The following is a 42619-nucleotide window of genomic DNA, read 5'->3' as shown; positions in this document are numbered from 1 at the left end:
CACCAGGTTCCTGTGCTTTTTCATCCAGTGTTTTGAGTTAGTGGTGTTATGATAGCTTTTCTTTGGCTGAACCAGCAGTCCCTTCTCCCGGAGGATGGAAAAGAACTTGTCTCTTCCCACCTTCAGCTCTGCTTCATCGGCTCTTTGCTGGGCGGCAGCCAGTTGGGCCTCCAGTTCTTTGATGCGTTGGTTAGGGGTCTGGGACATAAGGTGGGGTGGATTGCTGTCCCAAGTTAAGCGTCCGTGCTTGCGAAGCCAAACCAAAACGGTGCTTCTGCCCTGGATGCCGTACTTTTTCTGGGCCTGTTTATACGTCAAGTCCCCACTCTCTACCTCAGTTACCACTTGTAGGTTAAAGCCTAAGGAATAATCGCGCTGACTGCGCTTGCTTTTTTTCTCTGCTCCTTTTTCCATAATAGGTTGTTTTAAGTGTCAACCTATTTTAGGATGTCTTAAACAACTGTTTTATGTAGCTGCCAGTGCAAATTGGAAAAGGCTAAAGTTGAAGTAGAGTAAAGTAACTGCCACAATCACGCCTACTAAAAGATTAGCAAGAGACGAATCTCTCTCCCGGATATCACGCACTCCCCAGTATATAAAGGCAAAGAGTGAAGCTATCGCATAAGAAAGAGAAAGAATAGGTATGATCAGTAAAACCTCTACAGAGGCAAATCGCCAGAAAAAATTAACTCCTAACCAGGCTAAGCTTAATACCCAGGCCACTACCAGCATCAAGATACTGCGCTTTGAGGAGCGCAGGCCAATATTTCTGAGCATCTGTGCTGTAGCAGAGGCCATAGTGTTTACAGTTTTAGCTTGAATCTCTTCGCTAATGCTTCAAGGTCACGCTCCACAGGTGTAAGCAGTGGGATGCCTTTCTTCAGGCGCTTTTCTGTCATTAAACGTTCAGGGTCGCCTGGTATCAGCACAGACTTTTCGCCCTTCTTTACACTTGCACTGCGGAAAGTATCGATCCAGTTGTCCATATGCTTCTTGAACTCATCGGCAGGGCGGAAAGCATCAATACGCATTGCCCCAAGAAAATGTCCTATGCCTTCTCCTACAGGGTCTGAAGGAGGATCTAAAAAACTTACAAAAGGAGGTACCCACGGACCATAATTTGCACCAGACAGCACAGCGGAGAATATATCAACAATAGAAGCAAGGGCATAGCCTTTATGGCTGCCATGCGTCTTATCGCCTCCCAATGGCAGCAGAGCGCCACCTTCTTTTAACTCATTGGCATTGGTAGAACGCTGACCTTCTTTGGTTTGTATCCAACCCACAGGAGCCTTTTTTTCTTTGCGTTGCAGAATTTCTAGTTTTCCATTAGCAGCAGAAGCCGTGGCAAAGTCAGCTACAAACGGTGGATTCTTGGCGGCAGGTATAGCAACAGCTATAGGGTTAGTACCTAACATCCTTTCTGTTGAAAAAGTCGGGGCAACCAGTGGAGAGGCGTTTGTCATAGCTATTCCGATCATGTCTGAAGAGAGTGCCTCCATGGCGTGATAACCGGCAATTCCAAAGTGGTTAGAATTTTTTACCGTCACCCAGCCTGTTCCTACCTGCTCCGCTTTGCTAATAGCAATATCCATGGCGCGTGGCGCGATAACCAGGCCTAAGCCCCCGTCACCGTCTATAGTTGCAGTGCTGGGTGTTTCGTGCACAATACGCATCTTTGGCTTTGGATTGATACGACCCGCTTCCCACAGCCTAACATAGCCACTCAGGCGAGCTACACCATGAGAGTCCACGCCACGGAGGTCTGCTTCGAGCAACACCTCTGCAGCTAGTTTGGCGTCTTTTGGCGGACAGCCCATGCAAAGGAACACCTCCTGTGCAAAGTCAAACAGTTGTCTGTATGGATACATAATTAGTTGCGATTTCAAACCGCCAAATTAAGAAATAATCATGAATGGGGTGAGTTTAGACTTGCTGATCCACTCTTAAATCATCCAAAAGGAAAGAAATATATGCTTTTTGTATACTTTCGCGGAATTGCTGCTTGTTATGGCCCAGATTTTGTCTTAGCTGTAAAAGGCGATAAGACTTAACTTATGAAACGAACTCTACTATTCATCCCCCTGCTGTTCGCTGTTCTTATGGCGCAGGCGCAAACAAAAATAATTTTTGAGGAGACTACCTCTGATGCTTACCTCATGAAGCATGGCTCCGGTTCCGCAGAAAGCCAGCAGCATTTAAACGCTATTGTTTCCCTGCTAGGTGAAGCGGGCGTAAGTGCCCAAGGTGGCCGCCCTTCCCGGAGCCCGGAATACACAGTGCGTGTGGAGCAGCAGGCTCGCATCACAGATACCGGCAATAATTTATTGCTGAAGGTTAAAATAAGCCGAATTTCTGTGGGCGGCGATACAAATATCAAAGGATTTGATGTGAGTGAGGTGCTGAGGCCGGAAGAGCTTCTTTATAAGGTAAAGCTCCTTAATGCAAAAAATGAGCTTGTTAAGGAGTTCGTAAACCAGCGTGTTCTCCTAAGCGGGAATGATCTGAGTATGCTGGAAGTGACCATACCAGATACTGCAGCCAATCAAAACTTCAAGTTAAAAATAGAAGAGAAGCAGGTGTTGTTTACTGCTGCTGACGTGCAACGTGTAAAAGATCGTCTGGCGTTAATTCGTAGTTATTTTGCAGCGGATGCCACAGTGCTACGTGCGTTACAGGACGTTACTCTTGTTCGCCCGGATGATATTGACAGGCTGCCGCTGCAGGAGCGCAATCTGCGAGACTTGGAGACTGTGTATGCTGATCTTAAGAATCAGTTTCAGGGAAAACTGAACCTGGAGCAAAATGATCCACAGCGACTCAGCTATAAGATGAAGCAGCTGCACGAGACATTACTGGAGAGGCGCCGGGCAATAGATCATGCGTTTGCCACACTCGACCAGCAGTTTTTTAACCGAGGTATCCATTTCCTGAATAACGGCAATCGTTCTGCCGCACAGGCTTACTTTGCTAAATCAGTAGACGCTAACCCTAAGTTTGCGCCTGCACACGTGCAGCTTGCCCGCCTCGATTTCATGAATGGCTATATAAGAGAAGCTACAAACAGAACACGCGATGTGCTTACCCGCATGCGCGTTGACCGGGAAACAGAGGCAATAGCGATGACGCTGATGCACGAAATTTATACTGCGCACATTGGGACCGGCAACAGCCTTACAAACAGAGGGGAGTACCATAATGCGTTAGCAGCATTCGCAGAGGCAAGAGATATTTGTAGCACCATCGGAGGTCTTCGCTGCAGCATGGCTGCTCTTAATGATGGAGAGGCACGAGCCGCCACAGGAGCTTACCGTGCTATGGTGGATAACGGTAGACGCCTGCTTGCCCGCAATGATTTAAAAGAAGCCGAGCGTGCCGCTGAAGAAGCATTGGGCTTTCAGGAGGAGTATGACTTTGTATTGAGCCGGGAGAAAGAAGCAACAGAACTGCTAGGGCAGGTAAAGTTTCAGTATTACCTGCAGCACATAGACCTGGGAAAGCGCCACCTGAACCAGCAGAATTTCTCTGCTGCCCTTAGTCAGTTTGAAAGTGCACTGAGCCTTGAGAATAAATATGCGTTCAAGCCTGTTCAGGAGCTAGGGAGATTAGCGCAGCAGGCTGCTAAGCCAGTGCTTCTGGCGAAGCTGTCTGAGGGATATGAGCAGGCAATACAAAATAAGTTAAGCTATGCCCGGCAAACAGCTTCTACCGCCGCAGATATGCAGAACCGCTACGGACTCCAGTCGGATGCTGAAGTGCTTAATAAGCACAACCTGCTCCGTGAGCGAATTTTCACTCAGGAGTGTATCAATACCCAGGCTGCTTATGATAAGCATTACCAGAATGGCTTAACCCTGGCGAAGGAGAAAAAGTTTATTGCAGCAGATCAAGCTTATCTGGCTGCTATTAGAGTGGCCGATGAAAAGAGTGAATGTGCTATAGCCACACTAACAGCACAGGACAGTCGAACTGCAATAGTGGCGGCGGCTACATACCAGCGTATGATGGAGAGCGTTGAGCGTCAGGTTGGTAAAAAGCGGTATGCAGAGGCTGTTCAGGAGCATAACCAGGCGCGTGATTACTACCTGGCAAACAAGGTCAGCAAGTATGGCTTGGATCATATTTCCCTGTATAACTTTGCAAAGGATAACAGGAATCAGAATTTTACTGCATATGTGGTGGGATATCTGGCCGGAATAAACGAAGAAGAGGTTTCTATACAGCTTCTGACTACGCTGTTGGATAAGGGCTATGCTAAACGCAAAACTAAAAAGGTGCAGGAGCAGCTTGGTAAGCAGCTGGCGTTAAAAGATACAACCCGAAATCATGGGCAAGCTGTAGAGGTGCTGGCTGTACAGTACACTCAAAATCATAAAGGACTGAAAAAGCTGAGAAAGGCTTATAAGAAGGAGAGCAAGAGGCTGGCAAAAGGATAGTTGGTTCTCCCTTCACAAGAAAAGCGCAGCCCCGGAACAAACTACTTCCGGGGCTGCGCTTTTTTAATAAACGTTTTCCTGAATTGAACTGGTTTGGTGAGCAATGCTAGAGTAGACAGGAAGTTTAATTACATACTTGCTAAAGCCTGCTGTAGCACCCCCTCTTTCAGCGCATATGCTGATACCCGAATCGTCTGGAGGTTATACTTCTGAAGCACAAAGTCCACAGCTATACTTGCTAATACAATCATATCTACACGCATCTCCAGCATACCCGGTATAGCTAAACGCTCCTCATGGTTTTTCTGTAGCAGCTCTTGGTGAATGCGGTAAAAGTCTTCTAATGCCAGCACAGAAGCAGCAGGTTGTACTTGTTGACGTGAGGTGTCGCCTTTTTTCAGTGCATCAATGTCACAAAGCGTATCAAATGTGCCGGATGAGCCGACTAATACAACAGGTCTATACTCGGCTACTGCTTTGGTTAACGGCTGCAGTTTCTCCGTTAGGTAGGCTTTTTCGGCGGCTACATTTTCAGGTGAGATAGGGTCTTGGGTAAAGAATTTATCCATCAGGCGCTGTGCTCCAACTTCAAAACTTTGCTTCCAGAATATGTCCTGATCATTACAGATAACAAACTCCACACTGCCTCCGCCAATGTCCATGATAAGGGAGGTCTGCTTATCCAGTACACCAGCAGACCGGACCCCAAAGTAAATTAACTCGGCTTCGCGTGCGCCATCAATTATTTCTACCGTTATATCTGTCTGTTTAAAAACATCTTTCACAAAATCATCTCCATTGCTGGCATTACGCACCATACTTGTAGCCATAGCCCGTACTGTCTCAACACCATACTCATCGATCTGCTTACGGAAATCTTTCAGGGTTTTAATGGCACGTTCATAGGATTCGGGTGCGATAGCTCCATTACTGATACCACCCTGGCCCAAACGTACAGGTACCTTTGTTCTGACGAAGTCATTGTGCTTTCCATTTTCATCTACTTCTGTAATGAGCAGGTGAAAGGTGTTTGTACCCATGTCGATAAGTGCAAGGCGTTGTCTCATGAGGGGAGGATGATATGTGAGTTTATATTATTGTTTCTTTATTATTATGCAAGCCACTAATTTCCTTCTCTGCTTGCTGCTTTCAAGAATCTATCCGTAGCAAGTTAAGTTGCAGTTGGTGTGGTTCCAAATATGCTCTTTAGCTTACAGGTTACTTACTGCAGCATACACAGAGCCATAACACAGTACTCTTGTTATTTCTTTACCGAAGTAAACCTGAAAAAAGTACCTAGTGGCAACCTGCGATTTCCGCTGTCATGCAAATACAGCTCACCCAGTTCCTCATTCTGAACCATCTCGCCAAAAGTGTCTCGCATCAGGTTGTCTAATACCATAGCCGAGAAACCCATCGAGTATAAATTGATCAGCAGGAAATAATCAGTGCCGTCCAGCATTTCGCGGCAGAGTTTGATCATTTCGTTCAGCTCATTCTCCAGTTGCCATTTCTCTCCATTCGGACCTCGCCCATAGGAGGGAGGGTCCAGGATAATACCATTATACTTGTTGCCACGCTTTACTTCACGGCGGGCATACTTCATGGCGTCTTCTACTATCCAGCGCACATTGTCAAGGTTACTGGCCTCCATATTATCGCGGGCCCAGAAGTTTACCTGCTTTATGGAGTCGAGGTGTGTAACGTCGGCACCAGCTGCCTTGGCGGCTAAGGTGGCGGCACCGGTGTAGGCAAACATGTTCAGCACTTTTGGCTGCGGCACTTTTAGCTTGCGGGTGGTATCGTAAATAAACTTCCAGTTGCTGTCCTGCTCCGGGAACAGGCCTACGTGCTTGAACGAAGATAAGCCTAAACGAAAGCGAAGCTTCAGGTCGTTATACTTATAGTTAATGAACCACTGCTCCGGCATCCCTTTCTTCAGTTTCCACTGGCCTTTTTCCTGGCTGCCTTTGTCGCGGGTAAACACAGCCTGTGCTAAACGCTGCCATTCCTGTTCAGGCAGGTGCTTGTCCCATATAGCCTGTGGCTCGGGCCTTGCTACAAAGTAATCGCCGAAACGCTCCAGCTTCTCAAAATTTCCAGAATCAACCAGCTCATAGTCAGCCCAGTTTTCTGTAGTTAAAAAGGAATACATATCTTTGTTGTTTATTTCTGGCTGTGTGCCGGTTGGGCAAAAGTACTCAATATCCGCTTAACCTTAAAAATTGCACGCAGTCGCAGATTTTTTTGTTACATAAACATGGCAATTAGCTTTTATAAGTACCAGGGCACGGGTAACGACTTTATAATGGTTGACAACCGCAAGCTCAATTTTCCTGCTGATGATGAAACGCTGGTGAAGCATCTCTGCGATCGCCGCACCGGAATTGGCGCTGATGGACTCATCTTGCTGCAGGATCACCCTGACTATGATTTTGAGATGGTATACTATAACGCTGATGGGCGTTTAGGTTCCATGTGCGGGAATGGCGCGCGATGTACTGTTCGCTTTGCCAGGCAATTAGGAGTAATCGAGGACGTAGCTTGCTTTTTAGCTGCAGATGGTGAGCACCAGGCAAGTGTGGAGCGAGATCTGATTCAGCTGAAAATGAGCGATGTGTCTGAAATAGAGCAGGTTGGAGAAGACTATTATTTAAATACAGGTTCTCCGCATTATGTACGCTTTGTGGATGATGTGGAAGAGCTGGATGTATTTGAAGAAGGCAGATCCATCAGGTACAATGACCGCTTTAAAGCAGAAGGCACTAATGTGAACTTTGTGCAGCGTTTGTCAGATGATGCGATTTTTGTGCGTACTTATGAGCGTGGTGTTGAAGACGAAACCTTGTCCTGTGGTACCGGGGTAACTGCCTGTGCTTTGGTGGCAGGATTAGAAGGTATGGAAAGTCCTGTTAGAGTAAAAACTTTAGGAGGTGAGCTGGAAGTTGCTTTTGAGCAGGAGGGAAATGTGATCAAATACATTTACCTGATCGGACCTGCAAAGCACGTTTTCACAGGTAGTTTCTCTCTTCAGCAAGTATAAAGGTAAAACAAGGTGTTTCTAACCACTAACCACACTTCCTTAAGGGCTCTAGAGCCTTCTGATCTGGATTTTCTGTATACTTTGGAAAATGATGTGGCTGTGTGGCATGTGGGGGATACGGTAACGCCCTACTCCAAATTTGTACTTGAACAATACCTTGAGAATGCTACGCAGGATATTTATACTGTGAAGCAGCTCCGGTTGGTAATTTGTAATCAGGAACAGAAGCCGGTTGGCGCTATTGATCTTTTTGATTTTGCCCCCTTGCACCGGCGAGCAGGTGTTGGCATTGTGGTAGCTGCATCGGGTCAGAAAAAAGGGCATGCTTCAGATGCACTAAGCCTGCTTCTGAACTATTGCGAAAGTACGCTTCAGCTTCATCAGGTATACTGCTCTGTTACCGTCACAAATAGTCAAAGCTTAAACCTGTTTGCTAAAGCCGGATTTAAAGAAGTTGGTGTGCGCAAGGACTGGTTAAAAACGCCTGCAGGATGGGAGGATGTAGTGGAGATGCAAAAGGTATTTGCCAGTTGATTGCTTGCAGGGCTACCTGCCACAATGCCACAACTTACCTGTTTCTGGCATAGCCAATTACATTCAGGTTGGTTAAATAGTAACTCAACTATACTTCATCGGCAAATATGGCAGATAACCTATGCAGGTGATAATATGGTATTGTTTTAGTACAGAGGCTTAGATATATCGGAAAAACAGCTATTTTTGACGATATTGCAAATAGAGGATTTCAATTAAGAACAGCATATACACATGTTTGATTTTTTCGGTAAAACCGTTGCGAAACTATTCGGAACAAAATCCGACAGGGATATAAAGGAGGTACTGCCTTATGTATCTAAAGTTAATGAAGAATACGCTAAGTTAAGTAGCCTTACGGATGATCAGCTGCGACAGAAGACTGCCGAGATCAAAGGTATAATTGATGAGCGCCTGAAGCCTATTGATGAAAAGATCGCGGCCCTGCATAAGCGCATAGCCGATGAGCCGGAGCTGAATATAGTGCAGAAGGAAAATATCTTCTCTGAGATTGATGAGTTGGAGAAGGAGCGAAACAGGGATCTGGAAGTAGTGCTTATGGAAGTGCTGCCAACAGGTTTTGCCATCGTAAAGGAAACTGCCCGCCGTTGGAAAGAAAATGGCCAGTTAGTGGTAACTGCCACTGAAATGGACCGTGACCTGGCTGCCCGTAAACCAAACGTACAGGTAGAAGGAGATAAAGCTGTATGGGCTAACAGGTGGATAGCTGCCGGTAATGAGATTACCTGGGATATGTTACACTACGATGTGCAGCTAATTGGTGGTATTGTGCTGCATCAGGGTAAAATCTCTGAGATGGCCACAGGTGAGGGTAAGACATTAGTGGCAACGCTGCCTGCTTACCTGAATGCCCTTGCAAAACGCGGGGTACACGTTGTAACGGTAAATGATTACCTGGCACGTCGTGACTCTGAATGGATGGCACCTTTGTTTGAATTCCATGGCCTGACGATTGACTGTATCGATAAGCACCAGCCAAACTCTGAGGCTCGCCGCAACGCTTATAAAGCAGACATTACCTACGGTACAAACAACGAATTTGGCTTTGATTACCTGCGCGACAACATGTCACGCGAGCCGCAGGACCTGGTACAGCGTAAGCACCATTATGCTATGGTCGATGAGGTTGACTCCGTTTTAATTGATGATGCCCGTACACCATTGATTATCTCTGGTCCGGTGCCTCGTGGTGATGAGCACGAATTTTATCAGTTAAAGCCACGCATTTCTATGCTGGTAGAGGCACAGCGCAAAGTAGTACAGGGCTTCCTGACAGAAGCGAAGCGTTTGATCAAAGAAGGAAATACACAGGATGGAGGTTTAGCTTTGTTCAGAGCTTTCCGTGGCCTTCCGAAGAGTAAGCCGTTGATCAAATTTTTGAGTGAAACAGGCAATCGTGCTATCATGCAGAAAGTAGAAAATTTCTACCTGCAGGATAACTCTCGCCAGATGCCTGAGGCTGACGAGCCGCTTTACTTCACAATTGATGAGAAACACAACCAGATTGAGTTAACAGAAAAAGGTATTGACCTGATTACCGGTCAGGGCGAAGATCCCAATTTCTTTATCATGCCGGATATCGGTGTGGAAATTGCTGAAATAGAAAATGATAAATCGCTTTCGCATGAGGAGCAGCTGCACGCTAAAGAGAAGCTAATTGCTGATTTTCAGGAGAAGTCAAAGCGTATTCATACGATTAACCAATTGCTCAAAGCTTATACTCTATTTGAAAAGGATACAGAATATATTGTAACGCCGGATCATAAAGTAAAAATTGTAGATGAGCAGACGGGCCGCGTAATGGAGGGCCGCCGTTATTCAGATGGCTTGCACCAGGCCATTGAAGCGAAAGAAAATGTGAAGGTAGAAGATGCAACGCAGACTTACGCTACAGTTACGCTTCAGAACTACTTCCGTATGTACCACAAGCTTTCTGGTATGACGGGTACTGCCGAAACAGAGGCAGGTGAATTCTGGGATATCTATAAGCTTGACGTGGTAGTTATCCCTACTAACCGCCCGATCCAAAGAAATGACGAGCATGATAAAGTTTTTAAAACTGTTCGTGAGAAATACAATGCGGTAGCAGATGAGATCGTAGAACTGACTCAAAAAGGTCGTCCGGTGCTAGTAGGTACTACTTCGGTGGAGATTTCAGAACTCCTCAGCCGAATGCTAAAACTGCGCAATATCAAGCATCAGGTACTGAATGCAAAGATGCACCAGAAAGAGGCAGAGATTGTTGCTGAAGCCGGTAAGCCGGGCACTGTAACAATTGCCACCAACATGGCTGGTCGTGGTACTGATATTAAGCTGGCGCCTGAATCAAAAGCTGCCGGAGGTCTGGCCATTGTAGGTACAGAGCGTCATGAGTCACGCCGTGTAGACCGCCAGTTGCGTGGTCGTGCCGGCCGTCAGGGTGACCCGGGGTCTTCCCAGTTCTTCGTGTCCCTGGAAGATAACCTGATGCGTCTGTTTGGCTCTGACCGTATTGCCCGCCTGATGGACCGTATGGGTCTGGAAGAAGGTGAGGTAATTCAGCACTCCATGATTACAAATTCCATTGAGCGTGCCCAGAAGAAAGTGGAGGAGAACAACTTCGGCCAGCGTAAGCGCTTACTGGAGTACGATGACGTGATGAATGCACAGCGTGAAGTAGTTTACAAGCGCCGCAGAAATGCTCTTTATGGAGAGCGCCTGGAACTGGATATCTGGAACATGATCTATGATATCAGCGAAGATGTAATTGTAAACTATAAGAACATCAGCGATTACGAAAACTTCCAGCTACATGTGCTGCGTGTATTCGGTATCGAGTCTTCTATTACAGAGGATGAATTCAAGTCTGTACCGGCAAATCAGCTATCAGAGCGTCTGTACAACGAGGCCCTAAACCATTACCTGGAGAAAAATAAGAAAACAGCTGAGCAGGCTTACCCAATCATTGCAGATATCCACCTAAACCGTGGGCCAATGATTGAGAACGTAGCTGTACCGTTTACAGATGGCAAGCGCCAGATTGCCGCAGTTGCTAATCTTACTAAGACTTATGAGTCGAAAGGGCAGGAGCTGCTTCGTGCAATGGAGAAGATCATTACCCTGGGTACTATCGATCAGGCATGGACAGAGCACCTGCGCCAGATGGATGACCTGAAGCAATCGGTGCAGAACGCAGTGTACGAGCAGAAGGATCCACTCCTGATTTATAAGTTTGAATCATTTGAATTGTTCAAGCGCATGATCGGTAAGGTAAATGAGCAGACAATTGAGTTCCTGTTCCATGCCTTCATACCAGTGCAGGCACCTGAGCAGGTGAAAGAGCCACGTCCGCAGCAAATGCCGAAGCCGCCCGTACTGAAGGAGCAGAAGCAGGAGGTGCATTCTTCTCTGGAAGATGAAACAGGGCATACCACAGCCCCTTCTGCAGCTCCTGAAAGAATAATGCCAGCACATTCACAGAAAGTAGCAGGCAGAAACGACAGGGTAAGCGTGCAGTATACTGACGGCCGTGTACTGAAAGATGTTAAGTTTAAAACAGTAGAAGACGATCTGATGCACAATCGCTGTGTGCTGATCGAAGAATAGTATAAGAAGCAGCCATTAACTTAATTGTTAATGGCTGCTTCTTATACCCTGACTTTTCTTTCTAATTCCTCTATTGTTATGACCAGAGAAGAACTAGCCTCTTTCATAGACCATACGCAGCTACGCCCGGAAGCGACCGAAGAACAAGTGTTACAGCTGTGTGATGAAGCCCGAAATTATGGATTTGCAGCTGTTTGTATTCCGCCATGTTATGTACAGGCTGCTAAAGAGCGCCTTGGTCCGGGTTCCCTTGTTAAGCTGGCAACTGTTGTTGGGTTCCCGCTGGGGTACCAGCACTCAAAGGTGAAATTCCTGGAGACACACCAGGCAATTGCAGATGGAGCCGATGAGATTGATGTGGTGATGAATATTTCCGCCTTTAAGTCTGGGAAGTATGAGGATGTAGAAAATGAGCTTGGGGATCTTGCGAAGTTTTGCCATCTGAAAGAAGCAGCGCTGAAAGTAATTATTGAAACGGCACTTTTAACAGAGCAGGAAATAAAGAAGGCTTGTGAATTGTGTGTGAATGCCGGAGTAGACTACGTTAAAACATCTACTGGTTTTGCCTCTGGAGGTGCTACGGTAGGAGATGTAAGGCTGATGCGCCGGATCTTACCAGGCACAATAAAGATCAAAGCAGCCGGAGGTGTTCGAACAATAGAGGATGCTGAAGCGTTAATTAAAGCCGGAGCCGATAGGCTCGGATGCTCGGCGAGTATTAAGTTAGTAACCCATGAATAAAATTATCACTCTTTTTCTTGTGCTGGCAGTTGTGTTATCTACTGCCTGTGCATCGTCGGCAGGCAAAGGAACCGGAAGAACAGATAATGGTGGCTCCAGAACAACAGGGAAAGAAAAGGTAAATGAAGATCTTAGCGTTTACCGCCCCAAGTATTCAGTACCAGATGCAGCACCTGTTACACGTGTAGAGCCAACCCACCATGTAAATGATAAGGTGGCTGTGCTGATGGATACTGTAGCCAGTGTAAACAAGAATATAAAGTATGCACAAGGTTATAGGATCCTGGCTTATAATGGCTCAGAACGTCAGAAAGTGATGAACCTGCGCAAGTCCATCATCTCCAGAGTACCTGAGGTAAAAGACTATCTAACGTATCAGCAACCAAATTTCCGATTGAAGATAGGAGACTTTTTCAGCCGTGTAGAGGCACAGCAGGTATTAAATCAGCTATCGGACCTAATTCCGAATGCGCAGATTGTACAGGATCAGATAAATATCGATAAGTCTTATTAGCTTTAAGCAACAGAAGATAAAGGCAATAAAGGCGTTGTAACCTCTTCTGGTTACAACGCCTTTTGTTTATAAGCTTAAAATTTAAACGCTGCTCAACAACCGAAATATGATCACACCAGATAGAGTAAAACAGTTAGCGCAGGAGTATGCGCCTGATGCTGTGCAGGTACGCCGGCATATTCATGCCAATCCGGAACTCTCTTTTGAGGAGCACAACACGGCTGCTTATGTAAGGCAGGTATTAGAAAGCTATGGCATAGCATCTGTGAGTCTGGCTGAAACAGGTGTGGTAGCACTAATTGAGGGTAAAAACCCTGAGAAAAAAGTAATAGCCCTGCGTGCCGATTTAGATGCGCTGCCTATTGTAGAAGCAAACGAGGTAGCATACAAATCAAAGAGTACAGGGGTTATGCATGCCTGCGGTCATGATGTGCATACTTCCTCCCTGTTAGGTACTGCCCGTATTCTGCAGAATCTGAAAGAGGAGTTTGAAGGTACTATAAAGTTAATATTTCAGCCAGGGGAGGAGAAGTTTCCGGGTGGTGCTTCCATCATGATCAAGGAAGGTGTCTTGCAGAATCCTGCTCCTTCAGGAATTGTAGGTCAGCATGTGTTTCCGATGCTTCCTGCAGGTAAGGTTGGCTTCCGATCCGGTATGTATATGGCAAGTGCCGATGAAATATATATCACAGTGAAAGGTAAAGGTGGGCACGCCGCAATGCCTGAAATGAATATTGATCCAGTATTGATAGCCTCACATTTGATTGTGGCGTTGCAGCAGATTGTGAGCCGCCATGCCAGCCCTAAAGTGCCCTCTGTGCTTTCATTTGGTAAGATAGAGGCTAAAGGGGCTACCAATGTGATACCGGACGAAGTAAAAATAGAGGGAACTTTTCGGACCATGAATGAGGAGTGGCGAAAAGAGGCGCACAAGAAAATAAAGAAGCTGGCTGAGGGTCTTTGTGAAAGTATGGGAGGAAGCTGCGAAATTGATATCAAGAACGGTTATCCCTTCCTTAAAAATGACCCGGAGCTAAATGAAAGAGCCCGCGCAGCTGCTGAAAACTATTTAGGGCAGGATAATGTGGTAGATCTCGACCTTTGGATGGGTGCTGAAGATTTTGCCTATTATTCGCAGGAAGTTCCGGCATGCTTTTATCGCTTGGGTACCAGAAACGAAGAACGTGGTATCGTATCCGGAGTTCATACTCCCACCTTTGATATAGATGAGGCTGCTATGGAAACAGGTATAGGCTTGATGGCCTTTGTGGCGATAGAAGAGCTGAAAAGCATATGAAGAAGCTGTGCCTCCTGCTGTTGCTCTCTCTGCCCCTCACAACTTTTGCACAAAGCAAAGTAACAGCGCCTGTTGCCATATGGCCGGAATTGCAGTTAAGCTATGGTGTAAAGGATGATGGACTGCTGTTCTTTCGGAATCAGTACCGGGTTAACACTGATAGCCGCTTTAATGATCTCCGCACTACAGGCCTGTTGAGTAATTTTGAAAGAGTAGAACTAAGCTTAGGGTATGAGCACAAGCTTACAGAACATTGGCGGGGAGGAGGTTTAGTCCACTATGCTGCAGAAGACTTTCCTAAAATGATTTTTTATGCTTTGTTTTTGCGCCATAACGGCAAACTGAGCAGTTTGTACTTAAATAAGCAGCTCATGTTTGAGTATATTGATCAGGAGAAGCAAGATATCTATGGCCGTTTCAGACTAACGGCAGAATTGGGAAGGCGATTTCCAGTGGGCAGTAAATTTTTAACACCCGAAATTAGTTATGAGGCAGCCTTGCTTTCTGATTTTGGAAAGGAAGATAATAATGCTTCGCAGGAAAGACTGATTGATCGTACGCAGCTAAAAGTGGAGCTGAATTTTGAGGTAACAGAGAAGTTACGTATTAGTCCTTACTTTATGAGGCACACAGAATACTATTATGTGGAGGTGCCATCGGTTTATGATGAGCAAAACCAACTGGAGCAGGAGGGATATAGAACAAAGCGTAACCGCGTTTCACCTGTTATAGGTCTAGAGCTAAGGTATTCCTTTAATCGTGCTGCAAATACTGCCAGTATTACTTACTAATTTTTATGTAACTGATATATTGTCAGACACTTCTATTAATTTAGCAGGTGATAAATGACATTATTGCATGAATTAGAAGGATATTTCTAATGGCATGAATTTTACTTATAGTTAGCTGTAAAACAACATAAGCAAACTTAAAAGTAAATAACTATGGCACTGACAAGATATAATGGCATGCAGGATAGCACGTCAACTACAAATTCATTCAGCTCCATGCTGGATAGGTTCTTTAATGAATCCGTAAATTCAAGGAATTTCTCTGGCTTTACACCGCACGTAGATGCCTGCGAAACTGATAAAAATTATGAAATTGAGTTAGCACTTCCAGGGGTTAAGAAGGAAGATATTAACATTGATTTCCAGGAAGGTAAACTTACTATTACTGGCGAGAGAAAGCTGGAAAAGAGAGAAGATAACCGCCGTTATCATATGCTGGAGACGCAGTATGGTTCATTCACGAGAAGCTTTTATCTGCCGGACAAGGTAAATCCTGATAAGATCTCAGCTCATTTGGACAATGGTGTACTACTCGTAACCGTTCCAAAAGATGAGAAGAAAACAATGAAGCGGCAGATCAACATTTCTTCACCTGAAGAAGGAAATAAAAAGGTAACTGAAGAAAATGCAGCAACAGCCGGAGAAAAGGGCAAGTCTAAAAAGGCATAAGCAAAAACATTAACAAAAAAAGAGGCCGGTAAATTTGGCCTCTTTTTTGTTTCTTATAAGATGAGTATTAAACGTTACCAAGCTACTGCATACTACCGTATACTATAGTAACGTTACCTACATAGGTATATAGAAAATCCTTAATATCTTTAGATACACAACAAGACTAAAATTAATTACATGAAGACGAAACAGTTTATCGTTGGCTTAACGCTTTCTGCCATTTTGGGTGGCGGTGTTGCTGTTGGTAGCTATAAGCTGCTGGAAGATGAAGCAACTACAAATGTAAAGGAAGAGCAGTACCCTACAGTTCGCTATACCAGCAACATGCGCAGCAGTGAAGTAGCAGTGCCTGAAGGCCTGAATTTCATTAAGGCTGCTCAAGTGTCTACACCAGCAGTAGTACACGTGATGACAGAATACAGCGTGCGTTCTTCTGACCGCTACAGTAGTCCAATGGATCCGTTCCTGCGCGAGTTCTTTGGTGATGGCTTTGGAGAAAGAGCGCCTCGTGGTCCGCAAATTGGCTCAGGTTCAGGTGTGATCATTGCCTCCAATGGGTATATTATCACGAATAACCATGTAATAGACAAGGCAGATAAGATTGAAGTCGTACTAGACGATAAGCGAAAGTTTGAAGCAACACTGGTTGGTACTGACCCTACTACAGACATTGCTTTGCTGAAGATAAACTCTGAAAAGCTTCCTACCATCCGTTATGGCAATTCAGATGAGTTGCAGGTTGGTGAGTGGGTGTTAGCCGTTGGTAACCCAATGAACCTTACTTCTACAGTTACGGCAGGTATTGTGAGTGCCAAGGGACGTAATATTAACATCCTGCGCACAAGCCAAAACAAAGACATGAGCATTGAGTCCTTTATTCAGACCGATGCGGCTGTTAACCCGGGTAACTCAGGGGGCGCGTTGGTAAACCTAAATGGTGACTTAGTAGGTATTAACACGGCTATTGCATCTCAAACTGGTTCCTTTGCCGGTTATTCGTTCGCAGTGCCTTCTTCTATTGTTAGCAAAGTTGTGGATGACCTCCTGAAATATGGAGAGGTACAGCGTGCCCTTTTAGGTGCCCAGATACAGGAAATTGATGCAGCCTTTGCTAAAGAGAAAGATCTTAAAACACTCAATGGTGTGTATATAGCTCGTGTAGAGGAGAATAGCGGAGCTATGGATGCTGGCCTAAAAGAAGGTGACGTGATTACGTCTGTAAACGGTATTACAGTAGCTAAATCATCGCAGTTGCTTGAGCAGATTGCCCGCTACCGTCCTGGTGATAAAGTAAAAGTAGCTTACCTCCGCGATGGTAAAGAACGTAATACAACTGTTACGCTGAAGAACGTTAACTACAGCACAGAGCTGGTGAAACGCAGCAATGCAGAGCCTATCAAGTTTGATGGCGCTACTTTTGTGCCAGTTAGTAAGCAGGAAATGAACAAACTAGGTATCGATGGTGGTGCCAAGATTAATAATGTGCAGAGCAGTAAGTTCCGTGATACAGGTATGAAAGATGGCTTTATCATTACCAGGATAGATAAGTATCCTGTAAACCAGCCTTCTGATGTAGAGAAGTATCTGAAGAATATTGACGGGGGGGTAGTATATATAGAAGGTGTTTACCCTGATGGCCTGAAGGCATACTACCCTATTGGAAAAGGATAATTAATACAGACAAATACAACAGAAAGCTTCTGCAGCCTTGCAGAAGCTTTTTTATTTTTTAGATTTGTAATAGTACCCTTTATTGAACTACTAAACTGATAAAACTCATGAAACAAACAATAGATGAATTGCCGCTTAACAAGGAGATAGCTGATGTTCTGCACCAGTTGGGCATAAAAGAGCAAAACCCTGCCTACAGTACAGGGCTTGCCTGGGGTGGGCAAAGTAATTCTAATACACGTGACATCCACTCACCAGCCAACGGAAATTTTATAGCTGCTGTAAACATGGCTACACCGGATGATTATGAGCAGGTGGTTAAAACAGCGCAGGACGCTTTTAAAGTATGGCGCAAGGTACCGGCTCCAAAAAGAGGCGAAATAGTGCGCCAGATTGGTGATAAACTGCGTGAACATAAGGAGGCATTGGGTAAGCTGGTAAGCTACGAAATGGGTAAGATTTACCAGGAAGGCTTAGGCGAAGTACAGGAGATGATCGATATATGCGACTTTGCAGTGGGGCTTTCGCGCCAGCTACATGGCTTTACGATGCACTCCGAACGTCCGGAGCACCGAATGTATGAGCAGTACCACCCACTGGGCATTGTAGGTATAATTTCAGCATTTAACTTTCCGGTGGCGGTTTGGAGCTGGAACACGATGCTGGCAGCTGTTTGCGGCGACGTGATGATCTGGAAGCCTTCTGAAAAAACACCGCTTACAGGTATTGCTTGCCAGCACATCATCAGAGAAGTCTTGGCAGAAAATGAACTGCCGGAAGGAATCTTTAATCTAATTATTGGCGACGCCGAAATCGGAAGCCTAATGAGCCATGATAAGCGTGTACCTTTAGTTTCAGCTACTGGTTCTACGCGAATGGGTAAAAAAGTAGGAGAGGCAGTCGGCGCCCGATTAGGAAAATCCCTACTGGAACTGGGAGGTAATAACGCCATTATACTTACAGAGAACGCTGATCTTGAAATGGCCATTCGCGCTATTGTGTTTGGTGCGGTTGGTACATGCGGACAGCGTTGCACCTCTACCCGCCGGCTTATCATCCATGAAAGTAAGTATGAGCAGGTTAAGGAGCGCCTGCTGAAGATATATCCAAACCTGCCAATCGGCCATCCGCTGGACAGCACCACGTTAGTTGGCCCACTGATTGACAAAGATGCTGTGGCTGCTTTTAGTAATGCACTGGAGAAAGTGCAACAGGAAGGTGGAAGATTGCTCACTGGTGGCGAAGTATTGAGCGGAGAAGGCTACGAAAGTGGTACCTATGTTAAACCGGCTGTGGTAGAAGCTGAGAACCACTATGAAATGGTGCAGGAGGAAACTTTTGCTCCAATTCTATACCTAATAAAGTATAGCGGTAGCGTGGAAGATGCTATTGAAATACAAAATGGTGTCCGGCAAGGGCTGTCCTCGGCCATCTTCTCTACTAATCTATTGGAGACAGAGGCTTTCCTTGGTCACTGGGGGTCTGACTGTGGTATTGCAAACGTGAACATCGGTACATCCGGCGCAGAGATTGGTGGTGCTTTTGGTGGTGAAAAAGAAACCGGAGGTGGCCGCGAGTCCGGGTCAGATGCCTGGAAAGTTTACATGCGCCGCCAGACGAACACCATTAACTATGGCAGGGAATTGCCATTGGCTCAGGGAATAAAATTCGATATTATGGACTGATTTTCTAAGCTCACAGTAACTTTAGTGAGTACTATGTAAAAAAGGCCAGCTCTTTATTAGAGCTGGCCTTTTTGTTTACAGGGTGGAAAAGCAAATTCAGTCTATTAACGAGAACAGTTAAGCCAAAAGTATAACCCCTTACAAAAAAGAATAAAATATTTTGCAACTTCATGCAACCTCGCCCCATTCTCTTTGTCTTTAGTTTGAATTTGGATGAAGGAGATGGGAAACAGATAAAAGTCGATTAAGAAACAAAAGCAAAACGTTAATTCAGCGCAATTTGGAAACTATCAGCTACCAAGACGTTAATAGCCACGTGATTGACCGGTGCAAAGAAGGGGACAACCGTGCGCAGTACGAGCTATATAAGCTGTATTCCAAAGCAATGTTTAACGTGAGCATGCGCATCACCAACGATTACTCTGAAGCGGAGGATGTGTTACAAGAGGCTTTTATCAGTGCATTTAAAAACCTTCATTCCTATAAAGCCGAGGCATCATTCGGAAGCTGGCTAAAAAAAATTGTAGTGAATGCGGCTATAAATGCTATCCGGAAAAGGAGGTCAGAACTGGTGCCAATAGATGAAAGAACCATCGCGGAGGTACCGGATGAGGAGTATGAGGACGATCTGGATTGGCAGATAGAGAAGATTAGAAAGGCTATACAAAAGCTGCCTGACGGATACAGAGTTGTCTTAAGCTTGTATCTGCTGGAAGGCTATGATCATGCAGAGATCGGAGAGGTGTTGGAAATAACGGAGTCAACATCCAAGTCGCAGTACAGCCGGGCAAAAAAGAAACTACTGGAGATTATGAAAGAGCCGCAGTTTAAGGCCTGATTATAATAAAGTGTATGTAAATGAGAAGAACTTTACCATGAAAGATAAACTGAAAGAATATGTGAGTGAGCACCGGGATGAGTTCGATGTGTTCGAGCCCCGGCCAGACCTCTGGCAGAACATTTGCCAGGAACTGTCCGAGCCCAAAAAGAAAGAGGCTAAGGTTATCAAATTCAACTTTGGTAACAGTGCCCATTTCAGTGCTAATATGATGTTTATGCGTGTAGCGGCAGCTGTTGTACTGCTGTTGGGATGTGGTCTTACTCTCTTTTTAATGAAACAGAACACGCCAGTAACAAATAATACTGTTGCGGCTACAGAGCAAGTAGTGATCGGTGAGATTGCCCCGGAAATAGTAGAGGTTGAGGCATATTATGTAAACCAGATCAAAGAAAAGAAAAGCAAATTAAGCGACTACGACCTAAAGCTGCTGGGCCTTGATGAACAGAAAGCAGTAGACCAGGAATTAGCCAGGCTCGATAGTAGCTACGTTCAACTCAAAAAGCAACTTTACACCACTCCAAATACTGATGAAATTGTAGGAGCAATGATCCAGAACCTGCAGATACGGATACAAGTGCTTAATAAGCAACTGGAGATACTCCAGAACATCGAAAAATTGGAAAAAACGATCAATACAGAACTTAAAGAAAATGAGACGACCAATGTATAAAAGTATACGCTCCCTGCTAGTGCTGATTGTAATAGCACCCAGTATGGCCTGGGCACAAAAGAAAGAAGCTCCAGCGCCGTGCCCTTCAGACATCAACGTTACGCCTAACCTATCTGAGGTAGCGTCTCTTGCTAAACTCTCTACGTTATCAGAGCTGTCCAACTTGTCAGGTTTACCAGAGTTGGCTAAGCTAGGCGATATGGAAATGCACCTGAGCCAGACTGCCCCTGCGGGTGAGGCAGCTAGTGCCTTAGATAGTGAAAAGCGTAAAACATTTGAAAAGACTTATAAAGTGTCAAATGCAGATCTACTGAGCATAGAGAATAAATTCGGTAAGGTACATGTAAACACCTGGAACAAGAATGAGGTAAAGGTGAAGGTGGATATAATTGCACGCTGCAGCACCGAAGATAAGGCACAGGAGCTCCTCGATAAAATAAGCGTGGTAGAAAGGCGTGATAGTAAAATGATCGCTCTTAGGACAAACATTGAGCCCATGCGTGTATCCAATAACTCTAACAAAAGCTTCGAAATAAATTACACAGTGTATATGCCTGAGGAAAACTCCATTGCAGTAAAGAATAGCTTTGGCGACGTGTATTTGGCAGCTTTAAAGGGTAAAGCAGACATTTCAGTGAAGTATGGGGCTTTGAAAACAGATAGGCTGAATAACAACTCTAACAATGTTACAATAGCCTATGGTTCTGGAAACTGTGGTTACATTAACGGCGGAAATGTAAATGTTGCTTACTCTAGTATGAATGTTGGAAGCACAAATGGACTACAAGGTTCTTCTAAGTTCAGTGATTTTAAAATTGGAGACCTGAACCAGGAGCTTAACCTTGAGCTAAAGTATGGTACTTTCAAAGTTGATAGGGTAAGTAAAGATATCAGAAGAATATCACTTGACAGCGGCTTTAGCCCGATACTCTTGAACTTTGCTGATAACTCCGCTTTTAATTTCGATGTGAATGTTCAGTTTGCAGACTTCAAAGTAGACAAGTCACTAGTAAATATCACTTCTCTGGAAAAGGATTATACATCAGCAGAGTATAAAGGCAAGTTTGGGGGTACTTCTCCTAAAGGCCTGATTAGCATCAGCTCTAAGTATGGCGATGTAAAGTTTACCAAATAGAATAGCTTTTTGATTAGTAACATAATTGTTTGTTTAAGGTAAGGGAGGCTGGCTTTTGCTGGCCTCCCTTATTTTATGGTATAGTCAAACGGCAGCATAGTTGTTTTACCTCTTCCAAATATGTCTCCGGTCAGAAAGTAACGCTGTCTATTACCTTTTTCCTCAAATAAAGTGCTACCGTAAGTGCTTTTAATGAATTGGGGGGAGTAGCCTTGCAACAATAGTAACGTCGGAAAAACCTGCTCATGAGACTGTTGATTGGGTGCAGGAGTAGTATAACCGGATAGAACATTTGACCTGTCCATAATCCATAGAGGCACGTTTGCTTCTATGGGTTTCGTTTCGTTAGTAGAGGCATGCGTTATACTTATTCCATCACCTTCTAGGTTTTGACCATGATCAGAGGTATAAACAATTACTGTGCTATCTGCGGGAGTGATACCTTGCATCAACTCCTTCCAAAAGCCATCGACAGTCCAGCGGATAGCATTGTTGTACGTGTTAACAGAGCGATTTTTATCCTTTATCATACTTGAAGTAGATAATACGGGCTTAAACACAGTTGCCGTTTCTGGATAGGTCCTGGCATAAGGCCAGTGAGCTCCAACCTTGTTTACATAAACGAACACCTTCTGCTCCGACTTAGAAAGTTTTACCAGTAGTTCTGCTACTTTGTAGTCACGCATGAAGTAAGGTAGCGCCGGGTCTAGTTCAGCCGGCTGTATAAAATGGTCTACATAGTTCAGGTCTGATGGAGACATATAGTTCTGCAAAGCCTTTCGGCCTAACTGAGCATCAACAAAGTATGTAATGTAGCCAGCCTGCTTTGCATACTGGAAAATGCTTGGACTGGTAAGTGCCTTTCGTTCTTTGTCGGGTAAGTCCTTTACCTGCATCCCACTCATCAAAGCAATGTTACTGCCGGCACTGTTATTAGTTATAGCACTGGCCACACCAAAATTAATAATGCTGTCTTTTATGGTTTCGAGATAAGGTGTAGTACGGACAATATTACCATTTAAAGAAAGAGAACTGCCGGTTATGCTTTCATCTACAATCAGGAAAAGGTGTTGCACACCTCTGGAAGTAGGAGAAGCCTCTACCAGCTCCCGCTCCCCAACAGGCAGCTCGTGCGCAAGAGCTAAGCCTGTACTGACTGGGACCCGGTAAAAAGCAGGTAAATCATCTATAACGCCCAATGACCGGTTAACATACCAGATGCTTATTAGCAGGATTGGCGCCAGTACAAATGCTTGTGCGGGAGAATAGGAGAACCGTATCTTCCTGGACAGTAGTGACAGCAGAAATACCCATAAGGCTGAGGTGGCAAACGCTATAAAAATCTTCAAAACGTAATTTTGCAAGGCGGCCCTCCAAAAATGAAGATTGCTTTGTGCTGTTTGTGCGTCAGCGTAGGCAAAATTATAGCCAGTTATAAGGCGGTAGCTTAAGCTTAGAAAGAGGAACGTAAACAGCAGGGAAAGGAAAAGATAGCGTATTAACTGGCTTCTGTTGAGCAGAAGTACTTGCTGGCTCCAAACTGTAATCGCAAGGACAAAAAGATACAGCAGCAGATCCAGTACACTTTGCCGGAAGAGAATAAACTGAAGAATATAATACGCTCTACCCGGACGCATTTCTACAGTAACCGTAAAAATGCTCATTAGAATAAATAGTAGGAGGAGGTGACCTTTTGTAATTCTCACAAGCTTCATTTCAGTTGCGCCTTCCTTTTCGCTTGCCGTTCATATGTGAAGTATCTCCACAGCTTCTCCACAGGACCTTGGTTTTGATACTGCAGCCATAAACTGCTTATATATCCTTGCACCAGGAAGAGCAAAACAGCAAAGGCTAAAAGTTGCCAAGGCTGCCATTTCTGGTATTGGTCTAGCCCATAGCTATAAAAGATGAATGTCATTACAAGATTTTGCAGAAGATAGTTTGTTAAAGACATACGACCTACACTGGAGAAAAAAAATATTACACCTTTCAGTGCTTCAATAGTGGTTAAGGTTAAAAGTGCAGTGACGTAAATTGAAGGAGTTAGCAGGTAATTGAGAAAAGAAATGATAATATCAGCTTCACTTCCTTGCAATACAAAAGATAAAATAGCTGTAGCCATTCGGATGGATACTAAGAGCATCAACATTGTTGGCCAGTTGAATTTGTTTTGTCTTGGCAAAGTAAGTAAGCTACTACAATACAAACCAAAAAGCATAAATGAAAGTACTTTGACGCTGTAAAAAAAGCTATCAATCGTGCTGTAGCTTACAAAAATTTCCTTACTCCGAAAGATGACCAACTGCAAGTAGGTTGAATGAGTAATGGGCGCATCAGCCTGGACAGGTAGAATAGGAGGAGCGTTCAGTTGTAAAGCATAAATGCTGTGTAAAATATATACAAATACCGCTGAGAACAAAATCAGGTTTTTTCGCAGAGGTATGATTGTAAGTATAAAAAGACCAACCAAGCTGTATCTTATCAAGATGTCACCATCCCAGATGAGCACATAATGCAGTACTCCAATAAGGGTAAGCACTACAAGTCTTCGTAAGAGGAGCTTTAAACCTGATTTGGAGGTCTTCTGTCTAAAGAACTGTATACCCATTCCCAAACCGAACAAAAAAGTAAAGATAGGATAGAAGCGACCGCGGAAGAAATATTTAACCACTGTACCCGTCAACTGATCTAGTTTTCCCGGATACTGTTCTAAATAGTTATTTATGTCACCAGTATAGCTGTTAACAAGGAAGATGTTTGCTACCAATACACCAAACAGAGCAAAGCCTCTTAATGCATCAAGGGAGGTGCTTCTTGTATTTAGGCTATTGTTGTTAATAAACATTCTACCAATGAACTGTTGTTGATTTAGCTAAGATGTTTAATTTAGTTAGATTTGAGTAGAAAAAAAGAGGTAAATTATTTGCTATGGCTACTGAAAAGAAAGAGTTATTGAATTCCTCCAAAGCACCAGAACCTGTTGGCCTTTACCCACACGCTCGTCGGGTAGGTAATTTACTTTTCCTGTCAGGAGTAGGGCCTAGAGAGCGTGGTTCCAAGAACATACCTGGAGTGGAGTTAGATGAAAACGGAAACATAATTTCTTATGATATTGAGAAGCAATGTCATTCTGTTTTTCAGAATGTAAAGTACATCCTGGAAGATGCTGGTTCTAGTTGGGATAGCTTAGTAGATGTTACCGTATTTCTTACTAACATGCAAGATGACTTTTCTACATACAATAGACTCTACGCAGAGTATTTTAAAGAGAATCAGCCTTGCCGTACAACAGTAGAGATAAATAAGCTTCCTACACCTATAGCAATCGAGTTAAAGTGTATTGCTACCATTGAATCGCCTTCCCAAAGCTAGGAAAACCCAGAAGACAAAAAAGTGAATACAGATAGAGAAAAATTATTCAAGCAGCGTGTAGAGAAGTTTACGGCTCTTGAAAGTGATGCAGCAACTAAGTCGACCCGGGTTTCATGGTTACGGGTTATCGTGTTTTTGTTGGGAGTTGCTGTTATTTACCATTTCTTCAGCACAGATAATGAAGAGGCAGGAGCTATCTCCATACTTATTTTTTATACATTATTTGTGGTGGTCCTACGCTGGCACAGCAAACTGGAGTTTATATACCAGCAGTATAAAATCTTGCGAGAGATTAATCAGAAAGAGATTGACAGATTACAGGGTAATTTAGCGGGCTTTAATGGGGGAGAGGAGTTTATTGACAACCATCACCCCTATACTTCCGATTTAGACATTTTTGGTCAAAGCTCCTTGTTTCAACTTATGAACCGTTCTGTTACAAGCATAGGCAAGCATAAGCTTGCACAGTGGTTGCGTTCCGCTGCGTCAGCACAACAAGTAGCAGAACGGCAGAGAGCTGTGGCAGAACTGGCAGATGGGCAGCAAATTGATTGGCTACAAGACCTGATTGCGCTTCCGATGCATTACAAGCATAACGAAGAATCTGCAGGAAGCTTCATTGACTGGTTTGCTGGCAGGTCTTTTTATCGGCAGCACCCTGTGCTTAAGGTACTGGTATTCTTATTGCCTGTACTTACACTAGTTGCTATTGCTGCCTGGAACTATGGTGTAAGTGGTTATGTGCCAGGTGCTTTTCTTGTGTTGCAGTTTTACCTTGCATACAAGTACCGTAATGAACGTGATGAATATTATGATAAAAGCATTGGTATCTATGAAGCCATGCGCAGTTATACCAAACAGCTACAACATATAGAGGAGAATACTTTCACAACTCCACAACTACAGGCACTACAGAGAAAGCTTCAGCAGTCAGGTACAAAGGGTTCTGTAATGATAAATAAGCTGGCTAACATAATCGATTTCTTCTCCTGGCGTTTAAGTACTCTAATGGCTTTCTTTCTGAATACCATATTAATGTGGGATTTCATATGGATGTACCGCCTGGAGAACTGGCGAGATAAATACCTTCCGCAGTTAGAGGAAATGCTGGGTACTTTGGCTGAATTTGAAGCCTTGGCTAGTATTGCTGCTTTTCAGCATGCACATCCGGAATATGATGTGCCAGAGCTAAGTGATGAACCTTTTGAACTAAGAGCAAAGCAAATTGCACATCCACTTATTTTCTCCGTAACGCCTGTAGCCAATGATTTCGAAATGCAAGGTGCCGGCAGTACGATGGTGGTTACTGGCTCTAATATGTCCGGTAAAACTACTTTTCTACGAACAGTAGGCATTAATATGGTTATGGCTTTAATGGGTGCTCCTGTTTGTGCCGATAAATTTATAGTAGCGCCTGCGCAGGTATACACAGCTATGCGGACTGCTGATAATCTGGCTGAAAATACTTCCTCTTTCTATGCGGAGCTAAAACGTTTGCGCATCCTTTTGGAGTTGACGGAGCAAGGGCAACCGGTATTCTATTTGCTCGATGAGATATTGAAAGGTACGAACTCACGTGACCGGCATTTAGGGGCTATGGCGTTAATCCGGCAGTTACATAACCGAAATGCTTCCGGGCTTATTTCTACCCATGATCTGGAGTTAGGAGCCATGGAGCAGGAATTACCAGGAAGCGTGTATAACTACAGCTTCAACAGTGACATTATAGGCAACGAAATTAAGTTTGATTATAAACTACATAGGGGGATTTGCCGTAGCTTCAATGCCAGTAAACTCATGCAGTTGATGGGTATAGAAATTGAGGAGCAGGTTTAAGTTCTCTTGTTCATTGCTTACAAAAGATTTGACCAGTTTCCACTTTCTTATAATTCAATTTAATTTCATTTGTAGCACCTTATTTTATGAGAGTAGTAGCAGACATACCTAATCCGCATGTAAAAATTACGTTGCATTCCTACAATGGCAAGTACATCCTAAAAATAGAGAAAGCTAACCTGGAGCAGATCTATAAAATAGATGAAACGGAAGTGGACGGAGATGAGGGGGTTAAAGCCCTTATAGATGAAGAGTTTATTGAACTCGTTTTGAACCGGTTCCAGGATATGCGTGATGCTTTTGTGTCGAGCCTTAGGAGAAATGCCTAAAGCTGATTCCTTTACAGAGACAAATGTTTAATAAAAAACGCCCCTGATTTCTCAGGGGCGTTTTTGTATACTTTCTATCAGGTTAACTTAAGCGATAGCAACACGCTTGAAGTCGTTAACTGTCATGCCTTTGCTTGTTTTGTCAAGCAGCTGTGCGATAGTTAAAGAAGAGTCTTTTACGAACTCCTGGTTAAGCAATGTGTTCTCTTTGTAGAATTTGTTCAGTTTGCCCTGAGCAATTTTCTCAAGCATTTGCTCTGGCTTGCCTTCAGCACGCGCCTGCTCTTTGCCGATTTCGATCTCACGCTCTACAGTAGCAGCGTCAACACCCTCTTTGTCCAAAGCAACCGGGTTCATAGCAGCAATCTGCATTGCTACGTCTTTACCTACCTCAGTTACGTCAGTACCGTTTGTGTTTACAAGGCCAACTAGTACGCCAAGTTTACCAGTAGAGTGCGTGTAAGCAACAACCTGGTCAGCGTTTACAGTCTCGTAAGAAACTACGTCAATTTTCTCACCGATCTTTCCCATCAGGTCAGTGATGTGGTCCTGAAGAGAACGGCCATCTTCCTGAGTAGCAGCAAGAAGTTCTTCTTTTGTAGCAGCGTTAGTAGATACAGCAGTATCCATAACTCTCTGTGCTAAGCTCTTGAAGTCATCAACTTTAGAAACTGGCTCGGTTTCGCAAGCTAGTGCAACTACTTTACCGTTGTTGCCATCTGCGTTTACCTGAGTAAGAACAATACCTTCAGAAGTAACGTTGTCAGCACGCTTGCTGGCAATTTTCTGACCTGCCTTGCGCAGAATATCTTTAGCAGCTTCGAAATCGCCGTTAGCTTCTGTAAGCGCTTTCTTGCAGTCCATCATACCTGCTCCGGTTTCCTGGCGCAGTCTGTTAACGTCTTGTGCTGTAATAGCCATTTTTTTATAATTAAGAATTATGAATTAATAATTAAGAATTCTGTATTTGCGGGTACTTTGGAAAAGGTTTAGTACTAACCACCAACATTTGGTCTTTTGTCCTTTTCCAAAATCTCTTTTGTCTTTCCCTGTTCCCCTAAAACAAACTGAACATTGAAGCAGCAAAGCCCAATGTTCAGTTTGAATTTATTGCAATATGAACAATTGATTATTGCTCGTCAGCTTCTTGTTTAGCCTTGATGCCTTCTTCTTCAGAACGCTTACGCTCAGTTTCCTCTTTGTCAACTTTACGCTCAGACAGTCCTTCTTCAATAGCCTTACCGATGATAGAAACGATAAGAGAAACTGACTTAGAAGCATCGTCGTTTGCAGGAATTGGATAGTCAACCTGCTCTGGGTTAGAGTTCGTATCGCAAATAGCGAATACTGGCAGGTTTAACTTATGCGCTTCCTTAACCGCGATGTGCTCACGCTTAACATCAACGATGAAAAGAGCTGCTGGCAGTCTTGAAAGGTCAGCGATACCACCAAGTACTCTTTCAAGCTTCTCACGCTCACGAGAAAGCATCAGCTTCTCACGCTTCGCGATTGCTGCATAAGCAGTGTTGTCTTTCACCATCTTGTCGATAGTAGACATTTTCTTAAGAGACTTACGCACTGTAGCGAAGTTAGTAAGCATACCGCCTAACCAACGATCGGTAACGTAAGGCATTTTAAGACGCTTAGCTTCTTCTGTAACGATCTCCTGTGCCTGCTTCTTAGTAGCTACGAACAAGATTTTGCGTCCAGACTTAGCGATGTTCTTGATAGCGGCAGAAGCCTCATCAAGCGCAACTAGAGTCTTATTTAAGTCAATGATATGGATTCCGTTCTTCTCCATGAAGATATACGGAGCCATTTTTGGATCCCACTTTCTGGTAAGGTGACCGAAATGAACACCTGCCTCAAGTAATTCTTTATAATTAGTACTTGCCATGTTGTTGATACACCTAAAATATTAACGTTTACTGAACTGGAATGAACGACGTGCTTTACGCTTACCGAACTTCTTACGCTCCACCATACGTGGGTCACGAGTGATGAATCCTTCTTTACGAAGAGCTGATTTAACTTCGGCGTTCTCAACTACCAGTGCTTTAGAGATAGCAAGTCTTAGTGCTTCAGCCTGGCCGCTTACACCACCACCTTTTAGATTAGCAGTAACATCGTACTTGCCAATTAGATCTAAGGTTTGAAACGGCTGATTTACTATAGTTTGCAGTACTTCGTCAGGGAAGTATGCCTTGATATCCTTACCGTTAATAGTGATATTCCCTTGCCCGGCCGTCATGTAGATACGAGCCACCGAGGTTTTTCTTCTACCAGATGTATTGATAACTTCCATTAATAATTAGATATTGAAGGTTAATTCTTTAGGCTGCTGAGCTGCAAATGGATGCTCGCTTCCTGCAAAAACATGAAGATTTCTGAATAGCTCGCTACCCAGTCTGTTTTTTGGCAACATGCCACGTACAGCACGCTCTACAAGTAATGTAGATGATTTCGCCTTTAGCTCACGTGGAGAAGTTCTCTTCTGACCGCCTGGATAACCAGTGTGTGTCAGGTAGTACTTCTGATCCCACTTACGGCCTGTGAAACGTACGTTGTCAGAGTTGATAACGATTACGTTGTCACCGCAGTCAGCATTAGGAGTGTATGAAGGCTTGTGTTTACCCTTCAGGATCTTGGCGATCTCAGATGCCACACGACCCAAGTTTCCTTGCCCGGCATCAACAATAACCCAGCCTTTGTTAGCTGAAGCTTTGTTGACCATCAGGGTCTTATAACTTAAATGATCCATTTTTAGTGGTTGTAAGCGATTTATTTATTTAATTATTGATCTTTCGGTACTTGAAAAATGGTCACAAAGATATAAGTTAATTCTCTGATATGCAATACATGTTGTAGAAATATACTGTGTAACAGGAAAGTAGCACACCTTCTGCCTGATTAGTTAGTATCTATAGGGATGGGCAACAGCTCCTAATTGAGGTATGCTTCATGATCGGTTAAAACAAAGCAGAGCTACAATACTGTAGCTCTGCTTTGTTTTAACTGTTAGTTCTTCTTTCTAACAGGTGGCGGTGGGGGAGGAAGTTGAGGTAATTCGCCATACTTCTTCTCTGCCTCGGCTATAGATGCCTTATTGTTGAGATCATAAATCTCAGATTTGCCATTATCTAAGTAGAGTACGATAAGTCTTAGGTTTCTATTGTTGTGCTCTCTTGCTATCCAGCCTATTTCTTTCACGACTGGATTTCGCTTTAGAAACGCCTTATGATCATCGTGCATGTTAGAGGTTTCCGGAATATATACAGGGATATCATCAGGAAGTGGCGGCGGCGGAGCAGGTAGATGCTCATCTGCTGGCGGCGGAGGCGGTGTGTCAGGTTTCTCTGGTTTTGATGGCGGCGGTGGGGGAGGAAGTTGAGGTAACGTTCCATACTTAGCCTCTGCAGCCGGAATTCTTTGACTCTTGTTGTAGTTGTATTCTTCTGTCTTGCCAGATTTGAGATAAATAATGATTGACTCTAAATTCCAATCCTTTCTGTCGCTAAATTTCCAGCCAACTTTTTCTACAGTCGGATTACGTTTCAGAAAGTCTTTATAATCTGCTGGCCACCTGGCTTTATCCTTGTAGTATTCCAGCTCATCTAAAAACAAAGTAAATGGCTCATTCGGGTCTTGTGGGGAGGGTGGTGGTGGCGGTGGCAACTCAGCTGACTGGGTATACTTATCTTTGAGTGCAGCTATACTATTTGTATCATCAAGGTAGTACACTTCGGTGCCGCCTTTTCTTAAGTTTATAACAACTGCGTTTCTGTTTTCAATTAGTTTTACCCTTACATTTTTAATGTTAGAGTTGTTCTCCAATAGCCCCTTCAGCTCTTGAGGTAAATCCTTACCTCCATCTTGAAAGGTGATTGGTGTAGTGAATTCTTCTGTGGTGGCAACAAAGACTGCGTTTTGCGAAGTGCCTCTGAAAGCAACCAGCAACACAGCAACCAAAGGTAGCACAACCAGCAATCTCAGCTTTTTGGTCCTAGAGGTAGGCACTTTGTTCATCATGGCTATTCTTGTTTTAAGTGGTGAGAAGTTAAATTGATTAGCTATATGCGGCTCTGAAACGCCGGTCACTTTCAGGAGGAGGTATTGATAGTCTTTCCGGTCCACGCCGGCAGCAACTACTTTTTGGTCAGCAATAAATTCCAGGTTCTCTTTAACAGCTTTTTTCATAAGCCAGCCACCCGGGTTAAACCAGTAAAACAATGCGCTAAGCTCAGCAAGCAAAACATCTAAAGTGTGCCAACCTTTTACATGCACCAACTCGTGGTTAAGTATAGCATCCAGTTCGTGTTGCTTGTGTTGCTCCGGGTTCAGGTAGATAGACTGCCAGAAGGAGAACGCATGGCTTATACTTCTAACCTCTCTATAGCCAACACCTCGGTGTCTGGCAGGCTCCGATGAAGTATGGATCTTGTACAGCGATACGAACTGCATCATCAATCTTATAACTACAACTGCTGCGCCCAGCCAGAACAAGTATACAGGTATAAACCAGTAGTCGAATGTAGGTGCCTGTCCGGGTGCTGCTGGTGCCACGGCAAAGGCAGGTATGGCAGTTACGTAGGTGTTTACCACTGTCAGTTCCTCGTGTTGGCTAAACCAGTCCGACAAGTCTAAGAGCGGGTACAGTACCGAAAACAGAACTCCGAATAGTAGAAATGCACGGTTTAAAGTATAGAAGGTTAGCCGACGCAGCACAAAGTGGTAAGCCAGGTAGAACAGGGCCAGGGCAACGTTCGCTTTCAGGAGATATAGTAGTAAGGCAGGCATATTATTCAGATTTTTTGTTCTCAATCATGTCTATAATCTCTTTCAGTTCTTCGGCGCTTATCTGCTTCTCTTTCGCAAAAAAGGCCACCAGTTCTTTGTAGGAGCTCTTGAAGTAGTCTCCCACAAATCCTTTCATAAACCGCTTTTTATAATCCTCTGCCTTTATAAGGGGCAGGTAGCGGTAAGTATTGCCAAACTTTTCACTACTTAAGAATCCTTTTTTCTCCAGGTTCTTAACTGTTGATGCCAGGGTAGTGTAAGGCGGTTTGGGCTCCGGTAGCTTTTCAAGAAATTCTTTTATAAAACCTCCATCAGTATCCCAGATCACCTGCATGGCCTCCTCTTCTTGTTGTGTTAGCTTCTCCATTTTAATACGATGTTTTCGTAATACTACGAAATATTCGTAATAAAGTGTAGCATTTGTCTGTTTTATTTTTTAAATAATTTAAAAACAGGGGTCTAAGGTAATTTATAGTGTATGAGTCTAGTGGCTATAACTGATTAAGACGAATTGAAGAGTGGGCTTCTACCACGCAGTACAGCTGGTGGTATTAGGATTTATAAATTATATTTCTGAATATAACTGTGTCTACTATTGCCCTACTATGTTAAAGAAACTATTCATCTCCTTTTCGCTGGCGCAGCAGAACATTCGCTCCAGGCTGTTCCATACATTATTGTCTATACTTGGTATTGTGATCGGGGTAGCCGCCCTGGTTACGGTGCTCTCGCTGATAGATGGTTTGGAGGAGTTTGCACAGCAGGAAATTACTAAGACAACCGATTTAAAAGCAGTTATTGTTACCACGGATACCTATAAGCGGGTTGATGATGTAAGGCTGCCTAAAAGCGACTATGGCTATCTTAACTACAAAACGCTAAAGGAGCTAGAGACATCCTCTCCGAAGCCGGTCAGGGGCTTTATACAGGCAAAGCGCAACAACATTGTACAGGTAGAGGGTAAGGAGCAACCAATGGGCGCCTCTTTGATGGCAATCAATGCCTACTATCCAACTGATACCAAGATTAAGTACGGCCAATTTTTTACGACTAGTGATTTGCAGCAGCAAAAGCCTGTCGCTGTTATTAGTCATGGTTTTGCAGTGCATGCTTTCGGAAAAGACTCTGCTGAGCACCTGTTGGGTAAGACGGTAGTCTTTGATAGCCTGGAGTTGAAGATAGTGGGAGTATTGCCGGAGGAGGATGATAAGTCAGCGCGCCTGTTTTACCCGATAACTTTGCTTACAGAAGAGCAGCTAAAAGCCAACCCACCTGTAGGCGCACTGGAGGCACAGGATATCATGGACGTAACTACAGTTAAAAGCCACACAGAAGACTGGCTGAAGGCAAAGTTTCCGGCCGATACAACAGATTTTCGTGTGATGACGAACGAGGGCAGAGTGGAGCAGGCAGCAAAAGGCTTTTTGTTATTCAGAGTGGTCATGGGCATGATTGTAGGCATTTCAGTAATAGTGGGTGGTATAGGCGTTATGAATGTGTTGCTGATCTCAGTAACAGAGCGTACGGTAGAGATTGGTGTGCGTAAAGCGATGGGTGCCAAAAAGCGCGACATCCTGCTGCAGTTTCTGGCTGAGTCTGTAACGGTGTCTTTGTTTGGAAGTATACTTGGTTTGCTTTTTGGAATTCTTGCCACGCTGGGCATAGTGCCTATTATCAAAGCGTTTGTGGATGTCCCTTTTCAGGCTGCCTATACGGTAGATACTTTCATAGTTATTGCAGCTATAGCGGTTGTGGTGGGCATTGTTTTCGGAACTTATCCTGCTACCCGCGCAGCCAAGCTTGATCCGGTGGAGGCAATCAGGAGAGAGTAGGCCTATAGAGGTTGTTATAAATCCTTCTGAGGGAATCTTTCGTCTACTAAAACAGCCAAACAAAGAACTATGAAAGCAATACTTGTAAAAGAACCAGGTGGGCCAGAGCAATTAACGCTGGGTGAATATGAACAGCCATTGCCAATGCCTTATGAATTGCTGGTGCGGGTGCATGCTACAGCGCTCAATCGTGCTGACACGCTCCAGCGGCAGGGCAAATATCCGCCACCAAAAGGGGCAAGCCCTTTGCTTGGCCTGGAAATAGCCGGAGAAGTGGTAGAGGTCGGAATTAATTGCAGACGATTCAAAAAAGGAGATATGGTGTTCGGACTGTTGCCCGGAGGCGGCTATGCCGAATATGCTGTAATAGACGAGGAGATGGCTATGGCGGTGCCGGACAACCTTACCATGGAGCAGGCTGCGGCAATACCTGAAGTGTTCCTGACGGCATACCAGGCCCTGGGATGGTTAGGTAAACTGAAGGCAGGAGAACGGGTGCTCATACATGCAGGTGCAAGTGGTGTTGGAACAGCAGCAATTCAACTGGCTCGACAAATGAAAGCAGAGGTGTTGGTGACGGCTTCTGAATATAAACTGCATGCCTGCAAAGAGCTTGGGGCGCATAAAACCATTAATTACCAGGAGGTGTCTTTTGAGGATGAGGTATTGGCTTATACTAATAGCGAGGGCGTAGATGTGATCGTGGATTTTATCTCAGGTCCATACTTTAAGCAAAACATAGAGTGTCTCCGGCTCGATGGCCGACTGATTATACTTGCCAGCCTGGGCGGTGGTAAGGTAGATGATTTTGATCTGCGTAAGATCCTGGTGAAGCGCCTGCAGGTAACTGGTTCTACATTGCGGTCCAGGTCTAAGAATTATCAGGTCAAATTAACCCAGGACATGAGTTCTTTTGCCATGTCCCATTTTAAAACCGGGGCTATAAAGCCTGTGGTTGATTCAGTGTATGATTGGCAGGATGTGGCAGAGGCACACCGCTACATGGAGCAGAACAAGAACATAGGTAAAATTGTGTTGCGCGTAAATTAGTTTCTGGGCCAGCAAACATAGGATTAGGGGCAAAGGAAAGAGATTACTTGTTTCCTTTGCCCCTAATTTTATATGAAGCATCTGTTTTAATGAGCCCGAAGCTGCTTTACCAATACGGCAAAGTCTTTCGGGTAAGGCGCCTCAATTTTTACCGGCTCTTCATTCATCAGCGTGAAACCAATATTAAAGGAGTGAAGAGCAAAACGCTTGATTAATGGCAGTTCTTCGGTATCTTTTTTCAGGTTATAGCCTCGTTTGAGGTTGCTAAGGTAAAGGTTCTCTCCTCCGTAAAGCTCATCCCCTACAATATTGGCTCCCAAATAAGCAAGGTGCACACGGATTTGGTGCAGACGGCCGGTTACAGGCACACACTCTACTAAGGTATGACGACTGTAGTTTTCCAGCGTAGTGAAGTAAGTATCTGCTGGCTTCCCTTTTGGATTTAAATGAGCCACTCCTTTTGCGTTTGGCAGGATGGCCCTGCTCACAAGCTCATCTTCAAACTTATGCACACCCCATACAACGGCGTGGTATACCTTGTATACCTGGCGGTGTTCAAACTGCATGGACAGGTGGCGGTAAGCCTCAGGGTTCTTGGCGAAAACCAAACAGCCGGAAGTGTCTTTGTCCAGCCTATGGCATGCCTGCAAATCTGGATTATACTGCCGGGCTATTTTTAGTAGGTTTGTCGTGTTAGGGGTACGATCTTCGAGTGTAGAAAGGAATGGAGGCTTATTTACCACCACGTAATCCTCATTCTCAAATATGATTAGGTCTTTGAAAACCGGGTACTTCATCTGTAATTATGCTTTGTAAGGCACAGGTATACCTGACGCTGTGCGTACTACAAAGATACATAATAAGAACCAGCAATTGATAATGTGCCGTCAGGCTGCCTTTGCCTTTTGCAATTTAAAACGAAGAGTAGTGCCTTTGCCCAGTTCACTTTTTACTGCTATAAAAGAACGGTGCGCCTCAACAATATGCTTGCAAATAGCTAAGCCCAAGCCTGTGCTACTGGTGTCGCGGGCACGGCTCTTGTCAATGCGGTAGAAGCGCTCAAAGATCCTGTTGATGTGTTCCATGGCGATGCCCTTGCCGTCGTCTTTAACGGTAACAGTAAACTTCTTCTTTCCTTCATCAAACATCACCCAGATATTACCTCCTTTGCGACCGTACTTTATCGCATTATCAATCAGGTTAATAAATACCTGCCGCATACGGTTGGGATCTGCAAAAAGAATAATTTGCTCATCTGGATCTGCGTTAAGATGGAGGGTTATGTCCCGTTGTAAAGCTTTTTGCTCCAATTGCTCAAACACTTCGCGTACCAGTTGAGCAGCATCGAAGTTACGCTTGGCCATTTTCACAACCCCTTTCTCAAATTGAGAAATGCTTATAAGGTCCTGCACTAAGGCATCTAGTCCGTCTAGGCTCTTGGCAGCCTTTTCCAAGAATCTTTCCCGTACATTTGGGTCATCCATAGCACCATCCAGTAAGGTGTGTATGAAGCCCTGTGCCGCAAAAATTGGTGTTTTTAGCTCATGGGAAACATCTGCAAGAAATTCCCGACGCATGGCTTGCAGGCGTTTTAGCTCGTCAATTTCCTGCTGTTTGCTTTCCGCGATTTGATAGATTTCGTCTTTAATCTTTGTAAGAGGGTCCGTTGTGAAAGTAGATTTGCTCTCTATCTTCTTGAAATCCTGTTTTTTCACTTTCTCCAAACTGGAGTAAACGTTTTTTACCTCACGGAGCACAAGCGCCTCATAAGAAAAGTAAACCAACAAGAAGCAACTGATAAACACCACTACCAGGGCCACTTTGAATCCTTCTGAAGAGAAGTAACTGGCTAAAGCAAGAAAGGCGGTAAGCACTAAAGCCACCGCCAATGATATTAAAATGGTAAGGGTACGCGAGTTTAAATTCATTTATTAGTCCGTGTTGAACTTATAACCAACGCCTTTGATGGTCTTGATTTTGTCCTCGCCAACCTTCTCACGCACTTTTCTTATATGAACGTCCACAGTTCGGGCAATCACATACACATCATTTCCCCAAACATTGTTCAAGAGTTCTTCGCGGGTGAAAACTTTATTGGGAGTGGTAGCCAGAAACGCCAGTAATTCAAACTCCTTTTTCGGTAAGGTAATTTTTTCTCCCTCTTTGTAAACAGCAAAACTGGTGCGGTCTATTCGGAGGTCATCAATTTCTATAACCTGTTCCTGTTCTTCATGCTGGGAATCACGACGTGCGAAAGCCGCCAACCTGCTAAGTAGAGCGCGTGGTTTTATTGGTTTTGTGATGAAGTCATCGGCGCCAGCTTCAAAAGCTGCTACCTCAGAGAACTCTTCTGATCGGGCTGTGAGGAAAATGATATGCGTATGCCTGAAATCGTTCATATCGCGTAACTGTCGGCAAGCAGCTATGCCATCTAAAACAGGCATCATTACGTCCATTAGAATGACATCGGGCTTTACAACCTGTGCCACTTCAATGGCCTTGCGGCCATTTTCGGCTACAGAAACTTCATAGCCTTCTTTTTTTAGGTTATATTGTAGTAGCTCCACGATATCAGGATCGTCGTCTACTACTAACACTTTATAGCTCGATGCAGTTTGCAAAGGTGTATGGGTTAAGGTTCCAAAGGAAAATTTTTCCATAACAAAGATACCATACTAAGTGTAACGATGATGCTATTGCACTAAATCATAATATTTTCTTAACATACAGAGGCTGTTGCCTGTTCAGTTGGAGACGTAAAAAAGGCCGGTAAAGAACCGGCCTTAAATTATTTTTGTGCTAGTATTATTTTATGTTTTAGATTCTTGTATTCGTAAAGGTTTACCTTTACAGATCCAACAAACATTTCAGCCTCTATTAGTACGGGGATCTTATTCTTGTCATCGGATAAATAAACCACAACTGCGTTTTCCCCTTTGAACATTTCGTTCTTCGGCATTTTGGGAGTTAGTTTGATGGCCCGTATGTCGCCTGCTTTTGTGCTTACTACCTCCTTGCCTTTATAAGTAACCTCCATATCAAAGTTTTCCTCATCAAAGAACCCTTTTACTGTAATCTTTTCACCTATGCGCATTTTATCATAGTCAAAGGTGCGGAGGTAATAAAATCCACTTACAATATCCTGCGCATTTTCAGGAATTTTATAGTTTTTTGATTCTTTATTCTTGTTCCTCTTCTTCTTTTCTACAAATACAGTGTTTTTATAATGGTCAAAGTCTACTGTTTCGCGTTTTCGATAGTTACCTTCTTCAATGTTTCTGAAGGAGCGTTGCGGAACCAGTGCTGCCGTATCGATATATGACTGCCATGTATCACGTATCTTAATAAAAAAGTCAAAGGAACTGTTAGTTTTGCCGTACACCGTTGCACGGTAACAAGGCCTGCCGTTGATGTACTGCAATGTTGGAGCAACATCAATAACTGCTTCTGCTGCTGTAATTGGACCATAATGTACCTTATACTTCAGAACTTCCCCGGAAGAGAAGCTCTCGTTTGGCACTGTGCGCATACGGTCCTTGGTAATGAAGCCAAAAGCAGCTGCCAGTACTACAAGTATGATTGGGAAAATCTTTTTCATATATCTCCTTAGCTCAGTTGTTTCTTCTTTTGTCTTTAATCAAGTTTTATACCAACTGCTGGCTATGACACTAAGTTAAACAGATATTTAAAGCTAATCAATTCATTATGAACTAAAAAAGGAGCTACTTTTTTTGTAGCTCCTTTTATTTACTTATAGTTTGGGAAAAGAGTTCACTCGCTAGAAGCTGCTGCATCATCAAGAGCAGCGGCTACTCTCTCAGGCTCTCCTTTCACAATGGCTCTGATTTTGCCTTCTATCTCTTCCATGAGTTCAGGATTATCAAGCAGGATTTGCTTCACACCATCACGGCCCTGACCGAGTTTATCTCCGTTATAAGAGAACCAGGATCCAGACTTCTGTACGATGCCCAACTCAACACCTAAGTCAAGTATTTCACCCACTTTAGAGATGCCTTCTCCATACATGATGTCAAACTCTACCACTTTAAAGGGAGGAGCCACTTTGTTCTTCACTACCTTCACACGTGTGCGGTTACCGGTAATGTTATCTGCGCTTTCTTTTATCTGGCCGATTCGACGAATATCCAGACGCACGGAAGCGTAAAACTTAAGGGCGTTACCACCAGTGGTTGTTTCCGGGTTACCAAACATTACGCCGATTTTTTCGCGCAGCTGGTTAATAAAAATACAGGTACAGCCTGTCTTGTTAATTGTTCCAGTCAGCTTACGAAGAGCCTGTGACATTAGACGAGCCTGCAGACCCATTTTACTGTCACCCATATCGCCTTCCAGTTCGCCTTTTGGCACCAGGGCGGCAACAGAGTCAATAACAATAATGTCGATAGCGCCAGAGCGAATCAGATGATCAGCGATTTCAAGAGCCTGTTCGCCATTGTCCGGCTGAGATATCAATAGATTTTCTGTATCAATGCCGAGCTTTTGGGCATACACTCTGTCGAATGCGTGCTCTGCATCTATAAACGCTGCCAGTCCACCTTTCTTTTGTGCCTCAGCGATACAATGCAATGTAAGCGTTGTCTTACCAGAAGATTCCGGTCCGTAGATCTCTACGACACGGCCACGTGGTAGTCCGCCTATACCCAAAGCAATATCCAGCCCCAGCGAGCCAGTGGAAATAGCAGGTATGTCTTCTACCTTGTTATCACTCAACTTCATTACGGTTCCTTTACCGTAGGTCTTGTCAAGTTTATCCATGGTTAGCTGCAAAGCTTTCAGTTTTTCGTTGCTTACGCTCATGTGTATTTAATTAATTGAATTATATTGAAGGTGAAATTACTACTTTCGATAGCTATATGCAAGAAAGCAAAAAACTATTTTACTAAAAATATTAGCTGCCAATTGCTGACTGTTTATAACACCGGTTGCACCTTTTTTGTCCCATTTCTGAATTAATTTTATGCGCTTTTTTAAGCTTTTTTTGCTCATTATTGCCTTGTTTGCTAATGGCTTAACTTATGCCCAATTGAACAACAGAGCGCTGCTGCAACCTATACCGATAAAAACAGAAAATGCTAATGAGATTAGATTTGGGATTTATGCCTTCGGCTTCTCTAAGAACAATGAGTACTTCAACAAGATTGCAGACGGTTACACTCTTTTTGGTTATCATCTGAACCCTGAACTAAGCTACCAGCCCTCTTCTTTTGTCAGAATTGAAGCTGGAGTTTTATTGTGGAAAGACTTTGGTGCTTCAGGTTACCAGGACATTGCTCCCACTTTTTCTGCCAAAATAGCAAAAGAAAACTGGAGCCTGACCTTTGGGACACTTGAAGGAAACCTTAACCATGGCTACATTGAACCACTGTATGATTTTGAGCGGGTAATCCTAAACAGGTTGGAAAACGGACTGCAGTACAAACTGGAAACCCCCACGGTTGCGTTAGATGCCTGGATTGATTGGGCACATATGTTATACCGGGGCGAGGATGATCAGGAGCGGGTAAATGGCGGTGCTGTGGCAGCCTTTAGTTTATTGGAGCAGGAGGGCAGAAGAAATCTAGATGATAGTTTGCTTCTGACTTTGCCGGTGCAGTTTACAGCACAGCATCGTGGAGGGCAGATTGATGCTTCAGAACTCCCTTTGCTTACGGTGGCTAATATGGCTGTGGGGCTTGAACTGGAGAAAAAGTATAATCGGCAGGTGCTGCACCGCCTTTATACCAAAAACTACCTTGTTGGCTATAAAGATTTTTCAAATGTGTTCTTGTTGCCTTACAAGCAGGGCTACGGTATTTATTTAAATGCAGGCGTCGACACAAAGTACCAGGATGTGATGCTTAGCTACTGGCAGGGAGATAGCTATTTCGCAGAACTGGGCGGACAACTTTTTCAATCTGCCTCTACTACTTTTAAGTACCCCGATTTCCAGCAGGAGGAAAGGCAGTTGCTGATTCTCCGGCTGATGAAGGACGTGGAAATTCTTGATAACCTGTACCTGACTTTTCGTCTGGAACCCGTGCTGGATTTGAACGACCCTAAACTAGAGTTCTCCAACTCTTTCTTTCTTACTTTTGATACGGATTTCTTTATAGCTAAACCTAAGAGATAGCTATTGCTTTTTTAATCTTAAACCATACTTGTTGTACTCTCTTCCTCCTGCTTTTGACGTGTAAACTCATAATCTTCACGCGTCATGCCATAGTAAATCAGGTCGAGAAGTTCTTCTGAGTCTGCTCCTTTGAAATCATTCCGGAAGGTTCCCTCTTTTTTAAACCCACATTCTTCTGCCAGTTCTCCGAAACACAGATTTGATGTAGTGCAGCGGAGGTAAAGCTTGTTCAATTTCAATGTATCAAAGGCGAACTGCAGAACAGCCTGAAGCCCCTCAACTGCAAGTTGATGTGTGCCCGGCCAGTTTGTAAAGTAAAGACCAACTTCTGCTTTGGGAATGCGGTGATCCAGGTTCTTTAGTGCAATATCCCCTATGTATTCTTTTTCCTCCTTCAGCCATACTCCAAAATCAAACATTTTACGATTATCCCATTCTGTCCGTAGCTGCTTTACCTGTGTGCGGGCGTCGTCTAAAACACGGACACGTGCCAAACGGCCTCCGAAAGCCGGGTTAAGTATAGACGGGTCTTCCTGGAGCAGGCGCATGAAATCGCTTTCATCCCCATCCTGGTAAGGCCTTAGGAGCAGGTGCTCAGTTTCCAACTGATCATTAAAAGAATCGGCAAGGGTTTGGTATAAAAAATTCATAGTGGCTTCTGTAAAATAATTGATAAGCAGTAACAAGATGCCTAGACTTTGTCATACGCTTTCTGTGTAAAAACGTGGTCTTAAAGTATTGTTAGGGTGTAGAATAACTGTCAAAACTTTTCTTCGTTAAAATAAGACGGCTAACAAGCCCTCATGAAAATCAAACACTAAGAGAATGGGAAACAGACTTAAAGACAAAGTTGCCATCGTAACAGGTGGCGGAACAGGCATCGGAGAAGCCATTTGCAAGAAATTTGCTGCGGAAGGAGCACGTGTTGTAGTAGCCGGATTTCCTGAGGATCCGGTAGAAGATGTGGCCAGGCGTATACAGGAAGAAGGAGGTGAAGCTATACATTTTACCGGTGACCTTTCTGTAATGGCCAACGCAAAGAGTTGTGTCGATCTTGCCGTGAAGCAGTATGGGAAATTGCATATTCTGATCAACAATGCGGGTGTTTTTCCCGAAGTGAACCTCTTGCAGGATTATTCTGAAGAGGCATTCGATTACATGATCCGGAATAACCTTCGTTCTGCCTTTTGTATGAGCAAGGCTGCTTTACCTGAATTACATAAAACGAAGGGAAATATTGTATCAGCAGGATCAGAGGCGGGTATGATTGGTATTGCACAGAATACACCTTACGGTGGAACTAAAGGCTTCATGCATGCTTTTATGCGAGGACTGGCGGTGGAACAGGCCCAGTTCGGTGTCAGGTGTAATTTGGTAGGCCCCGGTCCAATAGATACAGCATGGACCCATGATGATACAGGTCCTATGGACAGCAAGATGGTGAAAACCATGAAACAGGCTACTCCCATGGGGCGAAGGGGTACTCCTGAAGAAGTAGCTAATGTGTATTTGTTTCTTGCTTCAGATGAAGCCTCCTATGTAACAGGGGCGCTTTATATGGTAGATGGCGGTATAACCGTTGCGAAAGGTGGGGTAGGAGACCAGGCGGATTCAAGTATGAAGGAGCAGCCAAAAGG

The 42619-nt window shown here is 44.1% G+C and carries 39 protein-coding genes and 1 pseudogene; 21 read left to right on the top strand and 19 right to left on the bottom strand.

Features of this window, described 5'->3' with window-relative positions; genetic code table 11:
• The 3 genes and pseudogenes from ACFSRY_RS20540 to ACFSRY_RS20530 form a co-directional block, all read right to left on the bottom strand.
• Nucleotides 1-414, bottom strand: a pseudogene (locus ACFSRY_RS20540) (hypothetical protein); the annotation flags it as partial.
• 51 nt (nt 415-465) lie between these two features.
• Nucleotides 466-798, bottom strand: coding sequence for a hypothetical protein (locus ACFSRY_RS20535; protein ID WP_377512767.1), 333 nt, complete (start codon nt 796-798; stop codon nt 466-468).
• Between the two features lie 5 nt (nt 799-803).
• On the bottom strand, nt 804-1871 hold the full coding sequence (locus ACFSRY_RS20530; RefSeq protein WP_377512764.1) for an Ldh family oxidoreductase: 1068 nt from the start codon (nt 1869-1871) through the stop codon (nt 804-806).
• 186 nt (nt 1872-2057) lie between these two features.
• Between ACFSRY_RS20530 and ACFSRY_RS20525 the strand changes: the two genes are divergently transcribed.
• Nucleotides 2058-4436 (top strand): hypothetical protein, encoded by a 2379-nt coding sequence (locus ACFSRY_RS20525; RefSeq protein ID WP_377512761.1) that lies wholly within the window; start codon nt 2058-2060, stop codon nt 4434-4436.
• 128 nt (nt 4437-4564) lie between these two features.
• On the opposite strand, the gene ACFSRY_RS20520 is transcribed toward ACFSRY_RS20525, so the two are convergent.
• On the bottom strand, nt 4565-5503 hold the full coding sequence (locus ACFSRY_RS20520) for a Ppx/GppA phosphatase family protein (RefSeq protein WP_377512758.1): 939 nt from the start codon (nt 5501-5503) through the stop codon (nt 4565-4567).
• Between the two features lie 194 nt (nt 5504-5697).
• Complete coding sequence (locus ACFSRY_RS20515) at nt 5698-6591, bottom strand: class I SAM-dependent methyltransferase (protein ID WP_377512755.1); 894 nt, start codon at nt 6589-6591, stop codon at nt 5698-5700.
• Between the two features lie 105 nt (nt 6592-6696).
• On the opposite strand from ACFSRY_RS20515, the gene dapF reads away from it, so the two are divergent.
• The 13 genes from dapF (at nt 6697) to ACFSRY_RS20450 (ending at nt 21636) form a co-directional block, all read left to right on the top strand.
• Nucleotides 6697-7479: a diaminopimelate epimerase gene (gene dapF, locus ACFSRY_RS20510; RefSeq protein ID WP_377512751.1), complete on the top strand. Its 783-nt coding sequence runs from the start codon at nt 6697-6699 to the stop codon at nt 7477-7479.
• Nucleotides 7480-7491: 12 nt separating this feature from the next.
• Nucleotides 7492-8013, top strand: coding sequence for a GNAT family N-acetyltransferase (locus tag ACFSRY_RS20505; protein ID WP_377512748.1), 522 nt, complete (start codon nt 7492-7494; stop codon nt 8011-8013).
• 234 nt (nt 8014-8247) lie between these two features.
• Entirely contained in the window at nt 8248-11619 is a 3372-nt protein-coding gene (gene secA, locus ACFSRY_RS20500) for a preprotein translocase subunit SecA (protein WP_377512745.1), read from the top strand.
• A 30-nt stretch (nt 11620-11649) separates the two neighbouring features.
• Nucleotides 11650-12360, top strand: a complete 711-nt coding sequence (gene deoC, locus ACFSRY_RS20495; protein ID WP_377512742.1) for a deoxyribose-phosphate aldolase — start codon at nt 11650-11652, stop codon at nt 12358-12360.
• On the top strand, nt 12353-12874 hold the full coding sequence (locus ACFSRY_RS20490; protein WP_377512739.1) for a sporulation protein: 522 nt from the start codon (nt 12353-12355) through the stop codon (nt 12872-12874). Before deoC ends, ACFSRY_RS20490 begins: the two co-directional genes overlap by 8 nt.
• A 106-nt stretch (nt 12875-12980) precedes the next feature.
• Nucleotides 12981-14171 (top strand): M20 metallopeptidase family protein, encoded by a 1191-nt coding sequence (locus ACFSRY_RS20485; protein WP_377512736.1) that lies wholly within the window; start codon nt 12981-12983, stop codon nt 14169-14171.
• Complete coding sequence (locus ACFSRY_RS20480) at nt 14168-14962, top strand: hypothetical protein (protein ID WP_377512733.1); 795 nt, start codon at nt 14168-14170, stop codon at nt 14960-14962. Before ACFSRY_RS20485 ends, ACFSRY_RS20480 begins: the two co-directional genes overlap by 4 nt.
• A gap of 153 nt (nt 14963-15115) precedes the next feature.
• Nucleotides 15116-15631 carry an Hsp20/alpha crystallin family protein gene (locus ACFSRY_RS20475; protein WP_377512730.1) on the top strand — a complete coding sequence of 172 codons (516 nt, stop codon included), beginning with the start codon at nt 15116-15118 and terminating at the stop codon, nt 15629-15631.
• A 180-nt stretch (nt 15632-15811) separates the two neighbouring features.
• Nucleotides 15812-17305, top strand: a complete 1494-nt coding sequence (locus ACFSRY_RS20470; RefSeq protein WP_377512727.1) for a Do family serine endopeptidase — start codon at nt 15812-15814, stop codon at nt 17303-17305.
• A 107-nt stretch (nt 17306-17412) separates the two neighbouring features.
• Nucleotides 17413-18990, top strand: coding sequence for an L-piperidine-6-carboxylate dehydrogenase (amaB, locus tag ACFSRY_RS20465; protein ID WP_377512724.1), 1578 nt, complete (start codon nt 17413-17415; stop codon nt 18988-18990).
• 280 nt (nt 18991-19270) lie between these two features.
• Nucleotides 19271-19828 carry an RNA polymerase sigma factor gene (locus ACFSRY_RS20460; RefSeq protein ID WP_377512722.1) on the top strand — a complete coding sequence of 186 codons (558 nt, stop codon included), beginning with the start codon at nt 19271-19273 and terminating at the stop codon, nt 19826-19828.
• Between the two features lie 37 nt (nt 19829-19865).
• On the top strand, nt 19866-20501 hold the full coding sequence (locus tag ACFSRY_RS20455) for a hypothetical protein (RefSeq protein ID WP_377512719.1): 636 nt from the start codon (nt 19866-19868) through the stop codon (nt 20499-20501).
• Entirely contained in the window at nt 20482-21636 is a 1155-nt protein-coding gene (locus tag ACFSRY_RS20450) for a hypothetical protein (RefSeq protein WP_377512715.1), read from the top strand. The genes ACFSRY_RS20455 and ACFSRY_RS20450 overlap by 20 nt, the downstream gene beginning before the upstream one ends.
• Before the next feature lie 68 nt (nt 21637-21704).
• Here ACFSRY_RS20450 and ACFSRY_RS20445 read toward each other — a convergent pair whose 3' ends face one another.
• Together ACFSRY_RS20445 and ACFSRY_RS20440 are read right to left on the bottom strand one after the other, a co-directional pair.
• A complete protein-coding gene (locus ACFSRY_RS20445) occupies nt 21705-23342 on the bottom strand; it encodes a sulfatase-like hydrolase/transferase (protein ID WP_377512712.1) in 1638 nt (545 codons plus the stop codon).
• 5 nt (nt 23343-23347) lie between these two features.
• Nucleotides 23348-24145, bottom strand: coding sequence for a DUF418 domain-containing protein (locus ACFSRY_RS20440; protein ID WP_377512709.1), 798 nt, complete (start codon nt 24143-24145; stop codon nt 23348-23350).
• Between the two features lie 419 nt (nt 24146-24564).
• Here ACFSRY_RS20440 and ACFSRY_RS20435 point away from each other — a divergent pair, with 419 nt between their 5' ends.
• From ACFSRY_RS20435 to ACFSRY_RS20425, 3 genes are all read left to right on the top strand, one after another.
• Entirely contained in the window at nt 24565-25008 is a 444-nt protein-coding gene (locus tag ACFSRY_RS20435; protein WP_377512706.1) for a RidA family protein, read from the top strand.
• A 21-nt stretch (nt 25009-25029) separates the two neighbouring features.
• Nucleotides 25030-26844 carry a MutS-related protein gene (locus tag ACFSRY_RS20430; protein ID WP_377512703.1) on the top strand — a complete coding sequence of 605 codons (1815 nt, stop codon included), beginning with the start codon at nt 25030-25032 and terminating at the stop codon, nt 26842-26844.
• An 86-nt stretch (nt 26845-26930) separates the two neighbouring features.
• Nucleotides 26931-27173: a hypothetical protein gene (locus ACFSRY_RS20425; protein ID WP_377512700.1), complete on the top strand. Its 243-nt coding sequence runs from the start codon at nt 26931-26933 to the stop codon at nt 27171-27173.
• Nucleotides 27174-27260: 87 nt separating this feature from the next.
• Here ACFSRY_RS20425 and tsf read toward each other — a convergent pair whose 3' ends face one another.
• The 6 genes from tsf to ACFSRY_RS20395 all read right to left on the bottom strand — a co-directional run bounded on the left by tsf (nt 27261) and on the right by ACFSRY_RS20395 (nt 32337).
• Nucleotides 27261-28094, bottom strand: a complete 834-nt coding sequence (gene tsf / locus ACFSRY_RS20420; protein WP_377512697.1) for a translation elongation factor Ts — start codon at nt 28092-28094, stop codon at nt 27261-27263.
• Nucleotides 28095-28302: 208 nt separating this feature from the next.
• Nucleotides 28303-29070, bottom strand: coding sequence for a 30S ribosomal protein S2 (gene rpsB / locus ACFSRY_RS20415; RefSeq protein ID WP_377512694.1), 768 nt, complete (start codon nt 29068-29070; stop codon nt 28303-28305).
• A 21-nt stretch (nt 29071-29091) separates the two neighbouring features.
• The gene (gene rpsI / locus ACFSRY_RS20410; protein ID WP_377512691.1) at nt 29092-29478 is read right to left on the bottom strand and encodes a 30S ribosomal protein S9; all 387 of its coding nucleotides are present in this window, start codon (nt 29476-29478) and stop codon (nt 29092-29094) included.
• A gap of 6 nt (nt 29479-29484) precedes the next feature.
• Nucleotides 29485-29934 (bottom strand): 50S ribosomal protein L13, encoded by a 450-nt coding sequence (gene rplM / locus ACFSRY_RS20405; protein WP_377512688.1) that lies wholly within the window; start codon nt 29932-29934, stop codon nt 29485-29487.
• 257 nt (nt 29935-30191) lie between these two features.
• A complete protein-coding gene (locus ACFSRY_RS20400; protein WP_377512685.1) occupies nt 30192-31970 on the bottom strand; it encodes a M56 family metallopeptidase in 1779 nt (592 codons plus the stop codon).
• A gap of 1 nt (nt 31971) precedes the next feature.
• Nucleotides 31972-32337, bottom strand: a complete 366-nt coding sequence (locus tag ACFSRY_RS20395; protein WP_377512682.1) for a BlaI/MecI/CopY family transcriptional regulator — start codon at nt 32335-32337, stop codon at nt 31972-31974.
• 238 nt (nt 32338-32575) lie between these two features.
• On the opposite strand from ACFSRY_RS20395, the gene ACFSRY_RS20390 reads away from it, so the two are divergent.
• Both ACFSRY_RS20390 and ACFSRY_RS20385 read left to right on the top strand, forming a co-directional pair.
• On the top strand, nt 32576-33802 hold the full coding sequence (locus ACFSRY_RS20390; protein WP_377512679.1) for an ABC transporter permease: 1227 nt from the start codon (nt 32576-32578) through the stop codon (nt 33800-33802).
• Nucleotides 33803-33871: 69 nt separating this feature from the next.
• Nucleotides 33872-34852, top strand: a complete 981-nt coding sequence (locus tag ACFSRY_RS20385) for an NAD(P)H-quinone oxidoreductase (RefSeq protein ID WP_377512676.1) — start codon at nt 33872-33874, stop codon at nt 34850-34852.
• A gap of 86 nt (nt 34853-34938) precedes the next feature.
• Here the strand turns inward: ACFSRY_RS20385 and ACFSRY_RS20380 are convergent, their stop codons facing one another.
• From ACFSRY_RS20380 to recA, 5 genes are all read right to left on the bottom strand, one after another.
• Entirely contained in the window at nt 34939-35649 is a 711-nt protein-coding gene (locus ACFSRY_RS20380; protein ID WP_377512673.1) for an RluA family pseudouridine synthase, read from the bottom strand.
• 90 nt (nt 35650-35739) lie between these two features.
• On the bottom strand, nt 35740-36780 hold the full coding sequence (locus ACFSRY_RS20375; RefSeq protein ID WP_377512670.1) for a sensor histidine kinase: 1041 nt from the start codon (nt 36778-36780) through the stop codon (nt 35740-35742).
• 3 nt (nt 36781-36783) lie between these two features.
• Nucleotides 36784-37473 carry a response regulator transcription factor gene (locus ACFSRY_RS20370; protein ID WP_377512771.1) on the bottom strand — a complete coding sequence of 230 codons (690 nt, stop codon included), beginning with the start codon at nt 37471-37473 and terminating at the stop codon, nt 36784-36786.
• 167 nt (nt 37474-37640) lie between these two features.
• Entirely contained in the window at nt 37641-38450 is an 810-nt protein-coding gene (locus tag ACFSRY_RS20365; protein ID WP_377512667.1) for a DUF3108 domain-containing protein, read from the bottom strand.
• A gap of 173 nt (nt 38451-38623) precedes the next feature.
• Nucleotides 38624-39670 (bottom strand): recombinase RecA, encoded by a 1047-nt coding sequence (gene recA, locus ACFSRY_RS20360; protein WP_377512664.1) that lies wholly within the window; start codon nt 39668-39670, stop codon nt 38624-38626.
• 181 nt (nt 39671-39851) lie between these two features.
• Here recA and ACFSRY_RS20355 point away from each other — a divergent pair, with 181 nt between their 5' ends.
• Nucleotides 39852-40982: a hypothetical protein gene (locus ACFSRY_RS20355; RefSeq protein ID WP_377512661.1), complete on the top strand. Its 1131-nt coding sequence runs from the start codon at nt 39852-39854 to the stop codon at nt 40980-40982.
• 17 nt (nt 40983-40999) lie between these two features.
• Here ACFSRY_RS20355 and ACFSRY_RS20350 read toward each other — a convergent pair whose 3' ends face one another.
• Nucleotides 41000-41632, bottom strand: a complete 633-nt coding sequence (locus tag ACFSRY_RS20350) for a GNAT family N-acetyltransferase (RefSeq protein ID WP_377512658.1) — start codon at nt 41630-41632, stop codon at nt 41000-41002.
• 175 nt (nt 41633-41807) lie between these two features.
• Between ACFSRY_RS20350 and ACFSRY_RS20345 the strand changes: the two genes are divergently transcribed.
• Nucleotides 41808-42619: SDR family NAD(P)-dependent oxidoreductase (locus tag ACFSRY_RS20345; protein WP_377512655.1), on the top strand; the 812-nt coding region annotated here is incomplete at its 3' end.

Source organism: Pontibacter locisalis (genome assembly GCF_042684605.1).
GTDB lineage: Bacteria > Bacteroidota > Bacteroidia > Cytophagales > Hymenobacteraceae > Pontibacter > Pontibacter locisalis.
The sequence above is the reverse complement of the archived record's forward strand: the minus strand, read 5'-3'. Positions and strand labels throughout refer to the sequence as shown.

Coding starts and splice junctions, on each gene's coding strand:
- ACFSRY_RS20535 (WP_377512767.1), bottom strand. CDS start 798: ATGGCCTCTGCTACAGCACAGATGCTCAGAAATATTGGCCTGCGCTCC.
- ACFSRY_RS20530 (WP_377512764.1), bottom strand. CDS start 1,871: ATGTATCCATACAGACAACTGTTTGACTTTGCACAGGAGGTGTTCCTT.
- ACFSRY_RS20525 (WP_377512761.1), top strand. CDS start 2,058: ATGAAACGAACTCTACTATTCATCCCCCTGCTGTTCGCTGTTCTTATG.
- ACFSRY_RS20520 (WP_377512758.1), bottom strand. CDS start 5,503: ATGAGACAACGCCTTGCACTTATCGACATGGGTACAAACACCTTTCAC.
- ACFSRY_RS20515 (WP_377512755.1), bottom strand. CDS start 6,591: ATGTATTCCTTTTTAACTACAGAAAACTGGGCTGACTATGAGCTGGTT.
- dapF (WP_377512751.1), top strand. CDS start 6,697: ATGGCAATTAGCTTTTATAAGTACCAGGGCACGGGTAACGACTTTATA.
- secA (WP_377512745.1), top strand. CDS start 8,248: ATGTTTGATTTTTTCGGTAAAACCGTTGCGAAACTATTCGGAACAAAA.
- deoC (WP_377512742.1), top strand. CDS start 11,650: ATGGCTGCTTCTTATACCCTGACTTTTCTTTCTAATTCCTCTATTGTT.
- ACFSRY_RS20490 (WP_377512739.1), top strand. CDS start 12,353: ATGAATAAAATTATCACTCTTTTTCTTGTGCTGGCAGTTGTGTTATCT.
- ACFSRY_RS20485 (WP_377512736.1), top strand. CDS start 12,981: ATGATCACACCAGATAGAGTAAAACAGTTAGCGCAGGAGTATGCGCCT.
- ACFSRY_RS20480 (WP_377512733.1), top strand. CDS start 14,168: ATGAAGAAGCTGTGCCTCCTGCTGTTGCTCTCTCTGCCCCTCACAACT.
- ACFSRY_RS20475 (WP_377512730.1), top strand. CDS start 15,116: ATGGCACTGACAAGATATAATGGCATGCAGGATAGCACGTCAACTACA.
- ACFSRY_RS20470 (WP_377512727.1), top strand. CDS start 15,812: ATGAAGACGAAACAGTTTATCGTTGGCTTAACGCTTTCTGCCATTTTG.
- amaB (WP_377512724.1), top strand. CDS start 17,413: ATGAAACAAACAATAGATGAATTGCCGCTTAACAAGGAGATAGCTGAT.
- ACFSRY_RS20455 (WP_377512719.1), top strand. CDS start 19,866: ATGAAAGATAAACTGAAAGAATATGTGAGTGAGCACCGGGATGAGTTC.
- ACFSRY_RS20450 (WP_377512715.1), top strand. CDS start 20,482: ATGAGACGACCAATGTATAAAAGTATACGCTCCCTGCTAGTGCTGATT.
- ACFSRY_RS20435 (WP_377512706.1), top strand. CDS start 24,565: ATGGCTACTGAAAAGAAAGAGTTATTGAATTCCTCCAAAGCACCAGAA.
- ACFSRY_RS20425 (WP_377512700.1), top strand. CDS start 26,931: ATGAGAGTAGTAGCAGACATACCTAATCCGCATGTAAAAATTACGTTG.
- tsf (WP_377512697.1), bottom strand. CDS start 28,094: ATGGCTATTACAGCACAAGACGTTAACAGACTGCGCCAGGAAACCGGA.
- rpsB (WP_377512694.1), bottom strand. CDS start 29,070: ATGGCAAGTACTAATTATAAAGAATTACTTGAGGCAGGTGTTCATTTC.
- rpsI (WP_377512691.1), bottom strand. CDS start 29,478: ATGGAAGTTATCAATACATCTGGTAGAAGAAAAACCTCGGTGGCTCGT.
- rplM (WP_377512688.1), bottom strand. CDS start 29,934: ATGGATCATTTAAGTTATAAGACCCTGATGGTCAACAAAGCTTCAGCT.
- ACFSRY_RS20400 (WP_377512685.1), bottom strand. CDS start 31,970: ATGCCTGCCTTACTACTATATCTCCTGAAAGCGAACGTTGCCCTGGCC.
- ACFSRY_RS20395 (WP_377512682.1), bottom strand. CDS start 32,337: ATGGAGAAGCTAACACAACAAGAAGAGGAGGCCATGCAGGTGATCTGG.
- ACFSRY_RS20390 (WP_377512679.1), top strand. CDS start 32,576: ATGTTAAAGAAACTATTCATCTCCTTTTCGCTGGCGCAGCAGAACATT.
- ACFSRY_RS20385 (WP_377512676.1), top strand. CDS start 33,872: ATGAAAGCAATACTTGTAAAAGAACCAGGTGGGCCAGAGCAATTAACG.
- ACFSRY_RS20380 (WP_377512673.1), bottom strand. CDS start 35,649: ATGAAGTACCCGGTTTTCAAAGACCTAATCATATTTGAGAATGAGGAT.
- ACFSRY_RS20375 (WP_377512670.1), bottom strand. CDS start 36,780: ATGAATTTAAACTCGCGTACCCTTACCATTTTAATATCATTGGCGGTG.
- ACFSRY_RS20365 (WP_377512667.1), bottom strand. CDS start 38,450: ATGAAAAAGATTTTCCCAATCATACTTGTAGTACTGGCAGCTGCTTTT.
- recA (WP_377512664.1), bottom strand. CDS start 39,670: ATGAGCGTAAGCAACGAAAAACTGAAAGCTTTGCAGCTAACCATGGAT.
- ACFSRY_RS20350 (WP_377512658.1), bottom strand. CDS start 41,632: ATGAATTTTTTATACCAAACCCTTGCCGATTCTTTTAATGATCAGTTG.